General features: G+C 73.5%; 57 protein-coding genes (1 of these 57 cut by a window edge). 30 read left to right on the top strand and 27 right to left on the bottom strand.

The features are described from left to right. The 7 genes from GA0070213_RS28230 to GA0070213_RS28200 all read right to left on the bottom strand — a co-directional run. A protein-coding gene (locus GA0070213_RS28230) for a hypothetical protein (protein WP_091071390.1) crosses the window boundary here: on the bottom strand, positions 1-66 show its beginning. Its footprint begins 540 nt before the window's first position; the window shows 66 of its 606 coding nt (coding positions 1-66); its start codon is at positions 64-66; its stop codon lies off the left edge, out of view. Between the two features lie 45 nt (positions 67-111). Beyond that, positions 112-507, bottom strand: a complete 396-nt coding sequence (locus GA0070213_RS28225) for a Fur family transcriptional regulator (protein ID WP_091071287.1) — start codon at positions 505-507, stop codon at positions 112-114. Then, positions 504-806 carry an ArsR/SmtB family transcription factor gene (locus tag GA0070213_RS28220; RefSeq protein WP_091071285.1) on the bottom strand — a complete coding sequence of 101 codons (303 nt, stop codon included), beginning with the start codon at positions 804-806 and terminating at the stop codon, positions 504-506. The genes GA0070213_RS28225 and GA0070213_RS28220 overlap by 4 nt, the downstream gene beginning before the upstream one ends. 34 nt (positions 807-840) lie before the next feature. Then, positions 841-1,719 (bottom strand): metal ABC transporter permease, encoded by an 879-nt coding sequence (locus GA0070213_RS28215; RefSeq protein WP_091071283.1) that lies wholly within the window; start codon positions 1,717-1,719, stop codon positions 841-843. Between the two features lies 1 nt (position 1,720). Beyond that, complete coding sequence (locus GA0070213_RS28210) at positions 1,721-2,485, bottom strand: metal ABC transporter ATP-binding protein (RefSeq protein ID WP_091071280.1); 765 nt, start codon at positions 2,483-2,485, stop codon at positions 1,721-1,723. Next, positions 2,482-3,420, bottom strand: a complete 939-nt coding sequence (locus GA0070213_RS28205; protein WP_091071278.1) for a metal ABC transporter substrate-binding protein — start codon at positions 3,418-3,420, stop codon at positions 2,482-2,484. Before GA0070213_RS28205 ends, GA0070213_RS28210 begins: the two co-directional genes overlap by 4 nt. An 82-nt stretch (positions 3,421-3,502) precedes the next feature. Beyond that, on the bottom strand, positions 3,503-3,766 hold the full coding sequence (locus GA0070213_RS28200) for a DUF6703 family protein (RefSeq protein ID WP_091071275.1): 264 nt from the start codon (positions 3,764-3,766) through the stop codon (positions 3,503-3,505). Positions 3,767-3,793: 27 nt separating this feature from the next. Here GA0070213_RS28200 and GA0070213_RS28195 point away from each other — a divergent pair, with 27 nt between their 5' ends. The 3 genes from GA0070213_RS28195 (at position 3,794) to GA0070213_RS28185 (ending at position 6,199) form a co-directional block, all read left to right on the top strand. Beyond that, entirely contained in the window at positions 3,794-4,135 is a 342-nt protein-coding gene (locus GA0070213_RS28195) for an antibiotic biosynthesis monooxygenase family protein (protein ID WP_091071272.1), read from the top strand. Positions 4,136-4,160: 25 nt separating this feature from the next. Continuing rightward, positions 4,161-4,706: an Rv0361 family membrane protein gene (locus tag GA0070213_RS28190; RefSeq protein ID WP_245716586.1), complete on the top strand. Its 546-nt coding sequence runs from the start codon at positions 4,161-4,163 to the stop codon at positions 4,704-4,706. 113 nt (positions 4,707-4,819) lie between these two features. Further along, entirely contained in the window at positions 4,820-6,199 is a 1,380-nt protein-coding gene (locus GA0070213_RS28185; protein ID WP_091071266.1) for a glycine--tRNA ligase, read from the top strand. Between the two features lie 52 nt (positions 6,200-6,251). Here GA0070213_RS28185 and GA0070213_RS28180 read toward each other — a convergent pair whose 3' ends face one another. Next, a complete protein-coding gene (locus tag GA0070213_RS28180; RefSeq protein WP_091071264.1) occupies positions 6,252-7,214 on the bottom strand; it encodes a type IV toxin-antitoxin system AbiEi family antitoxin domain-containing protein in 963 nt (320 codons plus the stop codon). A gap of 177 nt (positions 7,215-7,391) precedes the next feature. Between GA0070213_RS28180 and dusB the strand changes: the two genes are divergently transcribed. After that, entirely contained in the window at positions 7,392-8,540 is a 1,149-nt protein-coding gene (gene dusB, locus GA0070213_RS28175; RefSeq protein WP_091071261.1) for a tRNA dihydrouridine synthase DusB, read from the top strand. A gap of 55 nt (positions 8,541-8,595) precedes the next feature. On the opposite strand, the gene GA0070213_RS28170 is transcribed toward dusB, so the two are convergent. Both GA0070213_RS28170 and GA0070213_RS28165 read right to left on the bottom strand, forming a co-directional pair. Continuing rightward, the gene (locus GA0070213_RS28170) at positions 8,596-9,243 is read right to left on the bottom strand and encodes a C39 family peptidase (protein ID WP_091071259.1); all 648 of its coding nucleotides are present in this window, start codon (positions 9,241-9,243) and stop codon (positions 8,596-8,598) included. Positions 9,244-9,780: 537 nt separating this feature from the next. Next, positions 9,781-10,152 carry a nuclear transport factor 2 family protein gene (locus GA0070213_RS28165; RefSeq protein WP_091071257.1) on the bottom strand — a complete coding sequence of 124 codons (372 nt, stop codon included), beginning with the start codon at positions 10,150-10,152 and terminating at the stop codon, positions 9,781-9,783. 242 nt (positions 10,153-10,394) lie between these two features. On the opposite strand from GA0070213_RS28165, the gene GA0070213_RS28160 reads away from it, so the two are divergent. Next, positions 10,395-11,204 (top strand): helix-turn-helix domain-containing protein, encoded by an 810-nt coding sequence (locus GA0070213_RS28160; protein WP_091071255.1) that lies wholly within the window; start codon positions 10,395-10,397, stop codon positions 11,202-11,204. A 4-nt stretch (positions 11,205-11,208) separates the two neighbouring features. On the opposite strand, the gene GA0070213_RS28155 is transcribed toward GA0070213_RS28160, so the two are convergent. Continuing rightward, a complete protein-coding gene (locus GA0070213_RS28155; protein ID WP_091071252.1) occupies positions 11,209-13,077 on the bottom strand; it encodes a family 20 glycosylhydrolase in 1,869 nt (622 codons plus the stop codon). A gap of 312 nt (positions 13,078-13,389) precedes the next feature. On the opposite strand from GA0070213_RS28155, the gene ppdK reads away from it, so the two are divergent. From ppdK to GA0070213_RS28100, 11 genes are all read left to right on the top strand, one after another. Next, positions 13,390-16,101, top strand: a complete 2,712-nt coding sequence (gene ppdK / locus GA0070213_RS28150; RefSeq protein WP_091071250.1) for a pyruvate, phosphate dikinase — start codon at positions 13,390-13,392, stop codon at positions 16,099-16,101. 112 nt (positions 16,102-16,213) lie between these two features. Then, positions 16,214-16,561, top strand: coding sequence for a VOC family protein (locus tag GA0070213_RS28145; RefSeq protein ID WP_091071248.1), 348 nt, complete (start codon positions 16,214-16,216; stop codon positions 16,559-16,561). Further along, positions 16,551-17,783 (top strand): deoxyguanosinetriphosphate triphosphohydrolase, encoded by a 1,233-nt coding sequence (locus GA0070213_RS28140; protein WP_091071247.1) that lies wholly within the window; start codon positions 16,551-16,553, stop codon positions 17,781-17,783. Before GA0070213_RS28145 ends, GA0070213_RS28140 begins: the two co-directional genes overlap by 11 nt. A 48-nt stretch (positions 17,784-17,831) precedes the next feature. Then, a complete protein-coding gene (locus GA0070213_RS28135; protein ID WP_091071245.1) occupies positions 17,832-18,668 on the top strand; it encodes a siderophore-interacting protein in 837 nt (278 codons plus the stop codon). Positions 18,669-18,814: 146 nt separating this feature from the next. After that, positions 18,815-20,449: a BCCT family transporter gene (locus GA0070213_RS28130; protein WP_091071243.1), complete on the top strand. Its 1,635-nt coding sequence runs from the start codon at positions 18,815-18,817 to the stop codon at positions 20,447-20,449. 128 nt (positions 20,450-20,577) lie between these two features. Then, on the top strand, positions 20,578-21,474 hold the full coding sequence (locus GA0070213_RS28125) for an ABC transporter ATP-binding protein (RefSeq protein WP_245716593.1): 897 nt from the start codon (positions 20,578-20,580) through the stop codon (positions 21,472-21,474). Then, a complete protein-coding gene (locus GA0070213_RS28120; protein WP_091071238.1) occupies positions 21,471-22,322 on the top strand; it encodes an ABC transporter permease in 852 nt (283 codons plus the stop codon). The genes GA0070213_RS28125 and GA0070213_RS28120 overlap by 4 nt, the downstream gene beginning before the upstream one ends. A gap of 10 nt (positions 22,323-22,332) precedes the next feature. After that, entirely contained in the window at positions 22,333-22,584 is a 252-nt protein-coding gene (locus tag GA0070213_RS28115) for a helix-turn-helix transcriptional regulator (RefSeq protein WP_091071236.1), read from the top strand. Between the two features lie 73 nt (positions 22,585-22,657). Next, the gene (gene dnaG / locus GA0070213_RS28110; RefSeq protein WP_091071234.1) at positions 22,658-24,550 is read left to right on the top strand and encodes a DNA primase; all 1,893 of its coding nucleotides are present in this window, start codon (positions 22,658-22,660) and stop codon (positions 24,548-24,550) included. Further along, entirely contained in the window at positions 24,550-25,086 is a 537-nt protein-coding gene (locus tag GA0070213_RS28105; protein WP_091071232.1) for a hypothetical protein, read from the top strand. The genes dnaG and GA0070213_RS28105 overlap by 1 nt, the downstream gene beginning before the upstream one ends. Before the next feature lie 81 nt (positions 25,087-25,167). Further along, positions 25,168-25,707: a GNAT family N-acetyltransferase gene (locus GA0070213_RS28100; protein WP_091071230.1), complete on the top strand. Its 540-nt coding sequence runs from the start codon at positions 25,168-25,170 to the stop codon at positions 25,705-25,707. A 66-nt stretch (positions 25,708-25,773) separates the two neighbouring features. On the opposite strand, the gene GA0070213_RS28095 is transcribed toward GA0070213_RS28100, so the two are convergent. From GA0070213_RS28095 to GA0070213_RS28075, 5 genes are all read right to left on the bottom strand, one after another. Next, positions 25,774-26,274 (bottom strand): cupin domain-containing protein, encoded by a 501-nt coding sequence (locus GA0070213_RS28095; protein WP_091071227.1) that lies wholly within the window; start codon positions 26,272-26,274, stop codon positions 25,774-25,776. 23 nt (positions 26,275-26,297) lie between these two features. Continuing rightward, positions 26,298-27,242, bottom strand: coding sequence for an NADP-dependent oxidoreductase (locus GA0070213_RS28090; protein WP_091071224.1), 945 nt, complete (start codon positions 27,240-27,242; stop codon positions 26,298-26,300). Between the two features lie 64 nt (positions 27,243-27,306). Further along, positions 27,307-28,161: a helix-turn-helix domain-containing protein gene (locus GA0070213_RS28085; RefSeq protein WP_091071221.1), complete on the bottom strand. Its 855-nt coding sequence runs from the start codon at positions 28,159-28,161 to the stop codon at positions 27,307-27,309. A gap of 51 nt (positions 28,162-28,212) precedes the next feature. Continuing rightward, positions 28,213-28,551 carry a type II toxin-antitoxin system VapC family toxin gene (locus GA0070213_RS28080; RefSeq protein WP_281182336.1) on the bottom strand — a complete coding sequence of 113 codons (339 nt, stop codon included), beginning with the start codon at positions 28,549-28,551 and terminating at the stop codon, positions 28,213-28,215. A 95-nt stretch (positions 28,552-28,646) separates the two neighbouring features. Continuing rightward, complete coding sequence (locus GA0070213_RS28075; RefSeq protein WP_091071216.1) at positions 28,647-28,892, bottom strand: FitA-like ribbon-helix-helix domain-containing protein; 246 nt, start codon at positions 28,890-28,892, stop codon at positions 28,647-28,649. Positions 28,893-29,098: 206 nt separating this feature from the next. On the opposite strand from GA0070213_RS28075, the gene rox reads away from it, so the two are divergent. Further along, the gene (gene rox / locus GA0070213_RS28070) at positions 29,099-30,529 is read left to right on the top strand and encodes a rifampin monooxygenase (RefSeq protein WP_091071214.1); all 1,431 of its coding nucleotides are present in this window, start codon (positions 29,099-29,101) and stop codon (positions 30,527-30,529) included. Between the two features lie 175 nt (positions 30,530-30,704). Here rox and GA0070213_RS28065 read toward each other — a convergent pair whose 3' ends face one another. The 10 genes from GA0070213_RS28065 to GA0070213_RS28020 all read right to left on the bottom strand — a co-directional run bounded on the left by GA0070213_RS28065 (position 30,705) and on the right by GA0070213_RS28020 (position 41,176). Further along, a complete protein-coding gene (locus GA0070213_RS28065) occupies positions 30,705-31,556 on the bottom strand; it encodes a MerR family transcriptional regulator (RefSeq protein WP_091071212.1) in 852 nt (283 codons plus the stop codon). Between the two features lie 49 nt (positions 31,557-31,605). Further along, positions 31,606-32,403: an ABC transporter permease gene (locus GA0070213_RS28060; RefSeq protein WP_091071210.1), complete on the bottom strand. Its 798-nt coding sequence runs from the start codon at positions 32,401-32,403 to the stop codon at positions 31,606-31,608. Further along, positions 32,400-33,314 carry an ABC transporter ATP-binding protein gene (locus GA0070213_RS28055; RefSeq protein WP_091071209.1) on the bottom strand — a complete coding sequence of 305 codons (915 nt, stop codon included), beginning with the start codon at positions 33,312-33,314 and terminating at the stop codon, positions 32,400-32,402. Before GA0070213_RS28055 ends, GA0070213_RS28060 begins: the two co-directional genes overlap by 4 nt. Continuing rightward, positions 33,311-33,682, bottom strand: a complete 372-nt coding sequence (locus GA0070213_RS28050; protein ID WP_091071206.1) for a hypothetical protein — start codon at positions 33,680-33,682, stop codon at positions 33,311-33,313. The genes GA0070213_RS28055 and GA0070213_RS28050 overlap by 4 nt, the downstream gene beginning before the upstream one ends. Further along, positions 33,682-34,290, bottom strand: a complete 609-nt coding sequence (locus tag GA0070213_RS28045; protein WP_175441535.1) for a helix-turn-helix domain-containing protein — start codon at positions 34,288-34,290, stop codon at positions 33,682-33,684. The genes GA0070213_RS28050 and GA0070213_RS28045 overlap by 1 nt, the downstream gene beginning before the upstream one ends. Before the next feature lie 45 nt (positions 34,291-34,335). Further along, the gene (locus GA0070213_RS28040) at positions 34,336-35,304 is read right to left on the bottom strand and encodes a TAXI family TRAP transporter solute-binding subunit (RefSeq protein WP_091071204.1); all 969 of its coding nucleotides are present in this window, start codon (positions 35,302-35,304) and stop codon (positions 34,336-34,338) included. After that, positions 35,301-35,693 carry a roadblock/LC7 domain-containing protein gene (locus GA0070213_RS28035; RefSeq protein WP_091071202.1) on the bottom strand — a complete coding sequence of 131 codons (393 nt, stop codon included), beginning with the start codon at positions 35,691-35,693 and terminating at the stop codon, positions 35,301-35,303. The genes GA0070213_RS28040 and GA0070213_RS28035 overlap by 4 nt, the downstream gene beginning before the upstream one ends. Continuing rightward, positions 35,690-38,059, bottom strand: coding sequence for a sensor histidine kinase (locus GA0070213_RS28030; protein ID WP_091071200.1), 2,370 nt, complete (start codon positions 38,057-38,059; stop codon positions 35,690-35,692). The genes GA0070213_RS28035 and GA0070213_RS28030 overlap by 4 nt, the downstream gene beginning before the upstream one ends. Before the next feature lie 67 nt (positions 38,060-38,126). Then, positions 38,127-39,146 carry a TAXI family TRAP transporter solute-binding subunit gene (locus tag GA0070213_RS28025; RefSeq protein WP_091071198.1) on the bottom strand — a complete coding sequence of 340 codons (1,020 nt, stop codon included), beginning with the start codon at positions 39,144-39,146 and terminating at the stop codon, positions 38,127-38,129. After that, entirely contained in the window at positions 39,143-41,176 is a 2,034-nt protein-coding gene (locus GA0070213_RS28020) for a TRAP transporter permease (RefSeq protein ID WP_425412872.1), read from the bottom strand. The genes GA0070213_RS28025 and GA0070213_RS28020 overlap by 4 nt, the downstream gene beginning before the upstream one ends. 445 nt (positions 41,177-41,621) lie before the next feature. Here GA0070213_RS28020 and GA0070213_RS28015 point away from each other — a divergent pair, with 445 nt between their 5' ends. Beyond that, complete coding sequence (locus tag GA0070213_RS28015; RefSeq protein WP_091071193.1) at positions 41,622-42,554, top strand: ABC transporter ATP-binding protein; 933 nt, start codon at positions 41,622-41,624, stop codon at positions 42,552-42,554. A gap of 24 nt (positions 42,555-42,578) precedes the next feature. Here GA0070213_RS28015 and GA0070213_RS28010 read toward each other — a convergent pair whose 3' ends face one another. Beyond that, the gene (locus GA0070213_RS28010) at positions 42,579-42,824 is read right to left on the bottom strand and encodes a flavin reductase (protein ID WP_091071191.1); all 246 of its coding nucleotides are present in this window, start codon (positions 42,822-42,824) and stop codon (positions 42,579-42,581) included. Positions 42,825-43,087: 263 nt separating this feature from the next. Here GA0070213_RS28010 and GA0070213_RS28005 point away from each other — a divergent pair, with 263 nt between their 5' ends. The 12 genes from GA0070213_RS28005 to GA0070213_RS27950 all read left to right on the top strand — a co-directional run. Further along, positions 43,088-43,891, top strand: coding sequence for a helix-turn-helix domain-containing protein (locus GA0070213_RS28005; protein WP_245716585.1), 804 nt, complete (start codon positions 43,088-43,090; stop codon positions 43,889-43,891). After that, the gene (locus GA0070213_RS28000) at positions 43,882-44,070 is read left to right on the top strand and encodes a DUF397 domain-containing protein (protein ID WP_091071188.1); all 189 of its coding nucleotides are present in this window, start codon (positions 43,882-43,884) and stop codon (positions 44,068-44,070) included. Before GA0070213_RS28005 ends, GA0070213_RS28000 begins: the two co-directional genes overlap by 10 nt. Positions 44,071-44,186: 116 nt before the next feature. Further along, positions 44,187-44,984, top strand: coding sequence for an ABC transporter permease (locus GA0070213_RS27995; RefSeq protein WP_425412870.1), 798 nt, complete (start codon positions 44,187-44,189; stop codon positions 44,982-44,984). 12 nt (positions 44,985-44,996) lie between these two features. After that, positions 44,997-45,803: an ABC transporter permease gene (locus GA0070213_RS27990; RefSeq protein ID WP_091071187.1), complete on the top strand. Its 807-nt coding sequence runs from the start codon at positions 44,997-44,999 to the stop codon at positions 45,801-45,803. Positions 45,804-45,868: 65 nt separating this feature from the next. Then, positions 45,869-46,885, top strand: coding sequence for a YihY/virulence factor BrkB family protein (locus tag GA0070213_RS27985; RefSeq protein ID WP_091071184.1), 1,017 nt, complete (start codon positions 45,869-45,871; stop codon positions 46,883-46,885). 203 nt (positions 46,886-47,088) lie between these two features. Next, positions 47,089-48,267 (top strand): ROK family protein, encoded by a 1,179-nt coding sequence (locus tag GA0070213_RS27980; RefSeq protein WP_091071182.1) that lies wholly within the window; start codon positions 47,089-47,091, stop codon positions 48,265-48,267. A gap of 149 nt (positions 48,268-48,416) precedes the next feature. Beyond that, positions 48,417-50,006: a sugar ABC transporter ATP-binding protein gene (locus GA0070213_RS27975; protein ID WP_245716590.1), complete on the top strand. Its 1,590-nt coding sequence runs from the start codon at positions 48,417-48,419 to the stop codon at positions 50,004-50,006. Further along, positions 50,003-51,088: an ABC transporter permease gene (locus GA0070213_RS27970; protein ID WP_091071179.1), complete on the top strand. Its 1,086-nt coding sequence runs from the start codon at positions 50,003-50,005 to the stop codon at positions 51,086-51,088. Before GA0070213_RS27975 ends, GA0070213_RS27970 begins: the two co-directional genes overlap by 4 nt. 90 nt (positions 51,089-51,178) lie before the next feature. Next, positions 51,179-52,222: a substrate-binding domain-containing protein gene (locus GA0070213_RS27965; RefSeq protein WP_091071177.1), complete on the top strand. Its 1,044-nt coding sequence runs from the start codon at positions 51,179-51,181 to the stop codon at positions 52,220-52,222. Between the two features lie 53 nt (positions 52,223-52,275). Next, a complete protein-coding gene (locus GA0070213_RS27960; protein ID WP_425412871.1) occupies positions 52,276-53,472 on the top strand; it encodes a Gfo/Idh/MocA family protein in 1,197 nt (398 codons plus the stop codon). Between the two features lie 224 nt (positions 53,473-53,696). Then, entirely contained in the window at positions 53,697-54,845 is a 1,149-nt protein-coding gene (locus tag GA0070213_RS27955; protein WP_091071173.1) for an inositol-3-phosphate synthase, read from the top strand. Beyond that, positions 54,842-55,447: UbiA family prenyltransferase (locus GA0070213_RS27950; protein WP_245716584.1), on the top strand; the 606-nt coding region annotated here is incomplete at its 3' end. The genes GA0070213_RS27955 and GA0070213_RS27950, both read left to right, overlap by 4 nt.

Genomic DNA, 55,447 nt, shown 5'->3' with positions numbered 1-55,447 from the left:
GACCACGAGCAGGTCGGTCAGGAGCTGGCGGAGGGCGGTCGGAAAACGGTCGGCGTAGATCTTCACGCCGGACAGCCTGCCACGGCTCAGCCGTGCCGGCACCGGTCGGATTTACCGGCCGGCGCAGGCCGGGCAGGTGCCGAAGATCTCGAAGGTGTGGCTGACCTCGGTGAAGCCGTGCTCGGCGGAGATCCGGTCCGCCCACTTCTCCACCGCCGGCCCGGCCACCTCGACGGTACGGCCGCAGGCCCGGCAGACCAGGTGGTGGTGGTGACCGCCGCTGCACCGCCGGTAGAGGTGCTCGCCACCCGGCGGGCGCATCACGTCGATCTCGTCGGCGTCGGCCAGCACCTGGAGCGTCCGGTAGACCGTGGTCAGCCCGATCCGGTCGCCGCGGCGGCGCAGCATGGCGTGCAGGTCCTGGGCGCTGTGGAAGCCCTCGACCTCGTCCAGCAGCGCGCTCACCGCGCTGCGCTGCCGGGTGGTGCGTGGGGTGCCGGTGGTCATGACGGTCCCTCCCCGGCGTGGCTGACCGCGTCCGCCACGATGTGCGCGACGTGCTCGTCGACCAGCGCGTACGCGATCTCCCGGCCGCGCCGCGAGCCGCGCACCACGCCGGCCCCGCGCAGCACCCGCAGGTGCTGGGAGACCAGCGGCTGTGGCGCGCCGAGCGTCTCGACCAGCTCGTGCACGCAGCGCTCGCCCTCGGCCAGCTCGCTCACGATGGCGAGCCGGATCGGGGCGGAGAGGGCGCGCAGCAGCTCGCCCGCGCCCTCGAAGGCGTCGTACCCGTTGGTGCCGGTCACCCCGTAACGATAACCACTGCCGGTTGCGCCGGCCTCATCCGAGCAGCACCTCGTGCTCGGCCGGCTCGACCGGGTGCGCGGCCGGCGTGGACCGGCCCCGCCGCCGCAGCAGCGCCCGGGCGCCCGCCGCCAGCAACGCCACCGCCAGGAACGAGCCGATCGCCACCAGCACCACCGAGGCGCCGGGCGCGGTGTCGGCGGTGGCCGCCACCCAGACCCCGGCCCCGGCGGCGAACAGGCCCAGCGCCATGGCCGCGGTCATGGTGGACCGGAACCCGCGGGTCACCTGCTGGGCGGTGGCCACCGGCACCACCATCAGCGCGCTGATCAGCAGCACCCCGACCGCCCGCATGGCGATGGTCACGGTCACCGCGGTGCCGACCGCGATGAGCAGGTTCAGCGCCCGCACCGGCAGGCCGGAGACCCGCGCGTACTCCTCGTCGTGGCAGACCGCGAACAGCGCCGGACGCAGCACCAGCATGGTCACCAGCAGCACCGCGCCGAGCACGCCGATGGTGACCAGGTCGGCCGGCGACGTCGTGGTCAGCGACCCGAAGAGGTACGCGTTGAGCGACCCGCTGCTGGCGTCGGAGAGCCCGACCAGCATCACGCCGCCGGCGATCCCGCCGTAGAAGAGCAGCGCCAGCGCCAGGTCCCCGGAGGTACGCCCGTACGCGCGGACCAGCTCGATGACCACCGCGCCGAGCGTGGCGGCGAGCACCGCCACCAGTACGGGGGAGCGGTTGAGCAGCAGCCCGGCGCCGACGCCGGTGAGCGCCACGTGGCCGATGCCGTCACCGATCAGCGCCAGCCGGCGCTGCACCAGGTAGATGCCGAGCGCCGGCGCGGCGAGCCCGATGACCAGCGCGCCGACCAGGGCGCGGAGCATGAAGTCGTACTGGAAGAGGTCCATCTCAGATGCTCCTCCAGAGCCCGGCGGGCTCCTCGTCGCAGTGCGGGTGCACGTGCTCGTGGTCCGGGTCGGCGTGGTGGCCGGCCGGCTCGGGCACCGCGCCGTCGTGGGCGATCCCGCCCTGGTGCACCACCACGGCCCGGCTGATCAGCGGGCGCAGCGGCCCCAGCTCGTGGGCGACCAGCAGCACCGTGCCCCCGCCGTCGCGGAACGCGCGCAGCGCCCCGGCGAACGCCTCCTGGCTGGCCGCGTCCACCCCGGCGGTCGGCTCGTCGAGCACCAGCAGCTCCGGCCCGCCGGCCAGCGCCCGGGCGATCAGCACGCGCTGCTGCTGGCCCCCGGAGAGGGTGGCCACCGGGTCGCCGGCCCGGTCGGCCAGCCCGACCGCGCGCAGCGCCGCCGCCACCGCCGCCCGGTCGGCCCGCCCGGCCGGCCGGAGCACGCCCCGGCGGGCCAGCCGCCCGGACGCCACCACCTCGGTCACCGTGGCGGGCACCCCGCCGCCGGCGCCGAGCCGCTGCGGGACGTACCCGATGCGGTGCCACTGCCGGAAGCGGCGCTGCGGCGTGCCGAAGAGGGCGACCGACCCGGCGCCGATCGGCACCAGCCCGAGCGCGGCGCGGACCAGCGTCGACTTGCCGGAGCCGTTGGCGCCGAGCACGGCGACCACCTCGCCGGCGGTCAGGGTCAGCGAGACGTCGCGCAGCACCGGCCGGCCGTCGTAGCCGACGGTGGCGTGCGCGATCTCGAGCACCGGTGAGGTCATGAGCAGTCCAGGGCGGTTCGCAGGGTCTGGAGGTTGGCGCGCATCGCGGTGAGGTAGTCGCCCTCGGCCGGCGGGCCCTCGATCGGGTCCAGGACCGCGGTCCTCGCCCCGACCTCCCGGGCGATCGTCTCGGCCACCTTCGGGCTCACCAGCGTCTCGAAGAAGATCGTGCCGGCCCGGTGCTCCCGGGCCTCCTTCGCCACCTCGGCGAGGCGCTGCGGCGACGGCTCGGACTCCGGGGTGAGCCCGGTGAGGCCGATCTGTTCCAGCTCGTAGTGCGCGGCCAGGTAGCCGAAGGCGGTGTGGCTGGTCACGATCTCCCGGCGCTGGCAGGTGCGCAGGCCCTCGGCGTACTCGGTGTCGAGCGTCGCCAGTTCGGCGCGCAGCGCGCCGGCGCGGGCGGTGTAGTCGGCGGCGTGGTCCGGATCGACCACGCCGAGGCGCTCGGCGAGCTTGTCGCCGACGGCGGCCAGCCGGGTCGGGTCGAGCCAGAGGTGCGGGTCCTTGCCGCCGCTCTCCTCCTCGTGGCCGGCCTCGCCCTCGTGCTCGTGACCGCCGGCGGCGGCGTCGCGCAGCGGCGCCACGCCTGCCACGTCGAACGCCCGGTCGCCGCCGTTCTGCTCGACCGCCTCGTCCACGGCCGGCTGGAAACCGGTCAGGTAGACGATCAGCTCGGCGTCGACCACCTGGCCGACCTGGCGGGGGTTCAGCTCCAGGTCGTGCGGCTCCGCGCCCGGCTTGGTGAGGTTGTCCACCGTCACCCGGTCGCCGCCGATCCGCTCGGTGAGGAACTGGAGCGGATAGAACGCGGCCACCACGTCGACCTTGTCCGGGTCGGCGCCCCCGCCGGCGTCCGAGCAGGCGGCGACGCCGCCCAGGGTGAGCAGGGCGACGGTGGCGGCGGCCAGGGCGCGGGGGGTGGCACGAACGGTCATGGGACCAACTGTCCGCGACAACGAAAATTATTGTCAAAAACGCATGCTTGCATGTCGGCCCAGGTCAGCTCCGCGGCGCGGCTCAACCGACCATCAGCTTGGCCAGCGCCACCGCGATCAGCAGGGTGAGCATCAGCAGCCGGAGCACCCGGGTCGCCGGGGCCTGCACCGGCCAGGTGACCGACATCAACCAGACCAGCCCGGCGGCCAGCACCAGCAACAGGACGCCGCCGGCCGGACCGGGCGCGAAGAGGCCGACCAGCACCAGGACCAGCGCGGCGAGGAACACCGTCGTCGGGTTGAGCCGGGCCAACCGGGACAGCACGGGACTCTGCGTACGCTGCATGCCACAAACTCTACGAGGAGGAACGCCGTGCTGGTCACCAACCGGTTCGTGGTGGACGCCGAAACGGCTGACGAGTTCACCCGGGAGGCGCACGCGGCGCTCGCCGCGCTCGCCGCCCGCCCCGGCTACCTGCGCGGTGAGCTGCTGCGGGCGCTCGACGACCCGGACCACTGGTGCCTGCTCACCGAGTGGGAGTCGGTCGGGGCCTACCGGCGGGCGCTCGGCGGCTTCGACGTCAAGGTCACCGCCGTGCCGCTGCTCGCCCGATCGGTGGACGAGCCGTCGGCGTACGAGACGCTCGCGTCCGCCGCCCCGCAGGGCGAGATCGTCGTCGCCGCCAGCGATCGGGCCGCAGGCCCGTACCGCTGAGACCCGGGGCACTACCCTGGCGCGTATGACCGCTCCCGGACCGGCCGCACCGCCCCCGCCACCCGTGCCGCCCGGCGCGCCACCGGCGGACCCGGGCGTCCCCGCGCCGCCGGCCGGTCCCGGCGTCGCGCCGCCGTTCGCCGCCCCGCCCACCGAGGGCGGGCGGTCCCGGCTCTGGCTCGCCCTCGGCGTCGGCGCGCTGGCCGTGCTGCTCTGCTGCGGCGGAGGCGGCGCGGCGATCATCGGCCTGGCCGTGAGCAACGTGCAGGCGGTCGGCGAGCAGGGCCGGGCGGTCACCGACGACTACTACCAGGCGTTGGTCGCCCGGGAGTGGTCCAAGGCGTACGACCGGCTCTGCGACGACGCCCGGCGGCGCGAGTCCCGGTCGGATTTCGCGCAGCGGGCCGCCACCGAGCCGCAGATCTCCGGCTACCGGGTCGGTCAGGTCGACACCGCCTCGCTGACCGTGCCGGTGGACGTCACGCTGGCCGGCGGCCGGCGGGAGGCGCAGACCGTGACGCTGGCCCCCGACCGGCAGACGGGCGGCATGGAGGTCTGCGGGGTGCGCTGACCGGCCCCCGGTATTCTGCTGGGCTCGGGGCCGACGCGGTCGTACCGTTGTCCCGAACAGCCCGGAATCATCCATCTCAACCGCGCCGACCGCCAGCCGGCGTAGGAGGAAACATGCCAGCCGACCGTATCGACGCCGTCGTCAGCCTCGCCAAGCGCCGGGGCTTCGTCTTCCCCTCCAGCGAGATCTACGGGGGCACCCGGTCGGCGTGGGACTACGGTCCGCTCGGCGTCGAGCTGAAGGAGAACGTCCGCCGGCAGTGGTGGCGGACCATGGTCCAGCAGCGCGACGACGTCGTCGGCCTCGACTCGGCGGTCATCCTGGCCCGCAAGGTCTGGGAGGCCAGCGGCCACATCGCCGAGTTCGTCGACCCGCTGACCGAGTGCCAGTCCTGCCACAAGCGGTTCCGCGCCGACCACCTGGAAGAGGCGTACGAGGCCAAGCACGGCAAGCCGCTGACCTCGCTGACGGAGCTGAACTGCCCCAACTGCGGCAACAAGGGCACCTTCACCGAGCCGAAGATGTTCAACGGCCTGATGAAGACCTACCTGGGCCCGGTGGAGAGCGACGAGGGCCTGCACTACCTGCGCCCGGAGACCGCCCAGGGCATCTTCGTCAACTACAAGAACGTGGAGACGGTCGCCCGCAAGAAGCCGCCGTTCGGCATCGCGCAGACCGGCAAGTCGTTCCGCAACGAGATCACCCCGGGCAACTTCATCTTCCGGACCCGCGAGTTCGAGCAGATGGAGATGGAGTTCTTCGTCGAGCCGGGCACCGACGAGCAGTGGCACGAATACTGGCTTCAGGAGCGCTGGAACTGGTATCTCGACCTGGGCCTGTCCGAGGAGAACCTGCGCTTCTACGAGCACCCCAAGGAGAAGCTCTCCCACTACTCGAAGCGCACCGTCGACATCGAGTACAAGTTCCAGTTCGGCGGCACCGAGTTCGCCGAGCTGGAGGGCATCGCCAACCGCACCGACTTCGACCTGTCCACGCACAGCAAGCACTCCGGCGTCGACCTGTCGTACTTCGACCAGGCCAAGGGCGAGCGCTGGATGCCGTACGTGATCGAGCCGGCCGCCGGCCTCACCCGTGCGGTGCTGGCGTTCCTGCTGGAGGCGTACGACGAGGACGAGGCGCCGAACACCAAGGGCGGCGTGGACAAGCGCACGGTGATGCGCTTCGACCCGCGGCTGGCCCCGGTCAAGGTGGCGGTGCTGCCGCTGTCCCGCAACGAGGCGCTCTCGCCCAAGGCCAAGCAGCTCGCCGCCGACCTGCGCAAGCGCTGGGTGGTCGAGTTCGACGACTCGCAGGCCATCGGTCGCCGCTACCGCCGGCAGGACGAGATCGGCACCCCGTTCTGCGTCACCGTCGACTTCGACACGCTCGACGACGACGCGGTGACGGTGCGCAACCGGGACACCATGGCCCAGGAGCGCGTCGCCCTGGACCAGGTCGAGCGCTACCTGATCGAGCGCCTCCCCGGCTGCTGAGGTGTAAGGCGGGGGCCCCTCTTAACGCATTCGGTAGAGGAAGGGCCCCCGCTTAACACCCCGCCGCCGGGGCGGCATGCACGGCGACGGCGGCGGCCAGACCCTGGCGGGAGGCGTGCGCCTGCTCCACCGTCCGGCGCACCCGCTCGGGCTCGCGTCGGACCTGCGCCGGGGTGAAGTGCAGGATCATCACCCCGAGCCGGCTCAGCTCGTTGTGGCGGTCGAGCGTGCGCGCCCAACCGTCCGGGCTGAAGTGGTACTCCCGCGAGTCGACCTCCAGCGCCAGCGCCGACTCGGCAAGGTAGCCGTCGGGGGTCGGCAGCGTGTGCCCGTCAGCGGTGGTCAGTCGCGGGTTCCAGAGGATCTCCGGGAGCAGCCGGCTCCCGGCGAGGCAGTCCCGCAGCTCGGCCTCCGGCGCGGAGCGGGTGCCGGCGGTCACCTCGTGGAACGCCTTCCGGACCAGCGCCGTACGGCTGCGCCGGGCCCGGACGATCTCCTCGTCCAGGGCGGCCAGGTCGGTGAAGCTCCGTTGCACGGCCTCGGCCACGATCGCCCGTACCGTCCGTAGGTCGCGCAGGTCACGGGCGGCGTCGACGACGGCCCGCGCGGGCGAGCAGACCGGGTAGTGGGCGGTCGGCCGCGCCCTGGGGTCGAGCGACAGGGCCCGGGACACCAGCACGTGACCTGTCGACTTGCGGCTCGTCGAGTGCGGGACGAGCAGGTGTACGTCGGTGGTCCGCGGACTGTATCGGAAGCCGTACCAGGAGAGCGCGGACAGCCCGGTGAGCTGGGCCCCCCGGCCGGCGTACAGGGCCGCGGAGATCCGCCGCTGCTCGTCGGTCAGCACGCCGGTGACCAGGGCGTACGTCGCCGGCAGCACGCGTTGCCAGCGGCCCCGGCGGGTCTGCCGGTAGATGAACATGTCGTCGTACCCGGCTTGCAGCAGTTGGACGCGCGTGACCAGGTCCTGCTGGCGGTGCGCGACGTCCGCCAGCCGGGGCGGGTGATCGACCATCCGGCAAGCGTGGGCGAGAGGCGGGTGTCCGTGCTGCCCGTCGCCCCCGTCCTGTGGACAACCGTCCGCCTGTGGAAACCCCGCACCTCCCACAGGCGCTGTGATATGCGCCGTGTTAAGCGGGGCCCCCGCCTATGCAGAAAGCGTTAAGCGGGGCCCCCTCCTTACACTTGGGCGGTGAGTGAGTTGAAGATCGGGCCGTACGAGGTGTGGCCGCCGGTGGTGCTCGCGCCGATGGCCGGGATCACCAACGTCGGCTTCCGGCGACTCTGCCGGGAGCAGGGCGGCGGCATCTACGTCTGCGAGATGATCACCACGCGGGCGCTCGTCGAGCGGAACCCGAAGACGCTGCGCATGATCGCGTTCGGCGCCGAGGAGCACCCCCGCAGCCTCCAGCTCTACGGCACCGACCCGGAGATCACCGCCGCCGCCGTGCGGATCGTGGTCGAGCGGGACCTCGCCGACCACATCGACCTCAACTTCGGCTGCCCGGTCCCCAAGGTCACCCGCCGGGGCGGCGGCTCCGCGCTGCCGTGGCGGCGCCGGCTCTTCGCCCGGCTGGTCAGGGCCGCGGTGGACGCCGCGTCGCCCGCCGGGGTGCCGGTCACGGTCAAGATGCGCAAGGGCATCGACGACGACCACCTGACGTACGTCGAGGCCGGGCTCGCCGCCCAGGACGCCGGCGTCGCGGCGGTCGCCCTGCACGGGCGTACGGCGGCGCAGCGTTACTCGGGCACGGCCGACTGGGACGCCATCGCCACCCTCAAGGCGGCGCTCGACGTGCCGGTGCTCGGCAACGGCGACATCTGGGAGGGCGAGGACGCGCTGCGGATGGTCGCCCACACCGGGGTGGACGGCGTGGTGGTGGGGCGTGGCTGCCTGGGCCGGCCGTGGCTCTTCGCCGACCTGGAGGCCGCGTTCGACGGCCGTACCGACCGGCGCCTGCCGACCCTCGGCGAGGTGGCGGTGACCATGCGGCGGCACGCCGAGTTGCTGGTGGAGCAGTTCGTGGCCGGGGCCCGCAACCCGGCCCGGGGCGAGCGGGACGGCTGCACCGACTTCCGCAAGCACGTGGCCTGGTATCTGAAGGGTTTCCCGATCGGCAGCGAACTGCGCCGCTCGCTCGCCATGATCGACAGCCTGGCCCAGCTCGACGACCTGCTCGGCAAGCTCGACCCGGAGGTGCCGTTCCCGGTCGAGACGCTGGGCCAGCCGCGTGGCCGCACCAACTCGCCGGGCAAGGTCGCCCTGCCCGACGGCTGGCTGGACAGCCGCGACGACGACACCCCGCCGGAGGGCGCCGAGCTGGACGACTCGGGCGGCTGAGCCGGGTACGCGGAAGGGCCCGACCCCCGCGGGGGTCGGGCCCTTCGACGTTCGGTCAGGAGCTGTAGCCGCGGCTGGCGATCCAGTGCGCCAGGGCGTCCACGTCCATCCGGTAGGAGGCCTGGTCCGGGTTCGCCGAGTCGGCGATCGTCACGACCTTCCCACCGTCGCGGTAGCCCACCACGCTGATGTAGTGGCCACCCTCGAAGGAGTGGGTGGTGCCGTCGGTGTCGGTCGCGGTGCCGGCGATGTTGGCCACCACAGCCCGCCCGTCGTCCACCGCGCGCACCACGTCGGCGCGCAGCTTGTCGGCCTTGTCGCGGGCCTTGTCCACCGGGATCTCGGTGGACTTGTAGACGTCCTTGCCGGTCTCCTTGTTCAGCACCGGGGTGATGTCGTTGATCGAGTTGGTGCCGGACTCGGTGGTGCCCATCTCCTTGGCCATGGCGTCCACGTCGATGTTCTTGCCCTGCACGGACAGGGCGTTGCGGGCCGCGGCCGGGCCGCAGAAGTAGAAGTTGGGCTGCGCCTCGTAGCGCACGTCGAGCTCCCGCTCGCCGTGGCCCTTGCGGTCCACGACGACCTGGGCGGCGCGCTCGGCCGGGGTGGCCTGGGCGGCGATGGCGGGGCCGGCGATGCCACCGGCGGTGGCGGCGATCCCGGCGACGGTCAGGGCGGTCTTGCGGATCAGATCGGTACGCATGATGCGACTCCTCTGCGTTCGGGGGTGTGCGGCACGGGGGTGCCGCGGGGGGAGGTCTGCGCCGCGCGGCGGTCAGCGGTGGCGACCTGCTCGGGGCGGCTCGGGGGTGTAACCACCGGGCGGGGTCCGGCATTCCGGGGCCGGCGCGCGGCGCTTCGCGGCGGGCTCCCGGGGGTGAGCCATGTTCAACGCCCAGGGCCGGGGAGGCATTCCGGCCGGGCGGCCTCGGCTGGCCGACCGACCCGGGCCGCACCGGACATCCCGCGCATCCGAGCCCACGCGCCACCTTCGACCGCCCGGCGAGTCCGGGTGCCCTCCCCAGTTCGACGCGGTCACCGTGCCGGACGGTCCCGGACGTCACCGATGTCCGAACGGACGGGCCGCCGCCGCGCGCCGCCCATCGACTCGCGCGTCTCATCCCCGATGTCCGGTTCCGACCCCGTCGATCATGAAGTTGACGGCAGTTGCGGTCCGATTCGTCGCCGCCAACTTCATGATCGACCGGGTCGGTGGGGTGGGGGTGGGGGGGGTGGTGCGTCAGGCTGTGGCGGGGGTCTTGTCCAGGAAGCCGAGCACCGCGCGCACCCGGCCCTCGGTGTCCCGGACCGCCACGTCGAAGCCGACCGCGACGGACTCGCCGCCGGTGGCGGGCACCAGCTCCCAGCCGAACCGGACCACGTCGTGGTGACCGTCGGCCGGGCCGTGCGGGCGCAGCACGTGGCCCGGGAAGGTCTGCTGGACGCCGGCGATGGCCGCCGCGATCTGCTCGTGGCCGCGCACGTCGGCCAGCGGGTCGACGTAGATGGCGTCGGGGGTGAAGAGGGCGCCGACGGCCGCCGCGCGGGCGTCGGCGTCCGTCTCGTTCCACACGGCGAGGTAGCGGTCGACCAGGTCGGAGTACGCGTTCATCGGTGTCGTCCCTTCGTCGTTCGGTGACGCCGGGAACTCTGGCACCGGCCGTGCGGGCGTGTCGATTACCCGGCAGGTAAGGGCGCGGACCCGGCGATCCGTGGCCGTCGCCGTTACCCGGGGGGTAATCGACACGGTGGCGCGGTACCGGGCAGGGTGGTGCCGACGACCCACCACAGGACCTTCACGGGAGACGGGGAACCGATGTCCACGTACCGTGCTCCGGCGTCGCCGGAGCTGCCGTGACCGCCGCGACGCACCCGGCCGGCGCCGCCTCCGCGGGGGAGGCGCTGCGGCGGTGGCGGGAGCTGCGCCGGCTCAGCCAACTGGAGCTGTCCATCCGGGCGGAGGTCTCGACCCGGCACCTGAGCTTCGTGGAGACCGGGCGCTCCCGGCCGAGCCGGGAGATGGTGCTGCGGCTCGCCGATCCGCTGGACCTGCCGCTGCGCGAACGCAACCGGCTGTTGCTGGCGGCCGGCTACGCCCCGGCGTACCCGGAGACGGCGCTGGCCGCGCCGCGCCTGGCCGCGGTCCGCGCGGCGGTCCGCCGGGTGCTGGCCGGCCACGAGCCCTACCCGGCGGCCGTGATCGACCGGGGGTGGCACCTGGTGGACGCCAACGACAGCCTGACGGTGCTCACCGAGCGGGTGGCGCCCGACCTGCTGGCCGGCCGGGTGAACGTGCTGCGGGTCAGCCTGCACCCGGACGGCTTGGCCCCGCACATCGCCAACCTCGCCGAGTGGCGGGGGCACCTGTTGCACCGGTTGGCCCGGCAGGTGGAGCTGACCGGCGACGAGGAGCTCGCGGCGTTGGAGGAGGAGCTGCGTGGCTATCCGGGCGCCGGGCGGGACCGGTCCGCGGAGGTGCCCGGCCCGGACGGGATCGTGGTGCCGCTCCGGCTCCGGCACGACGGCGGGGAGCTGTGCTTCCTCAGCACCGTCGCGACCTTCGGTACGCCGCTGGACGTCACGGTGGCCGAGCTGTCCATCGAGTCGTTCTATCCGGCCGACGAGCGCACGGCTGCCGTGCTCCGTAAGCGCGCCGGGAGCTGACCGGTCACGCCGCGGCCTCCGCCCGCCCTTCGGCGTGCCGCGGGAACCGGGCCGGCCAGGGGATCTCGGGGGCGGGGTGGAAGGCGATCCCGGCGGCGGTCCAGCGCGGCCCGTGGCCGGCGAGCCGCTCCCGGAAGCCGGCCCAGTCGTAGGTGGCACGGGGCGACCAACCCAGCTCGGCGATCGCGGGCAGGCGCGGGAACATCATGAACTCGATCTCGGCGCGGGTGGTCACCGTCTCGGTCCACAGCGGCGCCTCCACGCCCAGCACGGCGGCTTCGGGTACGCCGACGACGTGCGCGCCGGGGTCCCAGTCGTACGCCCGGCGCACGTCGATCAGGCCGGCCCAGTCGTGCCCGATCGGGGTGTCGGGGGCGTACTTCATGTCCAGGTAGGCGCGGTTGCCGGGGGAGAGGATGAGCCGGGCGCCCCGGCGTACCGCGTCGGCCGTCTCGGGGTCGTCGCCGTTGGTGCCCCACCACTGCAGGACGCGCCCGTCGACGTGCCCGGCCGGGGCGAGCTGGTGCCAGCCGACGACCGTCTTGCCGGTGGCCGCGACCAGTTCCTGGGCCCGTGCCACGAAGGCGCGGTAGCTCGCGGCCGGCACCTTGAACGCCTCGTCGCCGCCGAGGTGCAGCCACGGGCCGGGGGTCAGCGCGGCCACCTCGCCGAACACGTCGGCGACGAAGGCGTACGTCCGCTCGTCGGCCGGGTCGACGTAGCTGAACCCGACCTCGGTGCCGGTGTACGGCGGCGGCGCGGTCTTGCCGGGCGCCAGCTCGGGGTAGGCGACCAGCGCCGCGTTGGTGTGCCCGGGCAGGTCGATCTCGGGCACCACTGTCACGTGGCGACGGGCGGCGTACCCGACGATCCGCCGGTAGTCGTCCCGGGTGTACCGGCCGCCCGGCGCGTCGCCGACCGCGGTGGCGCCGCCGACCTCGGCGAGCCGGGGCCAGGAGTCGACAGCGATCCGCCAGCCCTGGTCGTCGGTGAGGTGCAGGTGCAGGTGGTTGAGCTTGTAGCGGGCCAGGTGGTCGACCACCCGCAGCACGTCGTCCACGCCGAAGAAGTGCCGGGCGACGTCGAGCATGGCGCCCCGGTAGGCGAAGCGCGGCCGGTCGACGACGGTGCCGCCGGGCACCGCCCAGCGCGTCGTGACCGGGGTGGCGCTCTCGATCGCCGCCGGCAGGAGCTGCCGCAACGTCTGCGCGCCGTGGAACAGCCCGGCCGGGGTGGTGGCGGTGATCCGGATGCCGGCGGCGGTGACGTCGAGTCGGTAGCCCTCGTCGCCGAGCGCCACGTCGTCGCCGTCCGCGTCGGCCCGGGCCGTGCCGGCGGAGGCCGCGTCGGGCCGGGCTGCCCCGGCGGAGGCCGGGTGGTCGGCCGGCGGGCGCGGGGTCGGCGTACCCGGGGCGGGTGCGCCCTCCGGTCGCGCCGGCGCGGTGGCGCCGGTCGCCGCGACGGTGAGCGTCAGCGGGCCGCCCGGCCCCGGGGCGGCCGCGTCGGTCACCGGGAGCGGGTAGCCGGTGGCCGGGCGCAGCCAGCCGGCGAGTTGCTCGGCCACGTCGAGGCCGGCGACGCCGACCCGGATCGCCGCGTCCGGCGGCAGCGTGAAGTCACCGGCCGGGTCGGGGAGCACCCGCTCGGGCGCCGGCACCACGTCGCCGAGGCGGACCGGCGCGGGCGGGGCGAGCTGCCCGACGGCCCGGTCGGCGGCGACGCGGGCCAGCTCGCCGGCGGCGGCCGGGGCCGCGGGCAACTCGGCGCCGGCGCCGGGCGGCAGGCCGGGCGCGTCGCCGGCCGGCGACGGGACGGTGGGGTGGGTCTCGGTCGGCTGCGGCCCGGTTTCGGGGGCGGCGGGGTTGGTCGGCACGGCGACGGCTCCGAGGGGTGTATTCGTGCGGGATATGGCAAAGGTCAGGTTCGGCGATATCCGGTGCCGTCAAGGGTACGAGGGGAATCGGTAATTGCGTGATCGTGCGCGTGGAAGCGTTCCCAGAAACCCGTACGGACGCGGGCGGTGGTGACTGTTGTGCCGATTGTCACCGAACGCTCCCGGGCCTCGCGAAGTTCGCTTAACCTTCGCCCACCGATCGCTGACGAGCCGGGATTACCGGTGGTCGCTCCCGGGGTATGTCCGAACTGAACCTTCGTTAAGTGTCAATGGCGCGCGTGGGAGGCTCTGGTGGCAGCGAAAGAGGAAACGGTCGACGGTAAGTACGTCTACGACTTCGCCGAGGGCAACAAGGACCTCAAGGACCTGCTCGGTGGCAAGGGGGCCAACCTGGCCGAGATGACCAACCTCGGCCTCCCCGTCCCGCCCGGCTTCACCATCACCACCGAGGCCTGCCAGGCGTACCTGACGACCGGGCGCGAGCCGGACGGCCTCGCCGGGCAGATCGAGGCGCACCTGGAGTCCCTGGAGCGCGAGATGGGCCGCCGGCTCGGTGACCCGGACGACCCGCTGCTGGTCTCGGTGCGCTCCGGCGCCAAGTTCTCCATGCCCGGCATGATGGAGACGGTCCTCAACGTCGGCCTCAACGACCGCAGCGTCATCGGCCTGAGCAAGCAGGCCGGGCAGAACGACAGGTTCGCCTGGGACTCCTACCGCCGGCTCATCCAGATGTTCGGCAAGACCGTCTGCGAGGTGCCCGGCGAGGAGTTCGAGCACGCGCTCGACGAGGCCAAGCACGCCAAGGGCACCCACGACGACCTCGACCTGGACGCCGGTGACCTGCGCGCGCTGGTCGACGCGTACAAGAAGATCTTCGCCAAGCACACCGGGCGCGAGTTCCCGCAGGAGCCGCGGGAGCAGCTCGACCTGGCCATCCGCGCGGTCTTCGAGTCGTGGAACGCGGAGCGGGCGGTGCTCTACCGCCGGCAGGAGCGCATCCCGGCCGACCTGGGCACCGCGGTCAACGTGGTCACCATGGTCTTCGGCAACCTCGGGCCCGACTCCGGCACCGGCGTCGCGTTCACCCGCGACCCGGGCAGCGGCGCGCAGGGCATCTACGGCGACTACCTGGCCAACGCCCAGGGCGAGGACGTCGTGGCCGGCATCCGCAACACCGTGCCGTTGCAGGAGCTGGAGCAGCTCGACAAGCCCTCCTACGACGAGCTGCTCGGCATCATGGCCCGGCTGGAGGAGCACTACAAGGACCTCTGCGACATCGAGTTCACCATCGAGCGCGGCAAGCTCTGGATGCTCCAGACCCGGGTCGGCAAGCGCACCGCCGCCGCCGCGTTCGTCATCGCCGGCCAGCTCGTCGACGAGGGCCTGATCGACCTGGACGAGGCGCTGCACCGGGTCAACGGCGCGCAGCTCGCCCAGCTGATGTTCCCCCGCTTCCAACTCGACCACGACTTCCAGCCGGTGGCCAGGGGCATCGGCGCGTCCCCGGGCGCGGCCTCCGGCAAGGTGGTCTTCACCTCGGCCCGCGCCGTCGAGCTGGCCGCCGAGGGCGAGTCGGTGATCCTGGTCCGTCGGGAGACCAACCCGGACGACCTGACCGGCATGATCGCCGCCAAGGGCATCCTCACCTCGCGCGGCGGCAAGACCAGCCACGCCGCCGTGGTGGCCCGCGGCATGGGCAAGACCTGTGTCTCCGGCGCCGACGCGCTGGAGGTGAACGTCCCGGCGAAGAAGTTCACCGTCGGCGACCACACCGTCGTCGAGGGCGACGTGGTCTCGATCGACGGCACCACCGGCAAGGTCTACCTCGGTGAGGTGCCGGTCATGCCGTCCGAGGTGGTGCAGTACTTCGAGGGCAGCCTGGACCCCGAGCACATCGACAACGCGCTGGTCCGGGCCGTACACCGGATCATGACGCACGCCGACGCGGCGCGGCGGCTGCGGGTCCGGACGAACGCCGACACCGGCGCGGACGCGGCGCGGGCCCGGCGCTTCGGCGCCGAGGGCATCGGCCTGTGCCGCACCGAGCACATGTTCCTCGGCGACCGCCGGGAGCTGGTCGAGCGGCTCATCCTCGCCGGCGGTGGGCGGGAGCGGGACGAGGCGCTCGCCGCGCTGCTGCCGTTGCAGCGGGCCGACTTCGTGGAGATCTTCCGGGAGATGGACGGGCTGCCGGTCACCGTGCGGCTGATCGACCCGCCGCTGCACGAGTTCCTGCCCCCGCTGGAGCAGCTCGCGGTCAACGTCGCGGTCGCCCAGGAGCGCGGCGAGGACGTGGCCAAGGAGGAGGCGCTGCTCTCCGCCGTGCGCCGGATGCACGAGGAGAACCCGATGCTGGGCCTGCGCGGGGTCCGGCTCGGCCTGGTCATCCCGGGCCTGTTCGCCATGCAGGTCCGCGCCATCGCCGAGGCCGCCGTCGCGGTCGCCCGCGACGGCGGGGCGGCCTGCCCGGAGATCATGGTGCCGCTGGTCGGCGCCGTGCAGGAGCTGGAGACGGTACGTGCCGAGGCCGAGAAGATCATCGCCGAGGTGGTCGGGGACAGCGGCGTCGACGTGCTGATCGGCACGATGATCGAGGTGCCCCGCGCGGCGCTGACCGCCGGGCAGATCGCCGAGGCGGCCGAGTTCTTCTCCTTCGGCACCAACGACCTGACCCAGATGGGCTGGGGCTTCTCCCGCGACGACGTGGAGGGCGCGTTCTTCTGGCGCTACCTGGAACTGGGCATCTTCGGCATCTCGCCGTTCGAGTCGATCGACGCCGACGGCGTCGGCCGGCTGGTCCGGATCGCCGCCGAGGAGGGCCGGGCGGCCCGGCCCGGGCTGAAGCTCGGTGTCTGCGGCGAGCACGGCGGCGACCCGGACTCGGTGCACTTCTTCCACGAGGTCGGTCTGGACTACGTCTCCTGCTCGCCGTTCCGGGTGCCGGTGGCCCGGCTGGAGGCCGGCCGCGCGGCGATCAGCACGACCGGCTCCGACTCCCGCTGAGCGTTCCCCGGGCGGGCCGCCGGTGACGTCCGGCGGCCCGCCTGGCGCGCCGTTCCGGTCACCCCGGCGTAACCTGAGCTTCCGCCACGTGTTGATCGGGAGGGATGGCCGCATGACCGCCGTCTGGGAGAACCTGGTTGTCGACGCCCGGGACCCGTCCCGGCTCGCCCGCTGGTGGGCCGAGGCGCTGGGCTACCAGGTGATCACCGACAAGCCCGACGAGGTGGAGATCCGCCGGACCCCCGACACGCTCCCGGGCCTGGTCTTCGTCCCGGTCTCCGGGCCGAAGCAGGGGAAGAACCGGCTGCACGTCGACCTGCGCCCGACCGACCAGGAGGCCGAGGTGGAACGGCTGGTCGACATGGGCGCGCGGCACGTCGACATCGGCCAGGGGGACGTGGCGTGGACCGTGCTGGCCGACCCGGAGGGCAACGAGTTCTGCGTGCTGCATGCACGCTGACGACGCGGCGCGGCTGGTCGCCGAGGCGCCCAAGGACACCGGGTACGGCCGGTCGCCGTTCGAACGCGACCGGGCCCGGGTGCTGCACTCGGCGGCGTTCCGCCGGCTCGCCGCGAAGACCCAGGTGCACGCCGCCGGCACCGACGACTTCCTGCGTACCCGGCTGACCCACTCGCTGGAGGTGGCGCAGATCGCCCGCGAGATGGGCGCCCGGCTCGGGTGCGACCCCGACGTGGTGGACACCGCCGGGCTCGCCCACGACCTGGGCCACCCGCCGTTCGGCCACAACGGCGAGTACGCCCTGGACGAGCTGGCCGCCGCCACCGGCGGCTTCGAGGGCAACGCGCAGACGCTGCGGGTGCTGACCCGGCTGGAGGCGAAGGTGTTCACCCCGGACGGACGGTCCGCCGGGCTGAACCTGACCCGGGCCGCGCTCGACGCGATCGGCAAGTATCCGTGGCCGCGCCGGCCCGGCCAGCGCAAGTTCGGCGTGTACGCCGACGACCGGCCGGTCTTCGACTGGCTGCGCGCCGGCGCCCCGCCCGGCGACCGGCGCTGCCTGGAGGCCCAGGTGATGGACTGGGCGGACGACGTGGCGTACTCGGTGCACGACGTCGAGGACGGCATCCACGGCGGGTACGTCGACCTGCGCCCGCTGCTGGCCGAGGAGGACGAGCGGCGGGCGCTCTGCGCCGACGTGGCGTCCGCCTACTCCGGCGAGGCGCCGGAGGACCTGGGCGAGGTGCTGGGCGAACTGCTCGCCGACCCGGTGCTCGCCCCGCTCGCCGCGTACGACGGCAGCCACCGGTCGCTGGCCGCCCTGAAGGCCACCACGAGCGTGCTGACCGGCCGGTTCGTGTCGACGGTGGTGGCCGCCACCGAGGCGCGCCACGGCGCCGGCCCGCACCGCCGCTACGCCGCCGACCTGGTGGTGCCGCGCCGGATCCGGGCGCAGTGCGCGCTGCTCAAGGGCATCGCCCTGCGCTACGTGATGCGCCGCCCCGGTGCCAGTGGCCGCTACGACCGGCAGCGGGAACTCCTCGCCGAGCTGGTCGCCGCGCTGCTCGACCGCGCCCCGGACGCGCTCGACGAGGTCTTCGCGCCGCTCTGGCGGGACGCCTCGGACGACGCCGCACGGCTGCGCGTGGCGATCGACCAGGTGGCCTCGCTCACCGACCCGGCCGCGCTGGCCTGGCACGCCCGGCTGGTGTCGCCGAGCTGACCACCCGCCCGGCGGGTACGGCCGGCAACTGAGGGTAGCCTAAGCCGCATGACGGAACGCCCGAAGAAGCTCACCGCCGCCACGGTCGTCCGGACCTCGCGGCCCACCCCGCACCTGATCCGGCTCGTGCTGGGCGGCGCGGAGCTGACCGGCCTGCCGGTGGGCGCCTACACCGACCACTACGTGAAGATCGTCTTCCCGCCGGCCGGGGTGACCTATCCGCACCCGACCGACCTGGCCACCGTCAAGCGGGAGTTCCCCGCCGAGCAGTGGCCGCGGCTGCGGGCGTACACGGTGCGGGCCTGGGACGCCGCGGCGGGTGAGCTGACCGTCGAGGTGGTGCACCACGGCGAGGAGGGGCTGGCCGGCCCGTGGGCGGCGGCGCTGCGCCCCGGCGACCGGGTGCTGTTCACCGGCCCCGGCGGCGCGTACGCCCCGGACCCGACCGCCGACTGGCACCTGCTGGCCGGCGACGAGAGCGCGTTGCCGGCGATCGCCGCCGCGCTGGAACGGCTGCCGGCCGGCGCGCCGGCCCGGGTCTTCGTCGAGGTGGCGGGTCCCGCCGACGAGCTGCCGCTGAACGGAGCCGGCGCGGTCGAGCTGCGCTGGCTGCACCGGGCCGGTCGCCCGGCCGGTGCGGCGCTGGTCGAGGCGGTCCGGGCGCTGGAGTTCCCGCCCGGCCGGGTGCACGCGTTCGTGCACGGTGAGGCCGGTGCGGTCAAGGAGCTGCGTCGCCTGCTGCGGGTGGAGCGTGGTGTGCCGGCGGGCGACCTGTCCATCTCCGGCTACTGGCGGCGCGGCCTGGACGACGAGGGCTGGCGTTCCACCAAGCGGGCCTGGAACGCCGAGGTCGAGGCCGAGGAGGCCGCCGCCACCCCCGCCTGACCCGGTCGCCTTCCCTCGATCTTGGACTTGTGGCACCTCTGATACCGGCGTTGAACCGGCATCCTGGGCGCCACAACTCCAAGATCGACGGGACCGGGTAGGGCGTTTCGTCCCGCGCCGGGCGGGGGGCCGCTCAGGATGGGGCCATGGCGGAACAGGTGGGGGAGCGCCCCGCGGCGCAGCCGGCGGACCGGGTGGTGCTCGGGCTCGGCGTGGCCGGGGTGCTGGCGGTGGTGGCCTGGGGCGTGTTCGCGCGCGGCTCGCTGGCGTCGTTCGGCGCGGCCGGGCTGGACTGGACGATCACCACGTTCGGTTGGTTCTTCGTGGTCGCGGCTGACGCCTTCCTGGTGCTGGCGGTGGTGCTCGCCGCCTCCCGGTTCGGCCGGATCCGGCTGGGCGCCGACGACGACGAGCCGGAGTTCGACGGGCTGGCCTGGATCGCCATGATGTTCAGCGCCGGCATGGGCATCGGCCTGGTCTTCTTCGCCGTCGCCGAGCCGATCCAGCACTACGCCGCGCCGCCACCCGCCTCCGGCGTCGAGCCGCAGACCGGCGCCGCCGCCGCCACGGCCATGCAGTACACGCTGTTCCACTGGACGCTGCACCCGTGGGGCATCTACGCGATCGCGGCGTTGGCGCTGGCCTACTCGACGTTCCGCAAGGGGCGGGGCAACCGGATCTCGTCCGCGTTCGCGCCGCTGCTGGGCGCGCGGACGGACGGTCCGATCGGCCGTGCGATCGACCTGCTGGCGGTGTTCGCCACCGTGTTCGGCTCGGCGACCAGCCTCGGCCTCGGCGCGCTCCAGGTGGCGGCCGGGCTGGACCTGGTGACCGGCGTGCGGGACAGTCGGGGCGTCGAGCTGGTGATCATCGGCGCGCTCACCCTGGCGTTCGTGGTGTCGGCCTTCTCCGGCCTGCACCGCGGGGTGAAGTGGCTGTCCACCACCAACGTGCTGATCGCCGTGGTGCTGATGCTGTTCGTGTTCGTGGTCGGCCCCACGGTCTACACGCTGGAGGTGCTGCCAGCCTCGGTCGGTGACTACCTCAGCGGCCTGGTGCGCATGTCGACCCGCACCGGGGCGTTCTCCGACCCGGCCTGGCTGGGCTCGTGGACGATCTTCTACTGGGCGTGGTGGATCTCCTGGGCGCCGTTCGTGGGCACGTTCATCGCCCGCATCTCACGGGGGCGTACGGTCCGGCAGTTCCTGGTCGGGGTGCTGCTGATCCCCAGCGGCGCGAGCGCGGTGTGGTTCGCGGTGATGGGCGGCACCGCGCTGCGGACCCAGTCCACCGGCACCCGGGACCTGGTGGCCGACGTGGGCGCCGGCTCGGAGCAGGCGCTGTTCGGGCTGCTGGACGCGCTGCCGCTGGGCACGGTGACCAGCGTGCTCGCCATGGTGCTGATCGCGCTCTACTTCGTCACCAGTGCCGACTCCGCGTCGCTGGTGCTCGGCTCGTTGAGTTCCCGGGGCGCGTTGCGGCCGCACCGGGGCGTGGTGGTGCTCTGGGGTGTGCTCATCGGCGCGGTCGCGGCGGCGCTGTTGCTCGCCGGCGGCCTGGACGCGCTGCAGCAGGCCACCATCCTGGTCGCGCTGCCGTTCGTGGTGGTGATGCTGGGCCTGGCGGTCTCCCTGGTCCGGGAGATGGCCGCCGACCCGATCCTGCGCGCGGGGACCCGGCCGCGCCGGTCCGGCCTGGCCGCGGCCGTGCGGGCGGCCCGATCGTACGAGGAGGAGGAACCGCCTCCGGTCACCCGCTGGCTGCATCGCCCCCGACGCTGAGCGGGTGTACCTCGGAATGTAGTAGAGGTGCTACATTCCGGGGCATGACTGCGACCGACTCCCTGGATGCCGTCGCGCCGACCGGACCACCCGACGAGGGCCTGGTCCTCGACGTCCGCGACCTGCGCATGCGCTACGGCAGCACCGACGTGCTGCACGGTGTCGACCTCACCGCCCGGCGGGGCGAGGTGGTCGCGCTGCTCGGCCCGAACGGCGCCGGCAAGACCACCACCATCGAGATCCTGGAGGGCTTCCGGCTGCCCTCGGCCGGCACGGTCCGGGTGCTCGGCGTCGACCCGGCGCGCGGCGACGAGCGGTGGCGCGCCCGGCTCGGCGTCGTGCTCCAGTCCTGGCGCGACCACGGCAAGTGGCGGGTGGGGGAGCTGCTCGCCCACCTCGGCGACTTCTACGCGCCGTACGCCACCGACCGGGTCCGGCGCCCCTGGCCGGTCGACGACCTGCTGGCCACCGTGGGGCTGACCGCGCACGCCGGCACCCGGGTGGCCCGGCTCTCCGGCGGGCAGCGCCGCCGCCTCGACGTGGCGGTCGGCATCGTGGGCCGACCGGAGCTGCTCTTCCTGGACGAGCCGACGGTCGGCTTCGACCCGGCGGCCCGGCGCGAGTTCCACGAGCTGGTGCACCGCCTCACCGACACCGACGCGACCACCATCGTGCTGACCACCCACGACCTGGCCGAGGCGGAGAAGCTGGCCGACCGCATCCTCATCCTGGCCGGCGGCCGGATCGTCGCCGAGGGCTCGCCCGACCAGTTGGCCCGCCGCGTCGCCTCCGACGCCGAGGTGCGCTGGACCCGCGACGGCGAGCGTTACGTGCACGCCACCGCCGACGCCACCGGCTTCCTGCGCGACCTGCTCCGCGAGCACGGCGACCGGGTCCGGGAGCTGGAGGTGCGCCGGGCCAGCCTGGAGGACGCCTACCTGGCGCTGGTGCACGAGGAGGAGACCGGGATCCGCACCGGCCGGGCCGAGCGGGTGTGGCAGCAGCAGGAGGAGGCGACGCGATGAACCCGACCACCAACGCGCTCCGGGCCGGCGTGCGGCGCGGCCTGATCGAGCTGCGCGCCACGTTCACCAACGGACAGGACCTGTGGAACTACTTCTTCCCCACGGTGGTCCTGCTGGTCGCCGTGTTCTGGATGCGCGGCTCGACAGTGCCCGGCACCGACTTCTCCCTCGGCGCCCGCACGCTACCGAGCGCGCTCGGCATGGGCCTGCTCTTCGGCGGGCTGCTCGGGCTGGCCCAGCAGCTCATCGTCGACCGGGAGGACGGCACGCTGCTGCGCGCCAAGGCGATCCCGGACGGCATGCTCGGCTACCTGGTCGGCAAGCTGGTGCTGGTCTCGGCGATCTCGCTGATCGGCGTGACCATCCAGCTCACGCCCGGCCTGTTCTTCCTGGACGGGCTGCGGCTCGGCGACCCGGGCGCCTGGCTCACGCTGGCCTGGGTGGTGCCGCTCGGGCTGGTGGCGACGCTGCCGCTGGGCGCGGTGATCGGCTCGGTGATCGAGAACCCGCGGAACATGGGCCTGGTGGTCCTGCCGATCTTCGGCCTGATCGCGCTCTCCGGGATCTTCTACCCGATCAACGGCCTGCCCGGCTGGGTGCAGGGCGTCGCCCAGGTCTTCCCGCTCTACTGGCTAGGCTTGGGCATGCGCTCGGCGCTGCTCCCGGCCGACCTGGCGGCGGTCGAGCTGGGCGGCTCCTGGCGGCACCTGGAGACGCTCGGCGTGCTCGGCGCCTGGGCGGTGCTCGGGCTGGTGCTGGCCCCGGTGGTGCTGCGTCGGATGGCCCGCCGGGAGTCCGGCTCGCGGGTCGCGGCCCGGCGGGAGCGGGCCATGCAGCGGGTCGGATGAGAGGGCGTCGATGAGCGAGACCGTGCACAACCGGATCGCGGTGCTGCGCGCCGAACGGGGCGTCTCCCGCCGGCAGCTCGCCGACGCGCTCGGGGTGCACTACCAGACCGTCGGCTACCTGGAACGCGGTGAGTTCCGGCCCAGCCTGCACCTGGCGCTGCGCATCGCGGCCTACTTCGAGGTGCCGGTCGAGGTGGTCTTCTCCATCGAGCCGTTCCCCCGCATCGGCGACGCCGCGGCCGGGGCGGGCCGCTCGGCGTGAGCCGGGGGAGACGGGCGGCGTCCGCCACACGCCCGTCCCCCCGGCCACCGGATCGTCGGTCCGGCAGGGCAGGATGTACGCCGAGGAGGTGGCGGCCATGGCGGGGCGGATCCGGGACGAGGACATCGCGCTGGTCCGCGAGCGCACCTCCATCGCGGACGTCATCTCCGAGGTGGTGACGCTCAAGTCGGCCGGTGGCGGCAACCTCAAGGGGCTCTGCCCGTTCCACGACGAGAAGAGCCCCTCGTTCAACGTCTCGCCGGCCCGCAACGTCTTCTACTGCTTCGGCTGCGGGGTCGGCGGCGACGCGATCAAGTTCCTGATGGACGCCGAGCACCTCGGGTTCGTCGAGTCCGTCGAGAGTCTCGCCGCCCGCGCCGGCATCCAACTCCGCTACGTCGAGGACGACCGGTCCACCCCGCGCGCCCGGCCGCAGCAGGGCCAGCGGCAGCGGCTGGTGGCCGCGCACGCCGCCGCCGTCGAGTTCTACCGCGCCCAGCTCACCACCGCCGGCGCCCGGCCGGCCCGGGAGTTCCTCGCCCGGCGCGGCTTCGACCGGGCCGCCGCCGAGCGGTACGGCTGCGGCTTCGCCCCCGACGGCTGGGACCTGCTCACCAAGCACCTGCGCCAGCAGGGTTTCAGTCACGACGAGCTGGTCACCGGCGGCCTGTCCCGCCCGGCCCGGTCCGGCTCGCTGATCGACCGGTTCCGCCGCCGGCTGATGTGGCCCATCCGGGACATCACCGGTGACGTGATCGGCTTCGGCGCCCGCAAGCTCTTCGACGACGACGACGGCCCGAAATACCTGAACACCCCCGAGACGCCGATCTACAAGAAGTCGCACGTCCTCTACGGCATCGACCAGGCCAAGCGGGAGATCGCCAAGCAGGGCAAGGTGGTCGTGGTCGAGGGCTACACCGACGTGATGGCCTGCCACCTCGCCGACGTGCCGACCGCGGTGGCGACCTGCGGCACCGCGTTCGGCTCGGACCACATCTCGGTGCTGCGCCGGGTGCTCTTCGACAGCGACGAGCGGGCCGGGGAGATCATCTTCACGTTCGACGGCGACGCCGCCGGCCAGAAGGCCGCGCTGCGCGCCTTCGAGGACGACCAGCGCTTCGTCGGGCGCACGTTCATCGCGGTCAGCCCCGACAACATGGACCCGTGCGACCTGCGGCTGGCCAAGGGCGACCTGGCCGTGCGCGACCTGGTGGCCCGGCGCGAGCCGCTCGTCGACTTCGCGCTCCGCCACATGATCAACCGGTTCGACCTGGACACCGTCGACGGCCGGGTCGAGGCGATGCGCCGCGCCGCGCCGCTGGTCGCGAAGATCAAGGACCGGGAGAAACGCCCGGAGTACGTCCGCAAGCTCGCCGGTGACCTCGGCATGGAAATCGAGCCGGTGCAGCGGGCCGTGCTGGGCGCCGCGAACGGCCAGCCGGCCGCCGGCCGACCCGCGCCGACGCGCCCGGGTCCCGCCACGCCGGCCGTGGACAGTCCGCGGTCCATGGTGGAGCGCGAGGCGTTGAAGCTGGCGCTGCAGGAGCCGGTGCTGGCCGGCCCGATGTTCGACGCCGTCGAGGCCGGCGACTACCAGCACCCGGTGCACGCCGCGGTGCGCGTGGCCGTCGCCGCCGCCGGCGGGGCGGCCGGCGCCACCGGCGGTGCGGTCTGGATCGAGCGGGTCCGGGACGCCTGCGACGACCTCGCCGGCCAGGCGCTGGTCGGCGAGCTGGCGGTGGAGCCGCTGCGCATCGACGGCGAGGTCGACCCGAGGTACGTCTCGGTCACCATGGCCCGGCTCCAGTGGAGTTCGGTCACCGGCCGGATCCGGGACCTCAAGTCGAAGATCCAGCGGATCAACCCGGTGAGCCACAAGGACGAATACTTCGCCCTGTTCGGGGAGTTGCTCTCGCTGGAACAACACGCGCGGGCCCTGCGCGAGCAGGCCGCCGGAGGACTGTGATGGGTCTTTTCCGCCGCCGCCCGAAGCTGCCCCCGGCCGACCGGCCGCCGCTGGCCGCCGACGAGCGGGTGCTCGCCTGGGCCGCCGCCGGCAACGGCGAGGGCGACGGCGTGCTGGTCGCGAGCAACCGCGGGCTCTGGCTGCCCGGCCGAGGTGAGCGCCTCGGGTGGCACGACGTCCTCAAGGCGGTCTGGTCCGGTCGTGAGCTCACCGTGACCCCCGCCGAGCAGGTCGCCGAGCGCGACGGCTACCTCGTGGTCGCCGACGCCCCGGCCGAGTCCTACCTGCTGCTCGACCCGGGCGACCTGCCGCACCAGGTGCGGGCCCGGGTCACCGCCTCGGTGGCGTACACCGCGCACCACCCGGTGCCCGGCGGCGCCGGCCGGGTCGCGGCCCGGCGGGTGTCCGGGGTCGACGGTCTGACCTGGACGGTGCGCTACGACCCGGGCACACCGGTCGACGACGAGGCGGTGGCCGCCGAGACCGACCGCCTGGTCGCCGAGGCCCGCGCCGCCACCACGCCCGCCGACGCCTGACAGCGACCGGACCGGCGTAGTGGGGGCGGAGCATCGGTAATCCGATCGTCGGGGGTCCGTGCCGACTGTTAGCGTCGCGGGATGTTCGCCACCGAACGGGTCCGGTTGCGCCCGCCCACGCCCGACGACGCGCCGAACATCTTCCGACTCGACGGTGACCCCGAGCTGCACCTGCTCGCGGACGACGAGCCGTTCCTGCCGCGCCACGTCGGCCAGGTCCGGGCCCGGCTGGAGAAGCAGGTCACCGACCCGCCCGACGGCGGCAGCTCGGTGTCGCTGCTGGCCGAGACCGTGGCCGACGGCACGTTCCTCGGCGGCTGCTCGCTGTGGGGGATCAGCGCGTTCGAGCGGTACGCCCATCTCGGCATCTCGCTGCTCCCCGAGGCACGTGGCCGAGGCTACGGGGCCGAGGTGATCCGACTGCTCTGCCGGTACGGCTTCCGCAACCGCAACCTGCGCCGGCTGGAGATCGAGACGCTGGCCGGCAACGTGGCGATGCGGCGGACCGCCGAGACGTGCGGTTTCACCCACGAGGGCACCCAGCGGGAGCGCGCGTACGACGGGGACGGCTTCGCGGACATGGCGATCTACGGCCTGCTGCGGCGCGACTGGACGCCGTAGGTGTGAGAGCCCGGCCCGCCGACGTCCGAGTTCCGGGCGGACCTCTCTCCGGGCTCGGTGGGATGGTCACAGGAACTCGCTGCGGTAGGTCGAGGCCAGTTCGGCGGCGCGGCGGCGGCGTTCGGCGAGTTCGTCCGGTGCGAGCTGCGGCGGCGGTGCGTCCCGGCCCGCGACGACGTCGCCGATGCGGCTGAAGTACTCGTCCTGCCCGGCCGGGGTGCACATGCAGAGCATCCGGGCCGGTGCGCCGGAGACGTTGCGGAAGTGGTGCGGTGCGTTGGCCGGGATGTTGACGGTCGACCCGGCCCGCACGAGGTGCTTCTCGCCCCGGAAGGTGAACTCGATCTCGCCCTCGAGGATCGTGAACATCTCCTCGAAGTCGTGCCGGTGCGGCGGCGGGCCGCCACCGTCGGGGACGCGCATGTCGATCAGGCAGTACGCGCCGTTGGTCTGCTCACCCGTGATCACCATGCCGTAGGTGTTGCCCACCAGGGAGATGTAGGTCGTGTCGGGATCGTCGGGGTCCGCCACGGTCAGCGAGCGAGCGGGATCGTCGTCGGGAATCATCGTGATCGTCTCCTGGGAGTGGGTCAGGCGGTGGGGGCGAGGACGACGGTCTTGCCGGCCAGCTCGCCCGCGCCGGCCCGGGCGTGGAGCGCGGGCAGGTCGGCCAGCGCCACCCGCTCGGCGACGTCGACCCGCAACTCGCCGGTGCCGATCCGGGCGGCCAGGTCGGCGAGCTGGTCGGCGTCGCTGCGGACGAACAGGTCGACACCTCGTACGCCGCGCTCCTGGTCGGCGGGCGCGGGCATCCAGACGGTGGTGTTGACCAGGGCGCCGCCGTCCCGGATCAGCGTGACCAGCGCGGCCAGCTGTTCCGGGGTGACGGGCGCGAGGTTGAGTGCGAGGTCGACCGGCTCGGTCACCGCCGCGGTCACGTCGGTGGTGGTGTGGTCGATCACCTCGTCGGCGCCGGCCGCCCGGACGCGATCGGCGCTGCGCGGGCCGGCCGTGGCGATCACGTGGGCGCCGACCTCCTTGGCCAACTGCACCGCGTACCCGCCGACCGCTCCGCCGGCGCCGTTGACCAGCACCCGCTGGCCGGCGGTCAGCTTGCCGTGGTCGAACAGCGCCTGCCACGCGGTGAGGCCCACCAGCGGGAACGCCGCCGCGTCGGCCAACGGGATGTTCCGGGGCGCCCCGGTCAGGATCTCCGACGGCGCGATCACGTACTCCGCCGCCGCCCCGGTCCCGGTCATCGGCAGGAAGCCGACGACCTGGTCGCCGACCGCGACGTCGTCCACGCCGGCGCCGAGCGCGTCGACAGTGCCGGCGACGTCGAGGCCGGGGGTGTGCGGCAGCTCGACCGGGATCGGGCCCTGCATGAAGCCCGCGCGGATGTTGCCGTCGACGCCGTTGAACGACGTCGCGGCGACGCGGATGCGGACCTGACCGGCGCCCGGGGTGGGCTGCTCCACGTCCTCGTAACGCAGGACCTCGGGGCCGCCGAACTCGTGGAAACGCACTGCCTTCATCGCTGAACCCTGCCTTCGTGAGTGCCGTTCGTGTGCACACCCAATCTGGCAGGATCCGGCGCGGTCAGCCTGGGCCGGACTGGCCCACCTTGACGATGGCCGGTTCCCCGCCGGCGCCGATGATCTCCGCCAGGCGCGCCGCGTCGGCCGAGCCGGGCGCCGCGGTGAGCATCAGGGCGGTCAGATCGTCGCCCGGGATGGCGAGCAGGCTGCCGACCAGCGTGACGGCACCGGCATCGGGATGGATGAACGCGGCACTGCTCTCGTAGGCCGCCACCGGTCGCGGCGTACGCCAGAGAGCGTCGAACAAGCGGCTCCGGCTTCGCATCTCGTCCACCAGCGCGGCGAGCGACGCGTCGGCGGGGTAACGCAACAGCGTGCTCCTCAGCTGGGCGGCGAGGATCGCCTCGTGATCGGTGGCGTCGTCCACTGACTGCTTGAAGCCGGTGAAGGGATCGCAGAACGTACGCCAGGCGATGTTCCACTCCCAGGGGTCCCCGGTGAGATCCCAGTGCCTCAGGGCCAGGAACGCGCTGTTCACGGCGACCAGGTTCATCGCCGCGTCGGAGACGAACATCGGGGTGTCCGTGAACCGCTCCAGCAGTCGCATCGCACCCGGGCCGAGGTCGGTCGGCACCTGGCCGTCCGCGGCGGCGTACCCGGCCAGCGCGCAGAGCCGCTCGTAGTCCGCCCGCCCGATCCGTAACGCCCGGGCGATGGCGTTCACCACGCCGGCCGACGGGTGGCTGCGCCCCTGCTCCAACCGGCGTACGTAGTCCGCGGACATGCCCGCGAGCTCGCCGAGTTCCTCCCGCCGCAGCCCCTGCGTACGACGGCGGCCGACCGGCAGCCCGACGGCGGCGGGCGGCGTGTTCTCCCGCAACTGGCGCACCGCGACACCGAACTCGTGACGTTCCACGGCCCAATTGTGCCCGGTCGGCGTGCCGACGGGTTGTCTGCCGCCGGCCGCTCAGCGGTCTTCGGCGGCCGTCCCCTGCCAGGGATCGACGACCTCGATGCCGGTGTCGGCGAAGTCTTTGGTGTTCCGGGTGGCGAGTGCGGCGACCTGAGTGCGGCAGATGGCTGCGATCTGGGCGTCGAACCCGTCGATCGGACGACCGATCCGGTCCCGGCCGGCCACCACGTCGGCGTAGGCGCCGGCTGCCGCGAGGTCGAAGGGCAGCACCTGGCGAGGAAAGGCGGCGAAGATCTCGTTGGCGGCTTGTTGCAGGGAATCACGGCGCTGGCCGTCCGGTAGCCGTGCGATCCCGTAGCGGATCTCGGCGACCGTGACGGCTGTGGTGTACAGGTCGGTGGTTGAACTCCGCGGGAGTCACGCCAGCACCACCGGCGCGGGCTCGGATCGCATGAGTTCGGAGACGACGTCGGTGTCGAGAACGATCATCACTCGGGCAGGCTCGCCGCGCGGGGTCGAGTGGAACGGGCGGGTAGATCCAACTCGACGCCACCGAGCCCGGTGAACCGGGCGGTGAGTGCGCTGAACAGGTCGGCTCCCGCTACGTCCTCGGCAACGGCCGCGGTGAGGATGTCCCGGATCTCGGATTCCATGGACTTGCCGTGTCGCGCGGCGCGGATTCGCAGCTTTTCGCGGACCGCGTCATCAAGATCTCTGATGCTGAGGGCTGCCACCGTTTACTCCCGTCGGAGCTGATGAGAGCAATGCTAGCGCTTCGTGGCGCGCGGTTGGCCGGCTGTTCAGGAACAGAAAAGGCAGGGAGTCACGCTCCCTGCCACTCTCAACGTATATCGCACCCCGGGTCTTGCGGCAAGACCCCGGTGTTGCTGAAGAATCCCCCTCCGACGCCGTGACCTGGCGAAATCGAACGGGGGATCCCATGATCGACGTGATCATCGTGGGCGGCGGGCCGACCGGCCTGATGCTGGCCGCCGAGTTGCGGCTGCACGGCGTGCGGGTGGCCCTGCTGGAGCGGGACGAGGAGCCGACCAGCGTGGTCCGCTCGCTCGGCATGCACGTGCGCAGCATCGAGGTGCTGGCCCAGCGCGGCCTGCTGGAGCGCTTCCTCGCGGCAGGGAAGACGTTCCGACTCGGCGGCTACTTCGCCGGCATCGCGAAGGAGTGGCCGCCACGGATGGACACCGCGCACGGCTACATCCTGGGCATCCCGCAGCCGGTCACCGAGCGTCTGCTGACCGAGCACGCCGTCGAGGCCGGCGCCGAGATCCGGCGGGGCAGTGACCTCGTCGGGCTGAGCCAGGACGAGGACGGGGTGACCGCCGAGTTGGCCGACGGCACCCGGTTGCGGTCGCGGTGGCTGGTCGGGTGCGACGGCGGTCGCAGCACCGTGCGCAAGCTGGTGGGCGTCGGTTTTCCGGGCGAGCCCAGCCGATCCGAGACGCTGCTGGGCGTGATGGAGCTGACCGCGCCGGCGGACGAGGTGATGGCCGTGATGACGGAGGTACGCAAGACGCAGCTGCGCTTCGGCGCCGGGCCGGTCGGGGACGGCGAGGGGTTGTACCGCGTGGTCGTGCCCGCGGCCGGGGTGGCGGAGGACCGCACCGCCCCGCCGACCATCGAGGAGTTCCGGCAGCAGTTGCGGGCCACCGCCGGCACCGATTTCGGTGTGCACTCGCCGCGCTGGCTGTCCCGCTTCGGGGATGCCACCCGCCTCGCCGAGCGCTACCGGGTCGGCCGGGTGCTGCTGGCCGGCGACGCGGCGCACGTCCACCCGCCGCTGGGCGGGCAGGGGCTCAACCTGGGACTCCAGGACGCGTTCAACCTGGGCTGGAAGCTTGCCGCGCAGGTCGACGGGTGGGCGCCGGCGGACCTGCTGGACACCTACGAGGCCGAGCGGCGGCCGGTGGCGGCGGACGTGCTGGACAACACCCGCGCGCAGACGGAGCTGATGTCCCTGGACCCGGGACCGCAGGCGGTGCGACGGCTGCTGGCGGAGCTGATGGACTTCGAGGACGTGAACCGGTACCTGATCGAGAAGATCACCGCGGTCTCGGTCCGGTACGACCTCGGCGCGGGCCACGAGCTGCTCGGCCGGCGGTTGCGCGATGTGCGGTTGACGCGGGGGAGCCTGTACGGGCTGATGCACGCCGGGCGGGGGCTGCTGCTGGACCGGACCGGCGGGCTCTCGGTGGCGGGCTGGGCGGACCGGGTCGACCACGTCGTCGACGCCGGCGCGGAGCTGGACGTGCCCGCCCTGCTGCTGCGGCCGGACGGCCACGTGGCGTGGGCCGGCGACGACCAGCAGGAGCTGCTCGACCAACTGCCCCGCTGGTTCGGTCCCGCCAGCTGACCCCCCACCCACCCCACCCCAGCGGCTCGTCCGCGTGGGTGGAACGCCATGGGTGTCAAAACGAGCCGGAGAGACTCGTGGCGTTCCACTCGTGGGCTGGCTGGAGTGCGAGTGGAACAGCATGGGTGTCTGAGGCGCGCGGAGGCACCCATGCTGTTGACACGGCCGCTCGGCGTCAGGTCGGGGTGGTCACCCGCACCGGCACCTGCATCTCGGTGACCCACCGGTCGAGGTCGTCCGGGCAGTCCAGGTAGACCTCGCGGGCGAAGCCCGGCTCGACCGCGCGGTGGCCGTTGTCGTCGATCCAGGTGGCGAGCTTCTGTCCGGTCCGGAACGCCTCCGACATCGGGCCGTGGTGCAGCGCGGTCGCCGCGTACTCCATGGGCGGGAGCGTGACCACCTCGAACCCGGCGGCGGCGGGCACCTCGGCCGATCCGACCGGGACCGCCGCGTGCACCCGGATCGTCTCGTCGCCCGGCGCGACCGGCGCCGGTTCGTACCAGGCGATCGGTGCGCCGGTGACGGCCACCCGGTGCCGTTCCAGCAGTTCCATCAGCCGGGGGTAGAGCGGGCTGAGGTTCTCGGTGATCGACGTCGGGTGGTCGTAGCCGGCGGCGGTGCCCGACAACTGCGCCACCCGGATCGCCGGGATGCTCTTCAGGACGACGTCTCCGGTGTCCATGTGTCCCTCGCTCTCGATCATGCGGAGTCGCGCGTCGACCTGGGCCAGGCGTGCGGTGTCCTGCCGCATCCGCGCGGCCAGCTCGGCCCGCCGCAGGCGCAGCATGCCGCGCAGCTCGGCGGGGTCCACCTTCTCGTCGATCAGTGTCTGCACCTCGTGCAGGCTGAAGCCCAGGTCCTTGAGGGCGGTCACCCGGTTGAGCAGGCGTAGTTGCACCGCGGTGTAGAAGCGGTAGCCGCTGTGCGGATCGACGTGGGCGGGACGCAACAGGCCGATGGCGTCGTAGTGGCGCAGCATGCGCACCGACACCCGGCCCAGGCCGGCGAACTCTCCGATACTGAACATGGTCCCCCCAGCCTCGGCCCTGACACCGTGTGAGGGTCAAGCATCGCGGTCAGGTGATGTCGCGGCGCAGCGGAAGGAGCACCGCGAGCGCCGAGGCGGTCACCGCGTACCCGGCGAGGACGAGGGCGCCGGCCGCCGGTGGGAGGAGGGGGACGGCGGCGGTGCCGAGCTGATCGGACATGGCGTCGGTGAGGTAGGTGAAGCCGGTCAGCGCGGCGGTCGCGCCGCCGGGCAGGACCGGGTAGAGCAGGTTGACGCCGGGGATCATCATGAGCATCGGCTCGCCCAGGTACAGGTAGCCGACCACGACGCCCAGCGCGGCGACCTGGTGGCGGACCAGGGCGCCCACGCCGACGCCGATCAGCAGGTACACCGCCATCGCGACGCCGATCCGGGCGAGCAGCGCCAGCACGCTGGTGGTGGGCAGCCCGAGCGGGACGTCGCGGGCGGCGGCGACGGCGAACAGCGCCGCCGCGGCGGTGCCGGCGAGCACGAGCCCGTACGCCAGGCCGACGACCGCGTACGCGGCGAGTTTGGCGGCCAGCACCCGGCCCCGGCGTGGTGCGAACAGGAAGGTGACGGCGGCGGTGCCGTGCCGGTACTCGGAGGTGACGGTGAGCGTACCGGCGGCGGCCGGCACGAACGCGGTGTAGCCGAGGATGCCGAGCACGGCGCGGAGGCCGGCCTCGGTGTCCAACCCGGGCAGTGGCGGGTCGAAGCTCTCCGGGCCCACCAGCGCCATGGCACCGAGCATGCCGCCGCCCAGCAGGGCGGCGGTGAGCAGCAGCCCGCCCCACATCCGGGTGGCCAGCAGCCGGCGGAACTCCGCGGTGATCAGCAGACTCATCGGGTGGTCACCTCGTCGGTGGTCAGGCGCAGGAAGAGTTGTTCGAGTCCGGTGTGCTCGGTGACCAGCTCGTGGACCCGCAGCCGGTGGGCGGCGGCGTGGTCGGCGACGCCCGGGGCGTCCCACCCGTGCACCCGGAGCCGGCCGGCTCCGACGGTCTCCACCCGGGGGACCGGGCCGGGGCCGACGGTCAGGGTGGCGGCGAGGGCCTCGGCGTCGGGGGAGGTGACCAGGACCGCCGGCGGGCCGGCGAGCCGGGACAACGGCCCGGCGGTGACGAGTTCGCCGCGTCGGATCACCACCACGTCGTCCACCAGCTGCTGGATCTCGCTGAGCACGTGGCTGGAGACCAGCACGGTGCGACCGTCGTCGGCGAGTCGGCGCAGCAGGGTGCGCAGAAACGCCATGCCTTCCGGGTCCAGCCCGTTGCCGGGCTCGTCCAGCAGCAGGACGCGGGGGTCGCCGAGCAGGGCGGTGGCGAGGTTCAGCCGTTGTCGCATGCCGGTGGAGAACCCGCGGGTCCGGCGGTCGGCGGCCTCGGCCAGGCCGAGCAGGTCGAGCACCTCGGCGACCCGGCCGTCCGGGTGGCCGCCCAGCGCGGCGTAGACGCGCAGGTGGTCCCGGGCGGTGTGGCCGGGGTGGAACGCGTTGCCGCCGAAGACCGCGCCGACGGTCCGCGACGGGTGGGTCAGCCGGCCGTACGGCTGCCCGCCGATGGTGGCCGTGCCGCCGGTGGGTGACACCAGCCCGGTCACCATGCGCATCGTCGTGGTCTTGCCGGCGCCGTTGGGCCCGAGGAATCCGGTGACCGCGCCGGGCTCCACGGTGAAGCTCAGGTCGCGTACGGCGGTGATGTCGCCGTAGCGTTTGGTCAGGTGCGACACCTCGATCGCGAGGCGGTCGCCGGTCATGCGCCGGCCGCCGTCGCCCGCCCGATCGCCTCCGCGAGCGCCGGCCCGGCGGGCGTGGAGAGCACCACCTCGTCGAACTCGCCGCCGGCCGCCGCCCGGTCGAGCACCAGGTGCAGCCCGGGTTCGCCCCGGCGGGCCGCGACGAGTTGGCGGGGACCACCGAACAGGCCCCAGACGCCGATCTTGGCGAACCCGGAGACGGCGTATCCCCGGCGGGCGCCGCGGGCCAGCCGGAGCGGGTCGGGAACTCCGGCGGCGTGCCGGACCGCGCCGGTGGGCAGCGCGAATCTCTCCCGTCCGGTCCAGAGCCGCTCCCAGCCGCTGAACCGGATGTCGATCAGGTCGCCGGTCACCGTCACCGTTGCCATCAGTTCTCCCCCGTCGTCGTGGAGCCGTCGGTCGGCCCCGGTTGCCGTTCGTCGTGCCCGGTGGGCGTCGGCCGGTCGGCCGGCATCAGGACGGTCGCCAGCAGGCGTGGTGTCCGACCGTCGCCGGGCTCGTTGCTCAGCAGCGGCCCGACCAGCGCGTTGAAGCCGGCCGCGAACTCGGCCAGCTCGGCGTCGGTCAGGTGCAGCACGAGTTGCTGGTAGCCGACGCCGTCGGCGACGAGGTCGATCCGCTCCCGGCTGAGATAGCGGGAGAACTCGGACAGCAGGCTCGACACGAACGACGTGAAGTAGCGCGCGTGGTCCTCCGGGGTGGCCGTGGCCAGCGCCGAGGCGTCAAGCGTCGCGCTGTGGGCGGGCAGCGCGTACACCCGTTCGGCCGTGCCGCGGACCCGGCGCTGTTCCACGACGTCGAGCAGCCCGGTCCGGACCAGCAGCGCCAGGTGCCGGTAGAGCGTGGCCTGGGGGATGTCGGGCAGCAGTTCGACCAGGTCGTGCGTGGTCAGCCGGGAGCCGGCGACCGCGCGCAGGATCCGGATCCGCACCGGATGCAGCGCCGTCTCGGCCCAACGCTCGCGCGACATCTCCATGACCGCACGTTATCACTATCGAGAATGATAATGGAGGCGAGGTGGTCAGCCGCTGCGGTAGAACCGTTGCGCGCCCGGGTGCAGCGGGATCGGCTCGGTCAGCGAGGCGCTGGCCCGGGAGAAGTTCGCCGCCTCCGGATGCACCCGCACCAGCTCGCCCTGCCAGGTGAACAACACCCGGGTCAGGTCGTACGCGAGCTGGTCCGGCATGTCCGCCGCCACCAGGATCACGTTCGCCACCGTGATGGTCGGGGTCGGCGCCGGCAGGCCGTACGCCTCCTTCGGCAGCAACGCGGTGGTGTAGACCGAGCCGTAGCGCGCGCCCAGCGGCTCGATCAGCTCGGTCAGCGGCAGCAGCCGGAACGTGCCGGGCGCCGCCGAGAGCAGGTCCTTGATGCCCGGCGTGGGCAGCCCGCCGGAGAAGAACATGGCGTCCAGCGTGTTCGCCCGCATCCGCTTGACGGTCTCCGGCAGCGACAGGTTGAGCCGCTGGATCCCCCGGTTCGGGTCGATGCCGCCGGCGGTGAGCAGGCGACCGGCGATGATGTCCGTGCCGGACTTCGGTGAACCGGTGGAGACCCGCTTGCCGCGCAGGTCGGCGAAGCTGTCGATCTTGCCGTCGGCCCGGACGATCACGTGGGTGTAGTTGCTGTAGACGCGGGCCAGCGCCCGCACCGGCTGCGGCTGCTTGTCGAAGACACCCCGCCCGTTGACCGCGTCCGCGGCGGTGTCGGCCAGGCTGAACGCGATCTCCATGTCGCCGCTCGCCACCCGGGTGATGTTCTCCACCGACGCGCCGGTCGGCTCCGCCCGTGCCTCGTAGCCGGGCAGGTGCCGGCTGATCAGGTCGGCGTAGCCGCCGCCGAGCTGGTAATAGACGCCGGTGGTGTTGCCGGTGGCCAGGAAGATCCGCCCGCCGTGCCACGCCGGCGCGTCGGCGTCGCCACCGCCGCAGCCGGCCACCAGCACGGCCGACAGCAGCGCGGCCACCAGCCGCGCCGGGCGGCGGATCACTGCCGGACCGCCGGTTCCAGCGCCTCCGCCACCCGCTGCACCAGCGTCGCCGTCTCGTAGCCGATCTGGCCCAGGTCGCAGCCCGGCGCGGCGAGCACGCCGAGCAACGCCCGCTCGCCGACGGCCATCACCAGCATCACCCCGCCGTCCATGTCCACGATCTGCTGGCGCACCCGACCGGCCGACATCAGCCGGGCCGCGCCGACGGTCAGGCTGGCCAGCCCGCTGATCACGGCGGCGAGCTGGTCGACCTGGTCGGCGGAGAGGTCGGGGGAGGAGGCCAGCCGCAGCCCGTCCTCGGAGACCGCGAGCGCGTGCGAGACGTCCGGGACCTGCTCGGCGAAGTTCGCCAGCAGCCAGTCGAGTCCGGCGGTGACGGGTGTGGTCATGACGTTCTCCCGGTGGGTGTGGTGGGGTTCGGGGCACGGCGCGTCGCGCTGGCCACCCCCTCGGCGAGGGCGGACAGGCGGGCGCGTACCACCTCGGGGTCGAGCAGGTCCGCCGCCGGTGGCGGCGTGGTGGTGTCGGGCAGCGGCGCGGGCAGGTGCCCGCCCCGGGTGCGGCGCGGCAGCCCCGCGCCGGTGGTCGACACCGGTGCGGGTGGCGCGCTCGTCGGGCGGATGCGCGCCACGCTCGGTGCCAGCAGGGCGTTGCCCGGCGGGCGTACCGCGGCGACGCCGCGCGCTCCCGGCGGCCGGCCGGCGACCGGCGCTGCGGTGAGCAGGCCGTGCGGGCCGGCCGGTCCCGGCGCGGCGCCGGGCTTGAACCACGGCGCGGCCGGCGGATGCGGCGACCGGCGGTCGGCGACCGGCCGGCGGGTCACCGACTCGACCCGGGTCAGCGCCGACTCGGGCACCTCCACCTGCGCCACCGTCCCGCTGCCGGCGTGGTGCAACTGCACCCGGATCCCGTGCCGGGCGGCCAGGTGCGCCACCACGTGCAGGCCCATGCTGCCGGCCGCGGCGCTGGACAGCATGGCCGGCGCGGCGAGCCGTTGGTTGATCTCGGCCAGCCGGTTGTCGCTGATGCCGATGCCCTGGTCGTGCACGCGCAGCACCAGCCCGTCGACGGTCCGTCGCCCGTCCACCAGCACCCGGGAGTCCGGCGGCGAGTAGACGGTGGCGTTCTCCAGCAGCTCGGCCAGCAGGTGCACCAGGTTGCCGGCCGCCGCGCCGTGCACCGCGGCGGCCGGCACGTCGATCTCCACCCGCGGGTAGTCCTCGATCTCCGAGGCCGCCGCCCGCGCCACGTCGTCCAGGAGCAGCGCGCCCTCGTGCCCCCGGCCGGGCTCACCGCCGGCGAGGACCAGCAGGTTCTCCCCGTTGCGGCGCAGCCGGGCGGCGAGGTGGTCCAGCGCGAACAGCCGGGCCAGCGCGTCCGGGTCGGTCTCCTCGCGCTCGAAGTCGTCGAGCAGCCGGAGCTGCCGGGTGATCAGCGTCCGGATGCGCCGGGCCAGCGCCTCGGCCATCCGGGTGACGTCCAGCCGCAGCTCGGCCTGCTGGCCGGCGAGTCGCAGCGCCGCCCGGTTGACCGTGTCGAACGCCTCGGCCACCTGCGCCACCTCGTCCTGGCCGCGGCGGATCCCGTCGGTCATCCGGGTCGCCGGGCCCTCCACCGGCCCGCCCTCGCCCGACGCGATCGCGGTGATCCGTTCCGGCAGCTCCCGGTTCGCCATGGTGAGCGCCGCGACCCGCAGCCGGCGCAGCCGGCGGCTGGTGCGGACCGCCAGCAGCACGGCGGTCACCAGCGAGCCGAGCGCCACGGCGCTCGTCGCCCCGGCGGTCGCCAGCGCGCGCAGCCGGGCCGAGCCGGCCAGCTCGGCGGCGTCGCGGTCCAGGTCGTCGGAGAGTTCCCGGCCCAGCAGGTTGTACCGGCGGATGGTGCCGCTCTGCGCCACGTACCAGGCGTCGCCGTCGGTGCGCAGCGACTCCGGGCCGCCGTCGGTGTCGAGCACCGCGTCGCGCATCCGCCGGGCCGCCGTCACGTCGGTGCCGTCGACCACCCGGTACCAGGCGTCGTTGGCGGCGCCGGAGGCGATCCGGAGGAACTCGGCCTGGCGCTGCTCCCGGGCGCCCCGGAGCCGGCCCAGCCGGGCCAGTTCGCCGCGCTCCAGCGCGCCCCGGACGAAGACCGCGCGCAGCAGGTCGCGTTCCAGCGCGGACAGGTGCTCCTGGGCGGCCACCGCGGCGACCTCGCGGGCCTCGTTGGCCAGGCCCGCGTCGCGGAGCTGGCTGGGCAGCGCGTCCGCGACCGCGAGCAGCGACTCGACCAGGGACCCGTACGCCGGGTCGCCGCGCTCCCCGGTCACCGCGAGCGCGCGGGCCGGGGCGAGCTGGTCGAGGTGGCCGTTCGCGTCGTCGAGCACCCGGGCCAGGTCCGGCGCGGCGCGGCGGGCGTCGCCGCCGGCCGAGCGGTACCTGTCGACGGCGGCGTCCACCCGGAGCCGCTGGGCGTCGACGAGCGGCCGGCCGGCGTTGCCGCCGCGCTGGCGCAACGCCGCCGTCTCACCGAGTTCGCGTTCCAGCTCGTGCACCAGCCGCACGGTCGCGGTGGCGGTGCCGGCCAGCACCCGGGCCCGGTCGGCGTCCGCGGACGCGTCGAGCGCGGCGCCGGCCTGTGCCGCGCCGAGCACCACCAGGCCGGCGGTGGCCACCAGGATCGGCGCGAGCAGCTGCACCCGGACCGACCGGAGTTGCCCGGCGCGGTCCGCGGAACGGTGGTGCCGGCGTACGCGGGTGGGGTGGGGCAGCGGCACGGGGTTCTCCGGGTCGGGTGTCGGTGGGCCGGGCCCGGACGGGGAGGTCCGGGCCCGGCCGGTCGGGTCAGCTCGCGCCGAGGTCGGTGAGCGCCCGGTCCGCGCCCCGGTGCAGCGGCACCGGGTCGGTCTTGCGGGCGTTGCCCAGCTCGATGCCCTTGGCTGCCGGGTTCGCCTGGGCCAGCGCGTCCCTGCGGTCGAAGACGGTCCGGGTGATCGCGCAGGCCACGTCCGCGTCGAGGTTGTCGCGCACCAGCAGCACGTTGGGCACCACGATGGTGGGCACGTCGGCGGGCGTGGAGTAGACGTCCTTGCCGATGGTGCCGGCCTGGTACGCCGGGTTCAGCTCGGCCATCTTCGGCAGCAGTGGGCTGAGATCGAGGAACGTCACCTTGCCGCCGGCGGTGGTGAGCAGGTCGGTGACCCCGCCGGTCGGGATGCCCCCGGACCAGAAGAACCCGTCGATGCTGCCGTCCTTCATGCCGTCGACGGTCTTGGTGAGGTCGAGGCGCTGCGCCTGGATGTCCGTGGCCGGGTCCAGCCCGGCGGCGGTGAGCAGCCGGTTGGCGATGACCTCGGTGCCGGACTTGGGCGAGCCGGTGGAGATCTTCTTGCCCTTCATGCCGGCGACCGAGGTGATCCCGGAGTCGGCCCGCACCACCACCTGGGTGTAGTTGTCGTAGATCCGGGCCAGCGCCTTGACCGGCTGCGGCGAGCTGAAGCTGCCCTTGCCCTGCACCGCGTTGACCGCGGTGTCGAACAGCGAGAACGCCACGTCGTACTGGCCGGCGACGAGCTGCTCGACGTTCTGCACGGAGGCGCCGGTCTCGGCGGCGGTCCCGGTGAGCTTGCCGTCGGTGGCCTTGCTCAGCTCACCGGCGAGCGCGTTGCCGACCACGTAGTAGACGCCGGTGGCGTTGCCGGTGGCGATGCCGACCCGGGTGTCAGTGGTGACCTTGCAGGTGATGTCCTTGGCGGCGTCGTCGGTCGCCGCGCCGTCCTGTCGGCCCCCGCATCCGCCGGCGCCGGCGGCGACCAGGGCCAGCGCCCCGACGCCGGCGGCTATTCGCGTGTCGATCCTTCTCACTCTCGGTCCTCCCCAGGGTTGACGGACTCCACCACCGACGGGCGGCCGGCGCCGCGTCGGACGTACACGCCCGCGACGGCCAGCGCGGCCAGCGCCGCGCCGATCGCCATGGGCAGCGGTTCCAGCCAGAGCAGCACCAGCCCGGCGACCGCGCCGAGCAGCCGTTCCGGCACTCCGGCCGGGCCGACGCCGGGCAGCCATCCGCCGGCCGCGACGGCGAGCACGGCGACGCCGAGCGCGGAGACCAGCCCGGCCAGCGCGATCCGTCCCGGCCCGCCGATGCCGAGCAGGCCGAGGCCGGTCGGTGTGACCACGAAGGCGAGCGGGATGAGGTACGCCGGCAGCGCGTACCGCAGGGTCTGCCACATGGTCGGCACCAGCCGGCCGCCGGTGACCGCGGCGGCGGCGACCGCGGCCAGCGCGGTCGGCGGCGAGACCTCGGACAGCACCGCGAAGTAGAAGACGAACATGGCCGCGGCGGGGGCGGCGACGCCCAGGTGCAGCAGCGCCGGCCCGATGATCACCCAGCCGATCACGAACGACGCGGTGACCGGCACCGCGAGGCCGAGCAGGCTGAGCGCGACGGCGGCGAGCACGGCGGTGAGCGCCAGCACCACGGCCGGCTCGGAGCTGACCGCCTGCGCGCCGCTCACCAGCAGCGCCGCCGCCTGCGGGCCGAGGCCGGTCTTGGTGGTGGTGGCGGTGATGATGCCGGCGGCGGCGCACACCGCGCTGACCGCCAGCACCCCGCGTACCCCGTCACGCAGCGCCGCCACCAGCCGGGCCGGGGTGAGCCGGTGCCGCCGGTCCAGGAAGGACAGCGCGGCGGCGAGCACGGTGGCGATCACCACCGCCCGCATGGCCGAGGCGCCCAGCGCCAGCACCACCACGATCACGAACAGGGACAGGAAGTGGTAGCCGAAGCGGGCCAGCAGTCGCCAGGCCGAGCCGGTGTCGACCACCACCGGGCGCACGCCCGAGCGCCGGGCGTCGATCTCGACGGAGAGCAGGATGCCCAGGTAGTAGAGGACGGTCGGCACGGTGGCCCAGCCGAGCACCTGGAGGTAGGACACGCCCAGGTATTCCGCGATGATGAAGGCCGCGGCGCCGAGCGTCGGCGGGGAGAGGATCGCGCCGACCCCGGCGGCGGCGAGCATGCCGCCGGCCCGCTCGGCCGGGTAGCCGGCGCGCCGCAGGATCGGCCAGGTCACCGCGCCGATGCTGACCGTGGTGGCGGCGCCGGACCCGGAGACGGTGCCGAGCAGGAAGCCGGAGGCGACGGCGGTGCGGCCGGCGGCGGTGCGCGAGCGGCGGAACGCGGCGGCGGAGAGTTCCACGAAGAACCGGCCGGCGCCGGAGAGGTCGAGCACCGCGCCGTAGACGGTGAACAGCACGATGTAGGTGGCGGCCACGTCGAGCGGGGTGCCGTAGAAGCCGCTGTCGGAGTTGTAGAACGCGTCGACAAGCTGCCCGAAGTCCAGGCCGGCGTGCGCCACCGGCCACGACTGCGGGAGCAGCCCGCCGTAGTAGCCGTAGCCGAGGAAGAGCAGGCACACGGCGGGCAGGATCCAGCCGGTGGCGCGCCGGCACGCCTCCAGCAGCAGGAGCAGCAGCCCGGTGCCGAACGCCACGTCCAGCGGGTCGAGCAGGCCCTGCCGGTCGAGGAACGCGTCGTAACCGCCGCCGCCCGCGCCGAGCGCGAACGGCAGCACCGGGTAGAGGCAGACGACGAGCGCGGCGGCGGCCAGCACCCAGTCGAGCACCGTCGGCCCGGCCCGCTCCGTCGACCGTCGCACCCCCGAGGGGTACGCCAGGAAGAGCACCGGCAGCACGCCGGCGAGGAAGATGATGAGGTAGTACTTGCTGCCCTGCGGCAACGGGAAGAACACCTGCCGCAGCGCCAGCAGCGCGACCGCGACGGTGATTCCGGTGAAGAGCGTTCCGACCGGCCCGGAGAGCACCCGACCCGGTTTCTCCTCCTCGAAACGCGCGGCGAGGTCCCGGGTGTCGGGGTGCGCCGGGTCCCGCATGTGGTGGTGCGTCTCGCCGGGTCCGTCGTCCGCCCACGCCGGGTCGGTGCCGTCGCCCTCGTCCGGCGGGAGCGGCACCGCGTCGGTGTCCACATCGGACCCGGCCGGCTCGCCGGCGGACGGCCGGGGTGACGGGGGAGTGGCGTCGGAGGGGCGAACGGGTGGCACGAGGGGGCACGATACGCGAATGGTGGACACGTTGGGAACATTGCCAATCGTGATTGCAATGAGTGACGGAATGGCCTTTCGTTCACTCACTGCACACCTTTCTCGAATCAATTTCGCAATTACCCGGCCACAAGACCGAACCGCTCTTCGCTCGTCGCTCCACTATGGTGAGTTAGGCCCGCTTCCAACGATGGAATGAGTCGGTCACGGAACGTAGTGGCGATCACGCACCGTGCAGGCCCGCAGGGGTGTCGGACGCTGCGGCTAGGGTCGGCGGGTGACCATCGGGCAACCACTCATCCAGGCGCGCGGGCTGGTGAAGCGGTTCGGCGACTTCACCGCCGTCGACGGCATCGACGTGGAGGTGCGCCGGGGGGAGGCGTTCGGGTTCCTCGGCCCCAACGGCGCGGGCAAGTCCTCCACCATGCGCATGATCGGCTGCATCTCCCCGCCGTCCGGCGGCGAGCTGCGCATCCTCGGGCTCGACCCGGTGCGCGACGGCCCGGCCGTGCGGGCCCGGCTCGGCGTCTGCCCGCAGCTCGACAGCCTCGACCCGGAGCTGACCGTCCGGGAGAACCTGACCACCTACGCGCGTTACTTCGGCATCCCGCGTCGGGTGGCCCGGGAGCGCGCCGCCGAGCTGCTCGACTTCGTCCAGCTCGCCGAGCGGGCCGACAGCAAGGTCGACCCGCTCTCCGGCGGCATGAAGCGGCGGCTCACCATCGCCCGCGCGCTGGTCAACGAGCCGGAGATCGTGCTGCTCGACGAGCCCACCACCGGCCTCGACCCGCAGGCCCGGCACCTGGTCTGGGAGCGGCTGTTCCGGCTCAAGCGGCAGGGCGTCACGCTGGTCCTGACCACCCACTACATGGACGAGGCGGAGCAGCTCTGCGACCGCCTGGTGGTGATGGACGGCGGCCGGATCGTCGCCGAGGGCTCGCCCCGGGCGCTGATCGAGCGGCACGCCACCCGCGAGGTGGTCGAGCTGCGCTTCGCCGGCGACTCGCAGGAGGCGTTCGCCGGCAAGCTCGACGGGCTGGGCGAGCGGGTCGAGGTGCTGCCCGACCGCATCCTGCTCTACGTCTCCGACGGCGACGCCGCCGTGGCGCAGGTGTCCGCGCGCGGCCTGGACCCGGCCGGCGTGCTGGTCCGGCGGGGCAGCCTGGAGGACGTCTTCCTGCACCTCACCGGCCGCACCCTCGTCGACTGAGGCACTCGCCGCCCGGCCCGCCGGTCAACGGGTCCGGGCCCAGAGGACGAAGCGTTCGGCCAGGTGCGGCGGCGCGGTGTCCGGCCGTCCGGCGGTCAGGTCGGCGGTGGCCTCGCACAGCAGCGTCCCGAGATGGATCAGCAACGCGGTCCGGTCCTCGCGAAACTCACCGAGCAACGCCAGCCGGGCCGGCGAGCACGGCCACGCGGCGCCGCAGACCCGGCAGCGCCAGGACGGGCGCGCCGCGACGTGGGGGCGATACCGGGGCATCAGCGCGTGCCCTCCTGGTCCGGGGTCTGTCGGGGGAGCGTTGCCATGGGTGAGCCTCCGTGGTGGCGGGGATGGGGGCGTCGGCGGACCTCGTCGTGCGCCGACGCCCCTGGCCTGGTTCCGCCCGCCGTCCGATCCCGGGAGCGGTTCCGCTGCGTGACAGTCTGGTGACGCCACGACTACGGTGGGAGGTCCGGCGCGGCGACGACCAGCGCGTCCGGCGACCGGCTCGCGGGTGTACCGAGGACGTACGGAGGCTGTCCGTGGAACTGTCGTCCATGCTGGAGCACTTCGCGGAGGAGTTGCGGCTGGCCCGCGCCGCCGGCGGCATGTCGCAGACCGCGCTGGCCGAGGCGCTCACCTACTCGGGCGCACTGGTGGCCAAGGTGGAGACCTGCGAGCGCCGCCCGAGCCTGGACTTCGCCCGCCGCTGCGACGCGGTGTTCGGCGCCGACGGCCGCTTCGAGCGCATCCAGCGGCGGATCGGCCGGGAGGCCATGGTGCCGTGGTTCCGCGACTGGCCCGGCATCGAGGCGGAGGCCACCGCGCTGCGCTGGTTCGAGCCGATCTGCGTGCCGGGGCTGCTCCAGACCGAGGGCTACGCCCGCGCGCTGCTCCGCGGCGGCCGGCTGTTCGCGCCGGACGAGGTGGAGCAGCAGGTGGCGACCCGGCTGGACCGCCAACCGGTGCTGACCCGGGACCGGCCCCCGCTGCTCACGTTCGTCGTCGACGAGCACGTGCTGCGCCGGAGCGTCGGCGGGCCGGAGGTGATGCGGGAGCAGGTGCGTCACCTGGTGAAGGTGGGCTCGGGGCTGCCCCGAGTGCGGATCCACGTTGTGCCGCTCACCGCCGGTGCCTACGCTGGCGTCAGCGGCCCGTTCGTGATCGCCACCCCGCCGCACGGCGAGGACGTCGTCTTCCAGGAGGGGCAGCTCCACGGCCAGGTGATCGACCGCGCTGACCACGTGCGGCGGATGGTCGAGGTGTGGGAGTCGATCCGTGGTGAGGCGCTGTCGCACCAGCAGTCCCTCGAATTCGTGACGGAGGTGGCGGAGGCATGGACCTGAGCAATGCCCGGTGGCGCAAGAGCAGCCGCAGCAACGCCGCAGGCGGAGCCTGCGTGGAGGTGGCGGACGGCCGGCCCGACGTGGTCGCCGTGCGCGACTCCAAGGACCCGGCCGGCCCGGTGCTGGCCTTCGCCCCCGACGCCTGGCGCGCGTTCGTCACCCAGGTCGCCCCGCGCTGACCGGCGTGACCGGCCCGAGGTGGCGGCCCCCCTCCCGCCACCTCGTCGGGCCGGCGTGGAGCATGCTCGCGCCTGTCGTACCCGAGGAGTAGGAAGGTCGGCGGGGGGTGGTGCGGGTGACGACGGTGACGGGCCGGGCCGCGACGGGTCTGCCGCGGGTGCCGGCGGCGGCGGTGTTCGCGCACTACCTGGTCGGCTACCGGCGCACCTGGCGGGCGGGTGTCTTCTCGTCGTTCCTGCTGCCGGTGCTCACCGTGGTCGGGTTCGGCTTCGGCGTCGGGGCCTACGTCGACCAGGGCGTCGACGGCGTGCGCTACCTGTGGTGGCTGGTGCCCGGCCTGATCGCCTCGACCGCGTTCCAGGTCGCCGTCGCCGAGTCGACCTGGCCGGTGCACAGCAACTTCAAGTGGATCCGCACCTACCACGCCCAGGTGGCCGCGCCGCTGCGCACCGGTGACATCGTGGCCGGTCACCTGGCCTTCGTGCTGTTCCGGGTGGTCACCAGCACGGTGGCGTTCCTGCTGGTGACCGCGCTGTTCGGGGCGCTGCGGTCGCCCTGGGCGGTGGCGGTGGCGCCGATCGCCCTGCTGCTCGGCCTGGCGGTCGCCGCGCCGGTCTTCGCGTTCAGCGCCCGGGTGCCCAGCGACAGCTACCTCGCCCTGCTGTTCCGGTTCGCGGTGATCCCGATGACGCTCTTCTCCGGGGTGTTCTTCCCGGTCGAGTCGATGCCGGCCGGGCTGCGGCCGGTCGCCTGGGCGACGCCGCTCTGGCACGGCGTCGACCTGTGCCGGGCCGCCACGCTGGGCGTGGCGCCGCAGTGGTCGGTCGCCGGTCACGTGCTCTACCTGGCCGCCTGGGCCGGCGTCGGCTGGTGGCTGGCGCTGCGGGCGTTCCGTCGTCAGCTCGTCGTCTAGGGAAGGGATGTCGTGGTCGCTCTTCTGCTGCCCCGGCTGGCCGGCGTCACCGGGGCGCGGCGCTCGGCGGCGGTGGCCGAGCGCAACCTCACCGCGCTGCGCAGCGCCTACTGGCTGGTGCTGGTCTCCGGCTTCGTGGAGCCGGTGCTCTACCTGCTGTCGATCGGCATCGGGGTGGGCGCGCTGGTCGGCGACCTGACGCTGCCCGGCGGCCGGGTGGTGTCCTACGCGGCGTTCGTCGCCCCGGCCATGCTCGCCTCGTCGGCGATGAGCGGCGCGCTGTCCGAGACCACCTTCAACTTCTTCGGCAAGATGAAATACATGAAGCTGTACGACGGGGTGATCGCCACCCCGGTACGGCCGTTCGAGATCGCCCTGGGCGAGCTGGGCTGGGCGATGGCCCGCGGGTCGCTCTACTCGGCCGCGTTCCTGCTGATCATGGTGGCGCTGGACCTGACCACCGTGGCCCGGGCGCTCGTCGCGTTCCCGGCGGCGGTGCTCGTCGGGTTCGCGTTCGGCGCGCTCGGCATGACCGTCGCCACGCTGCTGCGCAGTTGGCAGGATTTCGACCTGATGGGCTCGGCCCAGTTCACGCTCTTCCTCTTCTCCGGCACCTTCGTGCCGGCCGAGGCCTACCCGGCGGTGCTGCGCTGGCTGGTCGAGCTGACCCCGCTCTACCGCTCGGTGCACCTGCTCCGGGGCGTCTGCGTGGGCGGGTCCGGCTGGTCCTGGCTGCTCGACGTAACCTACCTGCTGGCGCTCACCGGCATCATGCTGGCGCTGGCGTCCCGGCGGATGGCCAGGTTGCTCTACCCCTAGCGGGGTTACCCGGCCCGACCTCGGGGCAAGTCGTGCAGTGACGACACGACGACGAGGGAGGTGCGATGGCCGGCGACGAGTCTCCCGTCCGGGAGGAGCGCGACCGCACCGAGCCGGTGGGGCCGGACGACGGGCCGGACAGCCCGACCGACCTGCCGGGTCCGGGCTGGGTGGCCACGCTGAAGCGGACCGTCCGGGAGTTCCAGGACGACAGCCTGACCGACTGGGCCGCCGCGCTCACCTACTACGGCGTGCTCTCCATCTTCCCCGGCGTGCTGGTGCTGATCTCCCTGCTCGGCCTGCTCGGCAAGCGGGCCACCCAGGGGGTGCAGGACACGGTCAACCAGGTGGTGCCGGAGCCGAACATCCGGGAGGTCATCGAGACCGCGATCACCCAGGCCGGCGGGTCCGGCGGGCTGGCCAGCATCGCGGCGGTGATCGGTCTGGTCGCCGCGTTCTGGTCCGCCTCCGGTTACATCGCGGCGTTCATGCGCGCCTCGAACAGCATCTACGACGTGCCGGAGGGCCGGCCGATCTGGAAGACCCTGCCGATCCGGCTCGGCGTGACCGCGGTGATCGGCGTGCTGCTGCTGGTCAGCGCCGTGATCGTGGTGTTCACCGGCGGGCTGGCCGAGCAGGCCGGCAACGCGATCGGGCTCGGCTCGACCGCGGTCACGGTGTGGAACATCGCCAAGTGGCCGGTGCTGCTGGTGATCGTCAGCCTGATGTTCGCGATCCTCTACTGGGCCTCGCCCAACGCCCGGCACGGCGGCTTCCGCTGGGTCAGCCCGGGTGGCGTGCTCGCGGTGGTGCTCTGGCTGGTGGTGTCCGGCCTGTTCGCGCTCTACGTCAGCAACTTCGGGTCCTACAACAAGACGTACGGCGCGGTGGCCGGCGTGATCATCTTCCTGGTCTGGCTCTGGCTGAGCAACATCGCCATCCTGCTCGGCGCGGAGTTCGACGCCGAGCTGGAGCGCAGCCGGGCGATCGCCGCCGGGCTCCCCGAGGACAAGGAGCCCTACGTCGAGCTGCGCGACGACCGCAAGCTGCGCAAGAAGCGCAACGCCCCCAGCCCTCGCTGACCCGACCCGCGCCGCCCCGTCCGGAAACCCGGGCGGGGCGGCGCGTTTTCATGATCCGGAACTCGCTTTTGTTCGTATGGACAAAAGTTTCCATCAGATGTGCCGAAGCTATGGACACGTGACCCGGAAGGCTCCTACTGTGTCGGACACAACACATCGCCATTGCGTCGATGTGAACGACTTCGATGCGGAGGTGACTGCCGGTGCGGACGGTCGACCCCCTGCACGTGCGGCTCCTGCGGCTGCTCCGGGACGAGGGCGCGGTCTCCCGCGCCGAGTTGGGTGACCGGCTCCAGATGCCCCGCCCCCGGTTGCTCGCCGAGCTGGAGCGACTGGTCGCGCTCGGCTACGTGGCCGAGGCCGGGCTGGCCGCCTCCCGGGGCGGGCGCCGCTCCACCCTCGTCGAGTTGAGCCCGCACCTGCGCTTCGCCTCGGTCGACCTGGGCGCCAGCTCGATAGACGTCGAGGTGGTCGACGGCCGCCTGGAGCCGGTGACCGCGTACACCGAGCCGGCCGACATCCGCTCCGGCCCCAAGGTGACCCTGCAACGGGTCAACGACCTGCTGCACAAGGCCAAGGTCGACGGCGCGTACGAGCGGCTCGACGCGATCGGCATCGGCGTCCCCGGGCCGGTGAGCTTCCGCGACGGGGTGCCGGTCTCCCCGCCGATCATGCCGGGCTGGGACCGCTTCCCGGTGCGCGAGCTGCTGACCCGCGAGCACGGCTGCCCGGCCGTGGTCGACAACGACGTCAACATCATGGCGATCGGCGAGCGGCACGGCGGCGTCGCCCACTCGGTCGACGACTTCCTCTTCATCAAGATCGGCACCGGCATCGGCTGCGGCATCTACCTGCACGGCGAGGTCTACCGGGGCACCGACGGGTGCGCCGGCGACATCGGCCACATCCAGGTCGACCCGAGCGGTCCGATGTGCTCCTGCGGCAACGTCGGCTGCCTGGAGGCGGTGTTCAGCGGCGCGGCGCTGGCCCGGGAGGCGACCGCCGCGGCGCGCGCCGAGGTGTCGCCGGCCCTGGTCGAGCGGCTCGCCGCGCGCGGCGCGGTCACCGCGCTGGACGTGGCGCAGGGCGCGATCGAGGGCGACGTCACCTGCATCCAGCTCATCCGCGACGGCGGCCGGCGGGTCGGCAGCGTGCTGGCCGGGCTGGTCAGCTTCACCAACCCGTCGATGATCGTGATCGGCGGCGGCCTGGCGCAGCTCGGCCACATCCTGCTCGCCGAGATCCGCAGCGTGGTCTACCGCCGGTCGCTGCCGCTGGCCACCGGCAACCTGCCGGTCGTCCTCTCCGAGCTGGGCCCACGCGCCGGCGTCGCCGGCGCGGCCGTGCTCGCCAGCGACGTCGCATTCGGGGAAGCCGCATGACCGAACGCACCGAGCGCAGCGAGGGCCGTGAGGGCATGCCAATCCGGCACAGCATGACCGAACGCACCGAGCGCAGCGAGGGCCGTGAGGGCATGCCCGACCAGCCCCGCATGACTGAACGCACCGAGCGCAGCGAGGGCATGCCCAGCATGCAACCCGAGGAGGTCGAGGTGAGCACGGAGGAGGAACCGCTGGTCGAGGCGCCCGCCGACGCCGTCGCGGGCGAGGTGGTGCTGCGCCTCACCGACGTCGTGAAGACGTTCCCCGGCGTACGCGCGCTAGACGGCGTGCAACTGGAGGTGCGGGCCGGCGAGGTGCACTGCCTGCTGGGGCAGAACGGCGCCGGCAAGTCCACCCTGATCAAGGTGCTGGCCGGCGTGCACCGGCCGGACTCCGGCGAGGTGGTGTGGCGGGGCGAACCGGCCGCGTTCGCCGACCCGCAGGCCGCCATGCGCGCCGGCATCGCCACCATCTACCAGGAACTCGACCTGGTCGACGACCTGTCGGTGGCGGAGAACGCGTTCCTCGGCCACGAGCCGCGCCGGCTCGGCTTCGTCCGGCGCGGGCAGATGGCCCGCCGTACCCGGCAGATCCTGGCCCGGCTCGGCCACCCGGAGATCCCGCCGGGGCGGTTGGTGCGGCACCTGCCGGCGGCCGGGAAGCAGATCGTCAGCATGGCCCGGGCGCTGTCCCACGAGGCCCGCCTGATCATCATGGACGAGCCGAGCGCGGTGCTGGCCCACGACGAGGTGGGCAACCTGTTCCGGATCATCCGGGAACTCACCGCGCAGGGCATCGCGGTCATCTACATCTCGCACCGGATGGAGGAGATCCGCGAGATCGGCGACCGGGTCACCGTACTCAAGGACGGCCGGACCACGGCGGCGAGCCTGCCGGCGCGCGACACCCCGACCCGCGACCTGGTCGCCCGGATGACCGGGCGGACCATCGAGTACGTCTTCCCGCGGCGCCCGGCCGACGACGGCGCCGGCGCGGAGCTGCTGCGGGTGGACGGGCTGACCCGGCACGGCGAGTTCGCCGACGTGTCGCTCGGCGTGCGGGCCGGCGAGATCGTCGGCATCGCCGGGCTGGTCGGCTCCGGCCGCTCGGAGCTGCTGGAGACGATCTTCGGGGCCCGCCGGGCGCACGCCGGGACGGTGCGGCTGGACGGGAAGGCGTTGCGACCGGGCAGCGTGGGCGCGGCGGTGCGGGCCGGCATGGGCATGGCGCCCGAGGAGCGTAAGAGTCAGGCGTTGCTGCTCGGCGAGCCGATCTACCGCAACGTCACGCTCGCCACCTTCGGCCGGTACGCCCGTCTCGGCTTCACCGACACCGGCCGGGAGCGGGCCGAGGCGGACCGGGTCGCCGCCTCGCTGGAGCTGCGGCCCCGCGACGTACGCCGACCGGTGCGCACCCTCTCCGGCGGCAACCAGCAGAAGGTGGTGGTCGGCCGGTGGCTGCTCGGGGACACCCGGCTGCTGCTGCTCGACGAGCCGACCCGGGGCGTGGACGTGGGCGCCCGCGCCGAGCTCTACCAGGTCATCCGCGACCTGGCCGCCCGGGGCGTCGGGGTGCTGCTGGTCTCCAGCGAGGTGCCCGAGGTGCTCGGCCTGGCCGACCGGGTGCTGGTGATGCGGGAGGGCCGGGTGGTCCGGGAGGCCCCGGCCGGCGAACTCGACGAGAACACCGTGCTCGACCTCGTCATGGCGGGGTCCCTCATGGAAGGCGCACCGGCATGAGCGATACCGACACCGCCCTGCCCGCACAGTCGCCGCCGGTCGACCGGGCGGAGACCGCCAAGGCCGACGCGGCGGCCCGGCTCTCCTGGTGGCGCGGCGACGGCGGGGAGGGCGCCAAGCGTAACCTCGGCCTGCTGGCCACGCTGGTGGTGCTGGTGGTCATCGGCGTCCTGACCCGGCCCGACCTCTACGGCGACCCGAACTGGGTGTGGGGCAACACGCTCACCATCCTCAAGCTCGCCTCGGTGGTCGGCGTGGTCACCGTCGGCATGACCTTCGTGATCATCGGCGGCGGCATCGACCTGTCGGTCGGCGCGATCGTGGCGCTGGCCGGGGTCTGGTCCACCACGCTCGCCACCCAGAGCTACGGCGCCGGCGGCATGATCTTCAGCGCGCTCACCGTCGGGCTGGCCGTCGGCGTGGTCAACGGGCTGCTCGTCTCGTACGGGCGGCTGGTGCCGTTCATCGCCACGCTGGCCATGCTGGTCGCCGCCCGGGGGCTGGCCGCCGAGATCTCCGACAAGCAGACCCAGGTCTCCACCAGCTCGTTCATCAACGGCATCGCCACCACGAAGGTGCTCGGCATCCCGCTGCTGGTCTACATCCTCGTCGCGGTGGTCGCGGCCGGCTGGGTGCTGCTCAACCGGACCACGTTCGGCCGCCGCACGGTGGCGGTCGGCGGCAACCCGGAGGCGGCCCGGCTCGCCGGCATCAACGTCCGCCGGCACACCGTGCTGCTCTACGCGCTCTCCGGCCTCTGCTGCGGCATCGCCGCGGTCATGCTCACCGCGCAGGCCACCTCCGCCCAGGCGGCGATGGCCAACCTCTACGAGCTGGACGCGATCGCCGCCGCGATCATCGGCGGCACGCTGCTCAGCGGCGGGCGGGGCACCATCGTCGGCTCCCTGCTCGGGGTGATCATCTTCTCCACGATCACCAACCTGTTCGCCATCAACAACCTCTCCGCCGAGGCCCAGAACATGGTCAAGGGCGGCATCATCGTCGCCGCCGTCCTGGTCCAGCAGGTGCAGTTCCGCAGCCTGACTCAGTTCCTCGCCCGCAACCGGGCCACCACCACCTGATCCCACCGCGCCACCAGGCCGCCGTCGATCCGACGCCGGCCCGGCCCACCGCACCCGAAACCACCCCACCACCTCATTCAGGAGGCCGTCATGACAAGTGACCTGTCACGCCGCCGGCTGCTCTTCGGCGGGGCCGCGGTCTCGGCCGGGGTGTTGCTCGCCGGCTGCACGAGCAACGAGCAGTCCCCGACCGAGGCGCAGACCAAGGCCGCCGCGAACGACGCCAACACCGAGCCGGGCAAGAAGGTGACCATCGGCTTCTCCGCCCCGGCCGCCGACCACGGCTGGATCGCCGCCATCACCAACAACGCCAAGGCGCAGGCCGGCGCGTACGGCGACGTGGAGCTCAAGTCGGTGGAGGCCGGCGCGGACGCGGCGGCCCAGCGGGCGGCGCTGTCCACGCTGATCTCCCAGAAGCCGGACGTGATCGTGCTGCTGCCGCACGACGGGAAGGAACTCAACGCGTTCGGCCTGGAGGCGATGAAGGCCGGCATCCCGGTGGTGAACCTGGACCGGGCGTTCCCGGACGCGCGCGCCTACCGGTTGCAGATCAAGGGCGACAACTACGGCATGGGGGTGGCCGCCGCCACCTACATCGCAGAGCAGCTCAAGGCCAAGGGCGTGAGCAACCCGGTGATCGGCGAGATCCCCGGCATCGAGTCGCTGGAGCTGACCCAGGAACGCTCCAAGGGCTTCGCCGACACGCTCGCCTCGTACGGGCTGAAGGTGGCCAACCGGCGGCCGGCGGAGTTCACCGTGGACTCCGGCCAGCAGGCCGCGACCGGGCTGTTCCAGGCCCTGCCGAAGATCGACGCGGTCTGGAACCACGACGACGACCAGGGCATCGGCGTGCTGGCCGCGGTCAACCAGGCCAACCGCAAGGAGTTCTTCATGGTCGGCGGCGCCGGCTCGAAGAAGGCCATGGAGGACATCGCGGCCGACAACACGGTGCTCAAGGCCACCGTCACCTACAGCCCGTCGATGGCCTCCTCGGCCATCTCCCTGGCCCGGCTGATCGGGCAGGGCAAGGGCATGTCCGACCTGGTGGAACTCCAGGTGCCGAAGGAGATCGTGCTCTCCTCCGAGACGATCACCAAGCAGAACTCGGGCGACTACCTGAAGCTCGGGTTCTGACACACGGGGGGAGACCCAGCTTGTCCAGTCACGACAGCATCCTGCGGGTCGGCATGGTCGGCTACGCGTTCATGGGCGCCGCGCACTCACAGGCGTGGCGCACCGTGAACCGGGTGTTCGACCTGCCGGCGAAGGTGCGGATGTCGCTCGTCTGCGGCCGGGACGAGTCGAAGGTGGCCGAGGCCGCCGACCGGCTCGGCTGGGACGGGCACACCACCGACTGGCGGCGGCTCGTCGAGTCCGACGAGATCGACGTGGTCGACATCTGCACGCCGGGGGACAGCCACCGCGAGATCGCCCTCGCCGCGTTGGCCGCGGGCAAGCACGTGCTGTGCGAGAAGCCGCTTGCCAACACCGTCGCCGAGGCGCGGGAGATGACCGCCGCCGCCGCGCGGGCCCGCGAGTCCGGGGCCCGCGCGATGTGCGGCTTCAACTACCGGCGGGTGCCGGCGGTGGCCCTGATGCGGCAACTCGTCGCCGACGGGCGGCTCGGCGAGATCCGGCACGTCCGGGCGGTCTACCTCCAGGACTGGATCGTCGACCCGCAGTTCCCGCTGGTCTGGCGGTTGCAGAAGGACCGGGCGGGCTCGGGCGCGCTGGGCGACATCGGCGCGCACATCATCGACCTCACCCAGTACGTCACCGGGCAGTCGATCAGCGGGGTCAGCGCGCTGACCGAGACGTTCGTGAAGCAGCGGCCGTTGCCCGCCGGATCGAGCGGCCTGGCCGCGCAGGCCGGCGGCAACGGCCGGGGCGCCGGCGAGGTCACCGTGGACGACGCGGCGGTCTTCGTGGCCCGGCTCGACGGCGGTGGGCTCGCCACCTACGAGGCGACCCGGTTCGCCACCGGGCGCAAGAACGCCCTGCGGGTCGAGATCAACGGCTCGCGCGGCAGCGTCGTGTTCGACCTGGAACGCCTCAACGAACTGGAGTTCCTGGACGCCACCCGGCCCACCGCCGAGCAGGGCTTCAACCGGATCCTGGTGACCGAGCCGGAGCACCCGTACCTGGACGCGTGGTGGCCGCCGGGCCACATCATCGGCTACGAGCACTCCTTCACCCACCAGATGCGCGACTTCGTCGAGGCGATCGCCACCGGCACCGACCCGAGGCCGTCGTTCGCCGACGCGTTGCAGGTGCAGTTGGTGCTGGACGCGGTCTCCCGGTCGGCGGCCGACTCCGCCTGGGTCGAGGTGGAGAAGGAGGGGGCCCCGCTTAACGCCTCCGGTAGAGGAGGGGGCCCCGCTTAACAACCCGCCAACCCGTGCGGCGTGCGAGCGCCGCCGACACCCTTCCGGCGCCGGCCGGCGAGGGCCCGCCGCGGTTGCGCCCCGCGGCGGGGACGAGGCCGGCGTCGGGGAGCGTGCCGCCGGGATCCTCCGGCCGGCACGACCAGCACGGCCCTCCGGTGCGGCCGGACCGGGATTCCCCGGCCGCACCGGCGGGGCCGGCACCGACCTGGGGAGGTAACGCGATGCGTACGGGTGTCTGGCTGGTCGGAGCACGCGGCTCGGTCGCCACCACGAGCGTGGTCGGGGCGCTGGCCCTGCGGGCCGGGCTCACCCCGCCGACCGGGTGCGTGACCGAGCTGCCCGAGCTGCGCGGACCCGCGCTGCCGGGCCTCGCCGATCTGGTCTTCGGCGGTCACGACGTGGTCGCCACCCCGCTGACCAAACGCGCCGAGGCGCTCGCCGCCGCCGGGGTGCTGCCCGGCCGGTTGGCCGACGCCGTCGCGCCGGAACTGGCCGACGTCGAGGCGGCGCTCCGACCCGCGCCGACCGAGGGCACCCCGGCGGACCGGATCGCCGCCGTGGTCGACGACCTGACCGCATTCCGCCGCCGGCACGACCTGGACCGGGTGGTGGTGGTCAACGTCGCCGCCACCGAGCCGGCGCCCGAACCGCATCCGGCCCACCACGACCTGCCCGCGCTGCGGGCCGCGCTGACCGGCCTCGCCGACGTGCTGCCGCCCAGCTCCCGCTACGCGTTCGCGGCGTTCACCGCCGGCTGCCCGTACGTCGACTTCACCCCGTCGACCGGGGCCCGGCTGCCGGCGCTGGCCGCACTCGCCGACGAGCGTGGCCTCCCGTACGCCGGGCACGACGGCAAGACCGGCGAGACGCTGCTCAAGTCGGTGCTCGCGCCGATGTTCGCGATGCGGCACCTGGCCGTACGGTCCTGGTCCGGGACGAACCTGCTCGGCGGCGGCGACGGCGCCACGCTGGCCGAGCCGGCCGCCAACGCCGCCAAGGTGGGCAGCAAGCAGCGGGTGCTCGCCGAGACGCTCGGCTACCTGCCGCAGGGCAGCACCCGGATCGACTACGTCGAGGAGCTGGGCGACTTCAAGACCGCCTGGGACCTGGTCACCTTCGCCGGCTTCCTGGGCACCGGGATGCGGATGGAGTTCACCTGGCACGGCTGCGACTCCGCGCTGGCCGCTCCGCTGGTGCTCGACCTGGCTCGGCTGACCGCCGCCGCGCACGCCGCCGGCCGTCGGGGCCCGCTCGCCGAGCTGGCGTTCTTCTTCAAGGACCCGCTCGGCGACACCGGCCACGCGCTCGGCGAGCAGTGGGCGGTGCTGCGCGACTTCGTCGCCGGCCTGCACGCCGGGGTGGCCCGGTGACCCGGCTGGCCGACCTGGCCGAGCTGGTCCGCGCGCCCGCCGCGCTGTCCGTGCCCGGTGACGTGCTGGCCGGCGCGGCGGCGGCCGGCACGCTCGGCCGGCGTACCCCCGCCCTGGCCGCCGCGTCGGTGCTGCTCTACTGGGCCGGGATGGCCGCCAACGACTGGGCGGACCGGCGGCTCGACGCGACCGAGCGGCCGGAGCGGCCGATCCCGTCCGGCCGGGTCCGGCCCGCCGTCGCGCTCGGCCTGGCCGGCGGCCTGACCGCCGCCGGGCTGGCGGTCGCCACCGCCGCCGGGGGCCGGCACGCGGCGACCGTCGCGCTCCCGCTCGCCGCCACCATCTGGGGGTACGACCTGAGCGCGAAGAACACCGCCGCCGGTCCCGCCGTGATGGCGGCGTGCCGAGGGCTGGACGTGTTGCTCGGCGCGACCACGACCCCGGCCGCCCGTGCCTGCGCCGCTGGCGGCGATCGGTGGCCCGGCGGCGGACCGTCCGGCACCGGGTGCGGCCGGGGTGCGGGCGGGTCGGGCGGGGGGCGGTCTGGCGTCGGCCGCGGCCGGGGTGCGGGCGGGTCGGGCGGGGGGCGGTCTGGCGTCGGC

The organism is Micromonospora humi (assembly GCF_900090105.1).
GTDB classification, from domain to species: Bacteria; Actinomycetota; Actinomycetes; order Mycobacteriales; family Micromonosporaceae; genus Micromonospora; species Micromonospora humi.
The sequence above is the reverse complement of the archived record's forward strand: the minus strand, read 5'-3'. Positions and strand labels throughout refer to the sequence as shown.

What these genes read in the sequence shown, in the direction of transcription:
- GA0070213_RS28225 (WP_091071287.1), bottom strand. Translation starts at nt 507, where the DNA reads ATGACCACCGGCACCCCACGCACCACCCGGCAGCGCAGCGCGGTGAGC.
- GA0070213_RS28215 (WP_091071283.1), bottom strand. Translation starts at nt 1,719, where the DNA reads ATGGACCTCTTCCAGTACGACTTCATGCTCCGCGCCCTGGTCGGCGCG.
- GA0070213_RS28210 (WP_091071280.1), bottom strand. Translation starts at nt 2,485, where the DNA reads ATGACCTCACCGGTGCTCGAGATCGCGCACGCCACCGTCGGCTACGAC.
- GA0070213_RS28205 (WP_091071278.1), bottom strand. Translation starts at nt 3,420, where the DNA reads ATGACCGTTCGTGCCACCCCCCGCGCCCTGGCCGCCGCCACCGTCGCC.
- GA0070213_RS28200 (WP_091071275.1), bottom strand. Translation starts at nt 3,766, where the DNA reads ATGCAGCGTACGCAGAGTCCCGTGCTGTCCCGGTTGGCCCGGCTCAAC.
- GA0070213_RS28190 (WP_245716586.1), top strand. Translation starts at nt 4,161, where the DNA reads ATGACCGCTCCCGGACCGGCCGCACCGCCCCCGCCACCCGTGCCGCCC.
- GA0070213_RS28185 (WP_091071266.1), top strand. Translation starts at nt 4,820, where the DNA reads ATGCCAGCCGACCGTATCGACGCCGTCGTCAGCCTCGCCAAGCGCCGG.
- GA0070213_RS28180 (WP_091071264.1), bottom strand. Translation starts at nt 7,214, where the DNA reads ATGGTCGATCACCCGCCCCGGCTGGCGGACGTCGCGCACCGCCAGCAG.
- GA0070213_RS28170 (WP_091071259.1), bottom strand. Translation starts at nt 9,243, where the DNA reads ATGCGTACCGATCTGATCCGCAAGACCGCCCTGACCGTCGCCGGGATC.
- GA0070213_RS28165 (WP_091071257.1), bottom strand. Translation starts at nt 10,152, where the DNA reads ATGAACGCGTACTCCGACCTGGTCGACCGCTACCTCGCCGTGTGGAAC.
- GA0070213_RS28145 (WP_091071248.1), top strand. Translation starts at nt 16,214, where the DNA reads ATGACCGCCGTCTGGGAGAACCTGGTTGTCGACGCCCGGGACCCGTCC.
- GA0070213_RS28140 (WP_091071247.1), top strand. Translation starts at nt 16,551, where the DNA reads ATGCACGCTGACGACGCGGCGCGGCTGGTCGCCGAGGCGCCCAAGGAC.
- GA0070213_RS28135 (WP_091071245.1), top strand. Translation starts at nt 17,832, where the DNA reads ATGACGGAACGCCCGAAGAAGCTCACCGCCGCCACGGTCGTCCGGACC.
- GA0070213_RS28130 (WP_091071243.1), top strand. Translation starts at nt 18,815, where the DNA reads ATGGCGGAACAGGTGGGGGAGCGCCCCGCGGCGCAGCCGGCGGACCGG.
- GA0070213_RS28125 (WP_245716593.1), top strand. Translation starts at nt 20,578, where the DNA reads ATGCGCTACGGCAGCACCGACGTGCTGCACGGTGTCGACCTCACCGCC.
- GA0070213_RS28120 (WP_091071238.1), top strand. Translation starts at nt 21,471, where the DNA reads ATGAACCCGACCACCAACGCGCTCCGGGCCGGCGTGCGGCGCGGCCTG.
- GA0070213_RS28115 (WP_091071236.1), top strand. Translation starts at nt 22,333, where the DNA reads ATGAGCGAGACCGTGCACAACCGGATCGCGGTGCTGCGCGCCGAACGG.
- dnaG (WP_091071234.1), top strand. Translation starts at nt 22,658, where the DNA reads ATGTACGCCGAGGAGGTGGCGGCCATGGCGGGGCGGATCCGGGACGAG.
- GA0070213_RS28105 (WP_091071232.1), top strand. Translation starts at nt 24,550, where the DNA reads ATGGGTCTTTTCCGCCGCCGCCCGAAGCTGCCCCCGGCCGACCGGCCG.
- GA0070213_RS28100 (WP_091071230.1), top strand. Translation starts at nt 25,168, where the DNA reads ATGTTCGCCACCGAACGGGTCCGGTTGCGCCCGCCCACGCCCGACGAC.
- GA0070213_RS28095 (WP_091071227.1), bottom strand. Translation starts at nt 26,274, where the DNA reads ATGATTCCCGACGACGATCCCGCTCGCTCGCTGACCGTGGCGGACCCC.
- GA0070213_RS28090 (WP_091071224.1), bottom strand. Translation starts at nt 27,242, where the DNA reads ATGAAGGCAGTGCGTTTCCACGAGTTCGGCGGCCCCGAGGTCCTGCGT.
- rox (WP_091071214.1), top strand. Translation starts at nt 29,099, where the DNA reads ATGATCGACGTGATCATCGTGGGCGGCGGGCCGACCGGCCTGATGCTG.
- GA0070213_RS28065 (WP_091071212.1), bottom strand. Translation starts at nt 31,556, where the DNA reads ATGTTCAGTATCGGAGAGTTCGCCGGCCTGGGCCGGGTGTCGGTGCGC.
- GA0070213_RS28060 (WP_091071210.1), bottom strand. Translation starts at nt 32,403, where the DNA reads ATGAGTCTGCTGATCACCGCGGAGTTCCGCCGGCTGCTGGCCACCCGG.
- GA0070213_RS28055 (WP_091071209.1), bottom strand. Translation starts at nt 33,314, where the DNA reads ATGACCGGCGACCGCCTCGCGATCGAGGTGTCGCACCTGACCAAACGC.
- GA0070213_RS28050 (WP_091071206.1), bottom strand. Translation starts at nt 33,682, where the DNA reads ATGGCAACGGTGACGGTGACCGGCGACCTGATCGACATCCGGTTCAGC.
- GA0070213_RS28045 (WP_175441535.1), bottom strand. Translation starts at nt 34,290, where the DNA reads ATGGAGATGTCGCGCGAGCGTTGGGCCGAGACGGCGCTGCATCCGGTG.
- GA0070213_RS28035 (WP_091071202.1), bottom strand. Translation starts at nt 35,693, where the DNA reads ATGACCACACCCGTCACCGCCGGACTCGACTGGCTGCTGGCGAACTTC.
- GA0070213_RS28020 (WP_425412872.1), bottom strand. Translation starts at nt 41,176, where the DNA reads ATGCGGGACCCGGCGCACCCCGACACCCGGGACCTCGCCGCGCGTTTC.
- GA0070213_RS28010 (WP_091071191.1), bottom strand. Translation starts at nt 42,824, where the DNA reads ATGCCCCGGTATCGCCCCCACGTCGCGGCGCGCCCGTCCTGGCGCTGC.
- GA0070213_RS28000 (WP_091071188.1), top strand. Translation starts at nt 43,882, where the DNA reads ATGGACCTGAGCAATGCCCGGTGGCGCAAGAGCAGCCGCAGCAACGCC.
- GA0070213_RS27985 (WP_091071184.1), top strand. Translation starts at nt 45,869, where the DNA reads ATGGCCGGCGACGAGTCTCCCGTCCGGGAGGAGCGCGACCGCACCGAG.
- GA0070213_RS27975 (WP_245716590.1), top strand. Translation starts at nt 48,417, where the DNA reads ATGCAACCCGAGGAGGTCGAGGTGAGCACGGAGGAGGAACCGCTGGTC.
- GA0070213_RS27970 (WP_091071179.1), top strand. Translation starts at nt 50,003, where the DNA reads ATGAGCGATACCGACACCGCCCTGCCCGCACAGTCGCCGCCGGTCGAC.
- GA0070213_RS27965 (WP_091071177.1), top strand. Translation starts at nt 51,179, where the DNA reads ATGACAAGTGACCTGTCACGCCGCCGGCTGCTCTTCGGCGGGGCCGCG.
- GA0070213_RS27960 (WP_425412871.1), top strand. Translation starts at nt 52,276, where the DNA reads ATGGTCGGCTACGCGTTCATGGGCGCCGCGCACTCACAGGCGTGGCGC.
- GA0070213_RS27955 (WP_091071173.1), top strand. Translation starts at nt 53,697, where the DNA reads ATGCGTACGGGTGTCTGGCTGGTCGGAGCACGCGGCTCGGTCGCCACC.